Consider the following 53,648-nt stretch of genomic DNA (forward strand, 5'->3'; position numbering starts at 1 on the left):
ACGATGGGCTCGCCCTTGCGCTGCGGGATCGTCACCGGGGTGATTTCCTGCGCCAGCCGGCCGCTGGCGATCGCCGCCGCCGCCTTCTGCTGCGAGGCCAGCGCCATGGCATCCTGCGCCTCGCGCGAGATGCCGTAATCGTCGGCGACGTTCTGGCCGGTCTGCGGCATCGAGTCGGTGCCATAGGCCGCCTGCATGGCCGGATTCACGAAGCGCCAGCCGATGGTGGTGTCGTGGATCTCGGCATGGCGGGAAAAGGCAGTCTCGGCCTTGGGCAGCACGAAGGGCGCGCGCGACATCGACTCGACGCCGCCGGCGATCATCAGCCCGGCCTCGCCCGCGGCGATCTGGCGCGCGGCGACCAGCACCGCGTCCATGCCCGAGCCGCAAAGCCGGTTGATGGTGGTGCCCGGCACTTCCAGCGGCAGGCCGGCGAGCAGCAAGGACATGCGGGCGACGTTGCGGTTGTCCTCGCCGGCCTGATTGGCACAGCCATAGATCACGTCGTCGACCGCCTGCCAGTCGAGCCCGGCATGCCGCGCCATCAGCGCGCGCAGCGGGATGGCGCCCAGGTCGTCGGCCCGCACCGGGGACAGCGCGCCGCCGAAGCGGCCGATGGGCGTGCGGATATAGTCGCAGAGGAAAACTTCGGTCATGTCACAGCTCCGGTGCGATCAGGTCGCCGACCGCTCCGTCCAGATGCAGCCGCGCGCCGGTCACGGCTTGCAGGTCGTCAAGGGAAATCGTGACCAGCTTCTCGCGCAGCACGAAACGGCCGCCTTCGATGTCCACCACGGCGAGCGAGGTATAGACCCGGGTCACGCAGCCCACGCCGGTCAGCGGCAGGGTGCAGGCCTCCAGCAGCTTCGGCTTGCCGTCCTTGGTGACGTGATCGGTGATGACGGCGACGCGCTTGGCACCATGCACCAGATCCATCGCGCCGCCCACCGCCGGCACGCCCTTCGGCCCGGTGGACCAGTTCGCCAGGTCGCCGTTCTGCGCCACCTGATAGGCGCCGAGGATCGCCACATCCAGATGCCCGCCGCGCACCATGGCAAAGCTGTCGGCATGGTGGAAGAAGGCCGCGCCCGGCTTCAGCGTGATCGCCTTCTTGCCGGCATTGATCAGATCCCAGTCCTCCTCGCCCGCCGGCGGGGCCTCGCCAAAGCCCAGCACGCCGTTCTCGGTATGGAACACCGCCTGACGGCCGGGGGGCTGGAACTTGGCGACCATCTCGGGAAAGCCGATGCCCAGGTTCACATAGGCGCCGTCGGCGATGTCCTGCGCCGCGCGCCAGGCGATCTGGGCGTTGGAAAGCTTCGTGGTCATGCCTGCACCTCCTGGGGACGGACGGGGGGATGGGCCGCATCGGCGCGGTTCAGCGCCTCTTCCTGCGCCGGGTTGGCGACCTCGACGATGCCGGAGACGAAGATGCCCGGCGTCACCACATGCTCGGGGTCGATGCCGCCCGGCGCGACCGCTTGCGTCACCTGCGCGACGGTGCGCGCCGCCGCCATCGCCATCAGGGGCGAGAAGTTCCGCGCCGCCATGCGATAGGTCAGGTTGCCGTAATGGTCGCCCAGCTCGGCCTTGATCAGCGCGAAATCGGCCTTGAGCCAGCGTTCCTGCACATAGGGCCGGCCGTCGAACTCGGCGACCGGCTTGCCCTTCGCCAGATCGGTGCCGTAGCTCGTCGGCGTATAGAAGGCCGGGATGCCGGCGCCGCCGGCACGGATGCGCTCGGCCAGCGTGCCCTGCGGGACCAGTTCCAGCTCGATCTCTCCGGCCAGATACTTGTCGGTAAAGACCCGCGGATCGGCCGAGCGCGGGAAGGAACAGACCATCTTGCGGACCATGCCCTGCTCGATCATCGCGGCGATGCCGACATGGCCGTTGCCGGCGTTGTTGTTGATGACGGTCAGGTTGCCGGGGCTGCCGGTGGCCAGATAGCGGTCGATCAGCGCGTGGATCAGCTCGATCGGCGCGCCCGAGCCGCCGAAGCCGCCGATCATCACCGTCGCACCGTCCGGAATGCCGGCGACCGCCTCGGCCAGATTGGGGATGCGTTTGTCCATGACCTCCTCCTGCGGGTTCCGGGGATGTCATGCGCGCATGGCCGTCGTGATGCCAGAGATTTCGTGCGTATGTTGACATTTGTTCAAACTGCGTAAAAATCTGTGCGCATGGTGAACAAGACCGATTTCATCGCCTCGCTGGCCAAGGGGCTTGGCGTGATCGAGGCGTTCCGGGCGGAACGTCCCCGGCTTTCCATCGCCGAGGTGGCCGAGGCGACGGGGCTGGACCGGGCGACGGCGCGGCGCTGCCTGCTGACCCTGCACGAGCTGGGCTATGCCGATTACGACGGCAAGTTCTTCACCCTGACGCCGCGCGTCCTGCGGCTGGGCATGGGGGCGCTGGCGGCGCTGCCGCTGGCGCAATTGGTGCAGCCCTGGCTGGACCAGCTGTCCGAGCAGATCGGGCAATCCACCTCGGTCTCGATCCTCGACGGGACCGAGATCGTCTATCTGGCGCGGGCGGCGCAAAGGCGGGTGATGTCCATCGGGCTGATGCCGGGTTCGCGGCTGCCGGCGCATTGCACCTCGATGGGCCGGGTGCTGCTGGCCGCCCTGCCCGAGCCCGAGGCGCGCGCCATCGTCGAGCGGTCCGACCTGACGCCGCGCACCCCGCACAGCCTGACCGCGCCGGACGAGATCATGGCGCGCATCCGGCAGGCCCGCGCCGAGGGCCATGCGGTGATCGACCAGGAGGTTGAGTTGGGCCTGCGCTCGCTTGCCGTGCCGCTTTACAACGCGCATGGCCGGGTGGTGGCGGCGCTGAACACCGGCGTGGCGGCGGTGCAATCCTCGGCCGGCGAGCTGGCGGCGCTTTACCTGCCCGCGCTCCTGAAGGTGCAGGAGGGGCTGCGCCGGGTGCTGCGCTGAGGCCGGGGCGACGGGGGCGGCTTGGCGAATTGACGAACATTCCGTGAACATCTAACTTGCCCGCATGACAAGGACGACTCTTCAGGACAAGCTCGCCATCCTTGCGGATGCGGCGAAATACGACGCCTCCTGCGCGTCGGGCGGCGGCCGGGACGGGTCTTCGGGAATCTGCCACGCCTATACGCCGGACGGGCGCTGCATCTCGCTGCTGAAGATCCTGATGACCAATTTCTGCATCTTCGACTGCGCCTATTGCGTCAACCGCGTGTCGTCCAATGTCGAGCGGGCGCGCTTTTCCGTCGAAGAGGTCGTCACGCTGACGCTGGAATTCTATCGGCGCAACCATATCGAGGGGCTGTTTCTCTCCTCGGGGATCATCCGCTCGCCCGACCAGACCATGGCCGAGATGGTGCGCATCGCCCGGACCCTGCGCGAGGGGCACGGCTTTCGCGGCTATATCCACCTGAAGACCATTCCCGACGCCGCGCCCGACCTGATCCGCGAGGCCGGGCTCTGGGCCGACCGGCTGTCGATCAATGTCGAGCTGCCGCAGGATGTCAGCCTGCGCAAGCTCGCCCCCGAGAAGCGCCCCGAAACCATCCGCAACGCCATGGCGCAGGTGCGGCTGGAAAGCGAGGCCGCGCAGGAGAAAAGCCACAGCGGCCGCCCGGCCCCGGCCTTTGCCCCGGCCGGGCAGAGCACGCAGATGATCGTCGGCGCGGACGGCGCGGACGACGTGACGATCCTGAACAGCGCCAGCCGGCTTTATGCGGGCTACGGGCTGCGGCGGGTCTATTACTCGGCCTTCTCGCCGATCCCCGACGCCTCGGCGGCGCTGCCGCTGGTCCGGCCGCCGCTTCTGCGCGAGCATCGGCTTTATCAGGCGGACTGGCTTCTGCGCTTCTACGGCTTCACCGCCGAAGAGATCGCGGCCGGCGCGACGGCCGGCCATCTGGATCTGGACCTGGACCCGAAGCTCGCCTGGGCGCTGCGCCATCGCGGGCTGTTCCCGCTGGAGGTGAACCGCGCCAGCCGGGACATGCTGCTGCGGGTTCCGGGCTTCGGCAGCCGCACCGTCGAGCGGATCATCGCCGCGCGCGCAAACCGTGCGCTGCGATACGAGGACCTGGCCCGCATGGGCGCGGCGATGAAGAAAGCGCAGCCCTTCATCACCCTGCCCGGCTGGTCGCCCGGCAAGCTGACCGACAGCGCCGGCCTGCGCGCCCGCTTCGCCCCGCCGGCCGAGCAGCTGCGCCTGCTGTGAACTACGCCGCCCCCCTGCCCGAATGCGGCACCTTCGAGGCCTGGCACGACGCCGCGCGCGTCGCGATCTCGCATCGCATCCCGCCCGAAGCCATCGACTGGGAGGCAGCTGCCGGGCTTTTCGCGGCCGGTCCCCTGCCCCCGGCCCCGGGCAGCCATCGCGCCCGGGTGCCGCCGGCCTTCATGGCGCTGGCCCGGTCGGTGATCTGGCATTCCGCGCCGGCGCGCTTCGGGCTGCTTTATCAGGCGCTGTGGCGCATCGACCGCCGGCAGGGCGATCCGCTGTCGCAGGCCGATCCCCTGGGCCGGCGGCTGGCCCTGATGGCGAAATCGGTCGAGCGCGACATCCACAAGATGCATGCCTTCCTGCGTTTCCGCGAGCTCCCGGCCGAGGGTTCGCGCCGCCGCTTCGCCGCATGGTTCGAACCCGGGCACAACACGCTGGAGCCCGGCAGCCGCTTCTTCGCCGAGCGTTTCGCCGACATGGACTGGGTGATCGCGACACCGCGCCTGACCGCCCGTTTCCGCGACGGACGGCTCGGCTTCGGCCCCGGCGGCATCAGGCCCGACCTGCCCGAGGATGGCGCCGAGGCGCTTTGGGCGACCTATTTCGCGAATATCTTTAACCCGGCGCGGGTCAAGCTGGACGCGATGCGGTCGCATATGCCCAGGAAATACTGGAAGAACCTGCCCGAGACCCGGCTGATCCCCGCCATGCTGAAGGATGCCGGCGCGCGGGTCGAGCGGATGCGTCAGGCCGGGGCCACCTTGCCCCGGCCCGGCGCCGCCGCCGTTTCCGCCCGCTACCGCGCCGGCCTGTCCCGGCTGCCCGACCAGCCCGAAATGCTGCCCGAAACGCTGAACGAGGCCCGCGCCGGCGCGCGTCAGTGCCGCCGCTGCGGGCTGTGCGAGGCGGCGACGCAGACCGTCTGGGGCGAGGGCGCGCCCGATGCCCGGCTGATGATCGTGGGCGAGCAGCCCGGCGACCGCGAGGATCTGGAGGGCCGCCCCTTCGTCGGGCCTGCGGGCCAGCTCTTGCGCGCGGTCATGGCCGAAGCCGGGGTGGACCCGGCGCAGGTCTGGCTGACCAATGCGGTGAAGCATTTCAAGTTCGCGCCGCGCGGCAAGCGGCGCCTGCACCGCAATCCCGACCGGCAGGAGATCCGGCATTGCCGCTGGTGGCTGGGTCAGGAGCTGGGCCTGATCCGCCCCGGCGCGGTGCTGGCCCTCGGCGCCTCGGCGGCCTATGCGCTGACGGAACGGGACGGCGCGCTCGCCGCCCGGCGGGGCGGGGTCGAGACGGGCCTGCATGGCGGGCCGGTGCTGGTCACCTGGCATCCCGCCCATATCCTGCGCCTGCCCGATCCCGCCCGGCAGGCGCAGGCCCGGCGGCAGCTGGCCGCCGACCTGGCCGCCGCCTTCCGGATCAGCGGCGCGGCCGGAGCCGCCTGACATAGGGTCCGGGACCGCCCCGCCCGACCGGCACCGCCGCTATGCCCGGCGGCGCAGCCGGCCCCAGCCCTTGAACAGCCCGCGTTTCGCGGTGCTCTCGAATATCTCCTCGGGGCCGTTCGGGTCGAGGATCTCGTTCTCGGCCAGCCATTCCTCGATGCCGGTCAGTTCGGGGACGCGATAGGGAACCAGGCTGCGGCCCGGCCCGCGCAGCGCCTCGACCGTGGCGATCAGCGAACCGGTCTCGGCAAGCTTCGCCGCCACCTGCTCCGCGCTCACGCCCAGATGCTCGGCCAGCAGGTCGTCGCGCAGCGCCGCGATCCGGGAAGCGGCATGGGCATTGCCCGGCTCGTCGGCCGACAGGATCACGTCGCATTCGGTATCCAGCCGCATCGAGCGGTTGTTGAAATTCGACGAGCCGACCCGCAGCACCCGGTCGTCCACCACCATGACCTTGGCATGGACATAGATCCCCGCCCCGCCCCGGGTCTGCGGATGATAGATGCGCAGACGGCCCCGGCTGTCGATCCGGCGCAGGGCCTCGACCAGCCGCGCCCGGGCGGTGTCCATCGCCAGCGGCTCCAGCCAGCCGTTGGCGGTATGGGGGTTGACGATGACGATCTCGGGCGGGTTCTCGCCGGCCAGCCGGCGGGCGATGGCATGGGCGATCCGGCGCGAGGCGAAATACTGGCTTTCGGCATAGATCATCCGCTCGGCCCCGGCGATCAGGTCCAGATAGGCGGCCTCGATCTCGTGCACCGGCTCCACCCCGTCCATCGCCGGGATGCTGCGGGCGATGCCCAGGCGGATGTCGGTGAAGGTCGGCCGCGATCCTTCCGGCCAGCAATCGTGGCAATCCTCGCAGGCCGGCAGCGTCTCGCCGGTCGCGGCCCGCCAGCGCGCGCGGGCCAGATCCCCCATCGCGCGCGCCGCCTCTCCGTCGAAGGCGCTGGTGGCGTCGTGCCAGGGGTCGTGCGGGCGGCCGCCCGGCCCGATGCGGCGCGGGTCGTCGTCCAGGTGCTCGCGCCGGTCCCAGCGTTCGACGGTCATGTCGATGCCGCCGCAAAAGGCCAGGCAATCGTCGATCACCACGATCTTCTGGTGATGCGAGCCGGCCGGCGGATGGGCGCCGTCCAGCCGCAGGGTGATGCGCGGATGCGCCTTCCAGCGCAGGATCGTCCAGAGCGTATTGCCGCGGAACATCGCCTTGACGGCGCCGGTATCCCAGCGCAGCAGGCGGATTTCCAGCGCCGGGCTGCGCTCGGCCAGCCAGAGGATGAAGTCGCCCAGCCGCGCGGGGCCGCCGTCCCCGGCCTGTCCCATCTCGATCCTTGCGTCGAAATCCCAGCCGATCAGCATGATCGAGCGCCGCGCCTTGAGCATGGCCCGGCGGGCGGTCAGGAAATAGTCGGCGGCATCGACGATAAAGGCGAAACGCTCTGCCGGCGCGACGCGCCAGCAGTTCCGCCCGGGTTGCAGCAGGGTCTCGGGACTCATCACCATCCGGTTTCCGCAAGGAACTGTTTCGCCACGCAACCTCTGCCCGCCGCTGCGGTTCCCCGGACCGGGACGAAAATCGTACCCGGCGCAAAGAACCCGGCCGGTCCCGCCGGGTCATGCGCATCCCGGCGGGCAAAGAAGCGGCGGGCTATTTCACCAGCTCGCGGAGGATCGTGTCCAGCCCGATCACGCCATTGCCCAGCTGGCCCTGGTTGATCAGCCGGTTGCGGCGCTGGCGGGCCTGCTCGGCATGTTCGCCGCGCGGCCAGTTCTGCAGATATTGCGTATAGCCCTGCACGGTATCGAGCTGCCGCGCCCGGGCCCAGGCGCGGTCCTCGCGGTCGCCGCGCGGCGCGTCGTCACCCCTCGCCGCGGCCGCGGCCAGGCGCTGCCGCGCGTTCTGGGCATAGATGCCGTTCGGATAGCGGTCCAGATAGGCGCGCAGGTTGCGCACCCCGCCCTTGGCGCCGGTCTGCTGCCAATAGGCGCGGTCCTGCTGCTCGCGGCTGGGCGCCGCCGCATTGGCCTGGCTCCGCAGCGTGCCCAGCTGCGCCGAGGTCAGGTAGCCCGTCACCGCATAGCCGTTGCGTTGCTGCCAGCCGCGGATGGCCGAACGGGTGCGCGAGCCGAAGACCCCGTCCGCCCCGCCGGTCGAATAGCCCAGCGTGTTCAGCCGGCGCTGGATCGTCACCCGGTCGGCGCGCGACAGGTTCAGCCGGCTTTCGGCCAGTTCGGCCTGCGACGGCTGGCGCGCGGGCGCGGCTTGGCGCGGCTGCTGGATCTCGGGCTCGCGCGGCTGGACCGGAGCGGGCGCGGGGGCAGGCGCCGGCCGCAGCTCGGTCAGCCGGTTCTGCGCCGCCTCGGCGAATTCCCCCCGGGGATAGCGGGCCAGATAGTCCTCATAGGCCGCAGCGGTATTGGCCGCCGCCGCCTCGGCCCAGAGGTCGCGGTCGGCCTGCGCCGTCCCCAGCGCGTCCAGCCGCGCCTTGGCGGCCGCCGAATAGATCCCGCTGGGATAGCGGTCGAGATAGCCGCGATAGGCCGACGCCGTGTCCTCGGCCGCCGCCTTGGCCCACAGATCGCGGTCGGCCTCCAGCGGATCGGCCGGGGCCTCGGCGGTCCCGGCACCGGCTTCGGCGGCCACCAGCACCAGCTCCGCATCGCCGCCCTCGGCCATGACCAGCCGGTCGTCGGCGCGCAGCAGATCCGCGACCGAGGTGCCCGGCTGCAGCAGCGCCGCCGCCGCCGCGCTGGTCGCCGCGGGCGGACCCGACAGCACCGTCACCCCTTCCGGCGGGGTCAGCGGGCCGATGCCGTTTTCCAGCCCGGCGGCATGTTCCATGCCCTTTTCGTCCAGGCCGAGCAGCAGCACCGCCCCCGGCCGCGCCTGCTTCATCAGGTCCAGCACCATGGACAGCGGCACGCCCTGCCCGCCGGCGCCGACCAGATCGGGCTTCTCGGCATCAGTGCCCATATACCAGCTGTCGCTGCCGCCATGCAGGAAATGGCCGTTCAGCAGCACGATCCGCGCCCCCGGGTCGTCGTCGGGCCGCAGCAGATCGGCCAGCGCCTGCCGCACGTCCTTGACCGTCAGGTCGGCGCCGGCCACGGTGCGGAACCCCGCCGCCTTCATCGCGTCCGAGGCGGCGCCGGCATCGGCATCGGCCAGTTCCGGCGCGTGCCGGTAGCGGGCATTGGCGATCACCACGCCGCGATTTTCGGCCAGGGCCGGTCCCGCCGCGACCAGCGCGGCCAGAAGAAGCGACAGGTGGCGCATGGCTTTCTCCTTCATCGGCAATGCCCTCATAATGCCGCAGGGGCGGTATCGTTCCCGGTTAGCGGCCCGCCCGCAGCCTCACAAGTCCGGGACCGGACACATGGCCGCGAGGGTCCGCGGCTTCGGCGACGGATCGCCGAAAGGCCCGTCAGTAGAAGACCGGTCAGTAGATCGGCGGCGAGACGATCCAGATCACCTCGGCGGGCTCGTCGCCGGGATTTTCCCAGGCATAGGCCGCGCCCCTGAACTGGAAGCTGTCGCCGGGGCCAAGCGCAAAGCGCCGCCCGCCGATCTGCAGCACCAGCCGTCCCGAGATCACCACGCCACCGTCCTCTTTCTCGCGCGCGGGGCGGATGCCTTCGCTTTTCGAACCGGGCGCGAAGACCGAGCGGATCATCTCGAACCCCCCGGTCAGCCCGGGCGAGAGCAGCTCTTCGGAAAGCCCGGTATCGGCCGAGCCGATGCGGCTGCGGTCGGCGGCGCGCACGATCAGCCCCTGCTCCTCGGGCTGGCGGGCGGCCGAGCGGAAGAAGAAGCTGATATTCAGATCGAAAAGCAGCGCGATCCGGCCCAGGTCCTGGACCGAGGGCGCGGTCACGCCGCGCTCGACCTGGCTGAGCCAGCCGACCGAGCGGTCCAGCCGCCCGGCGCATTCCGCGATGGTCATGCCGCGCGCCTTGCGCAGCGCCCTGATGTCCTGACCGATCCTGTCCATGGCCCCGTGCTAGAGCAACGGCATCGCCTTGGCCAGAGAAATGATGCTGATACCCCACCGCATCACCATAATGAAAAACAATGCTTGAAATTTCATTCAGACGTGACAGGGTGGCGGGCAGGATTCTCCAGCCAGGAATGCGCCCATGCCCGACCTTCCCCGCTCCGCCCGCGTCGTCATCATCGGCGGCGGCATCTCGGGCTGCTCGGTCGCCTATCACCTGGCCGAGCGGGGCTGGACCGACATCGTGCTGCTGGAACGCAGGCAGCTGACCTGCGGCACGACATGGCATGCGGCGGGGCTGGTCGGGCAATTGCGCGCCAGTCAGAACATGACCCGGCTGGCGAAATATTCGACCGACCTCTACACCCGGCTGGAGGCCGAGACCGGGCTGGCCACCGGCTTTTCGCAGCGCGGTTCGATGACGGTGGCGCTGACCGAGGCCCGGCGCGAGGAACTCTTGCGGCAAGCCTCGATGGCGCGCGCCTTCGGCATCGAGGTGAACGAGATTTCCCCCAGAGATATCAAGGATCTGTATCCGTATCTTGAGATTTCGGATGTGGTGTCGGGCGTGCATCTGCCGGGCGACGGGCAGGCCGATCCGGCCAATATCGCGTTGGCGCTGGCCAAGGGCGCGCGGATGCGCGGGGCCCGCATCCACGAAGGCGTCAAGGTCACCCGCGTCACCGCCGACCGCGGCCGCGTCACCGGCGTGGACTGGCAGGCGGGCGACGAGCGCGGCCATATCGCCGCCGCCCATGTGGTCAATTGCGGCGGCATGTGGGGCCGCGACCTTGCGGCGCAGAACGGCGTCACCCTGCCGCTGCATGCCTGCGAGCATTTCTACATCGTCACCGAGGCAGTGCCGGGCCTGTCGCAGCTTCCGGTGCTGCGCGTCCCCGACGAATGCGCCTATTACAAGGAGGATGCCGGCAAGATCCTGCTCGGTGCCTTCGAGCCGGTCGCCAAGCCCTGGGGCATGGCCGGCATCCGCGAGGATTTCTGCTTCGACCAGCTGCCCGAGGACGTGGACCATTTCGAGCCGATCCTGGAAAAGGCCATCGCCCGCATGCCGATCCTGGCCGAGACCGGCATCCATACCTTCTTCAACGGGCCGGAAAGCTTCACCCCCGACGACCGCTATTACCTGGGCGAGGCGCCCGAGCTGGCCGGCTACTGGCTGGCGGCGGGCTACAATTCCATCGGCATCGTCTCATCCGGCGGGGCGGGCATGGCGCTGGCGGCCTGGATGGACAAGGGCGAGCCGCCCTTCGACCTGTGGGAGGTGGATATCCGCCGCGCCCAGCCCTTCCAGCGCAACCGCCGCTATCTGCGCGAACGCGTGACGGAAACGCTGGGGCTGCTTTATGCCGATCATTACCCTTACCGCCAGATGGCGACGGCGCGCGGGCTGCGCCGCTCGCCCCTGCACGAGCACCTGAAGGCGCGCGGTGCGGTCTTCGGCGAGGTCGCGGGCTGGGAGCGTGCCAACTGGTTCGCCGGGCCCGGCGAGCCGCGCGAATACCGCTATTCCTGGGGCCGGCAGAACTGGTTCGCAAACAGCGCCGGGGAACACCGGGCGCTGCGCGAGGGCGTCGGGCTGCTGGACATGTCGAGCTTCGGCAAGATCCGGGTCGAGGGGCGGGATGCGCTGGCCTTCCTGCAGCGGCTCTGCGGCAACGACATGGACGTGGCGCCGGGACGCATCGTCTATACGCAGATGCTGAACGCACGCGGCGGCGTCGAGTCCGACCTGACGGCGACGCGGCTGTCCGAGACCGCCTTCCTGCTGGTGGTGCCCGGCGCGACGCTGCAGCGCGACCTGGCCTGGCTGCGCCGGCATCTGGGCGACGCCTTCGTCACCATCACCGACATGAGCGCCGCCGAGGCGGTGATCCCGGTCATGGGGCCGCGCTCGCGCGCGCTTCTGTCCCGCGTCTCGCCCGACGATTTCTCGGACGCGGCGCATCCCTTCGGCACGGCGCGCGAGATCGAGATCGGCCTGGGCCTGGCCCGCGCGCATCGCATCTCTTACGTGGGCGAGCTGGGCTGGGAGCTTTACGTCAGCTCTGACCAGGCCGCGCATGTCTTCGAGGTCCTGGCCGAGGCGGGCGAGGATCTGGGCCTGCGGCTTTGCGGCCTGCACGCGATGGACAGCTGCCGCATCGAAAAGGCCTATCGGCATTTCGGCCATGACATCACCGACGAGGATCACGTGCTGGAGGCCGGGCTGGGCTTCGCGGTCAGGACCGGCAAGGGCGATTTCATCGGCCGCGAGGCGGTGCTGCGCAAGCGCGAGCAGGGCCTGACCCGCCGGCTGCTGCAGTTCCGCCTGCGCGACCCCGAGCCGCTCTTGTTCCATAACGAGCCGATCCTGCGCGACGGGCGCATCGTCGGGCAGCTGACTTCGGGCGCCTATGGCCACACGCTGGGCGGCGCCATCGGGCTGGGCTATGCGCCCTGCCGGCCGGAGGAGACCGCCGAGGAGCTGCTGGCCTCGGCCTGGCGGATCGAGGTTGCGGGCCGGCTGGTCGAGGCCGAGGCGAGCCTGAAGCCGCTCTACGACCCCCGCTCGCTGCGGGTCGCGGGCTAACGGGATGCGGCGGCGGCCGGCCGCCATGCGAAAGATCGCCTCGGGGCGCGCGCCACGCGCCGGACGGTAGCGGTCCCGGCCATTCGACGTCCGAGAGGGGAACGGGCGGTTCCCCCGCCTCCGGGCGGGCGTCGCGGCGCCGGTCCGCGGCCGGGTCCTTCCTGCGGAGGCGCCCGCCGTGCCGTTTTCCCTGCCCGGCGACGGCCGGAAACCTGCCGCAAAGATACGTTGACCCTGCGAATGGTCCTGTGCGTAAATTTTTCCGACCGGCCGCGCCGGCGCGAAACAGACCCGTCAGCAAGTCAAAGCATGGTTCCCAGTTCCCTTTACCGCCCCGATATCGATGGATTGCGCGCTGTCGCCGTCGGCCTTGTGGTCCTGTTCCACGCCGGCGTTCCCGGGCTTGACGGGGGCTTCGTCGGCGTCGACGTCTTCTTCGTCATCTCGGGCTATCTGATCACCTCGATCCTGCTGCGCGAGGCGCGCGACGGCAGCTATTCCCTGGCCCGATTCTACGAGCGCCGGATCAGGCGGATCTTTCCGGCGCTGGTCGTCGTCCTTGCCGCGACCACGCTCGCCGGGTTCCAGATCCTCACCCCCGAACAGCTGGCCGCCTATGGCAAGAGCATGATGGCCACCATGCTCTTCGTGGCGAATTTCCATCTGGGCATGACCTCGAACTATTTCGCGCCGGACGCGGAAACCCAGCCGCTGCTGCATACCTGGTCGCTGGCGGTCGAGGAGCAGTTCTACATCGTCTTCCCCCTGGCCCTCATCGCGCTGCTGCGCTGGTATCCGCGCGGTGCGAAAGCGGCGCTGTGGCTGGCGGCGCTGCTCAGCTTTGCGGCCTGCGTGGTGCTGACCGGGCTGCGGCCGACCATGGCCTTCTACCTCGCCCCCACCCGCGCCTGGGAACTGCTGGCCGGCAGCCTGCTGGCGATGCACGCGCCGCGCGCCTTGCCGGCGGGGCGGGACTGGATCGCGCCGCTGCTGGGCGCCGCCGGGCTCGGCCTGATCCTGGCGGCGGGGATCGGCATCACCGCCGACACGGCCTTTCCCGGCTGGGCGGCGGCGCTGCCGGTGCTGGGCGCGGCGGCGCTGATCCTGGCGGGCGGGCTGGGCGGCGGGGCGGCGACCCGGCTGCTGTCCACGCCGCCGATGCGCGGCCTGGGGCTGATCTCGTATTCCCTTTACCTGTGGCACTGGCCGGTGATGGTGCTGTTGCGATTCTGGACCATCGATCCGCCGACACCCCTGCAAAGGACGCTGGCGGTGGCGGCGTCGGTCGCCCTGTCCATCCTGTCCTGGAAATATGTCGAGCAGCCGTTCCGCCGCCCCCGTCGCGGGCCCGGACGGCTGCGTCACCCGGCGCTCTGGGCCGGGGCGGGCTGCATCCTCGCGGTCTGCGCCCTCTCCGGCCTGATCGTCCAGGGCCGGGGCCTGCCGGGCCGCTTCACCGCCGAGGAGCGGATGCTGCTGGTCGAGGAGGTGAAGGACGGCAGTCTGCCCTGCGACGGCTTCAGGAACTGGCGCGAAATCGCGCATTGCCCGGTCGGCGCGCCGGACGGGCCGGAAAGCTTTCTGGTCTGGGGCGATTCGCACGGGTTTTCGCTGCTGCCGGGGCTGCACGAGGCGATGAGGTCGCTGGACAGGCGGGGGCTGTTCGTCGGCATTCCCGGCTGCGTTTCCCTGCTTGGCCTGACCCGGACCAGCGAGCCCTTTCCCCGGCTGTGCTACCCGCTGGGGGATCACGTGCTGTCGCTGCTGGACGAGCGGCCGGACATCCGCACGGTCTATCTGGTCAGCCGCTGGTCGGTCTACGCGCAGGGCATGCGCTTCAAGCATGCGCCCACCGCCCGCCAGAGCCTGATCGTCGATCCCGAAAGCCCGGGGCCCAGCCTTGCCGAGAACCCGCGCGCCTTTCGCCGGGCGCTTGACCGCACCATCGCGGAATTCCGGCGCCGGGGGCTGGAGATCGTGGTGGTGAACCAGGTGCCGGACGTGGGCTATCACGTCTCGATCGCCACGGTGATGACCGCCCGCACCCACAGAAAGCTGGACCTGCGCACCAGCCGCGAGGAATATCAGGCCTTTCAGCACTCGACCCGGGCGATCTTCGCCCCCTATGCCGCGCGAAAGGACATCGCGCTCTTGCCGCTGGAACAGCTGTTCTGCGAGGGCGCGATGTGCCGGATCACCACCCGGGACGGCCTGCCCGCCTATTGGGACGACAATCACCTGTCCCGGCGCGGCGCGCTGGAACTGGCCCCGGCCCTGGCCGAATTGCTGCGCCGGGGCCTGGCCGACGGGCCGCCCGGCAGGCGGGACTGACGCGGCGCCCTGGCTAGTCCGGCAGCGCCCCGCGCCGCGCAAGGCGGATCAGCGCGCCCGGATCGTCGTCGATCAGCACCAGCAGGGCGCCGTCGGGGGCGACCTCGATGTCGCGGATACGGCCCAGGCCCGCAGCCAGCCTCTGCTCTCCGGTGACGCGGTCGCCCTCGATCTTCAGCCGCACCACCGCCTCGGCCCGCAAGCCGCCGATCAGCGCGTCGCCCTGCCATTCGGGGAACATCGGCCCGTCATAGAACGCCATGCCGCTGGGGGCGATCACCGGGTCCCAGTAATAGACCGGCTGCTCCATCCCGTCCTGCGCGGTCAGGCCGGCGCCGATGGGCCCGCCGTCATAGGTCAGCCCATAGCTGATGACGGGCCAGCCGTAATTGCGCCCCGGTTCCGGGCGGTTCAGCTCGTCCCCGCCCATCGGCCCGTGCTCGACCGTCCACAGCCGGCCCTGCGGGTCCAGCGCCGCGGCCTGGATGTTGCGGTGGCCGTAGCTCCAGATCTCGGGCTGGGCCTCGGGCGCCGAGAAGGGATTGCCCGGTGCCGGCTCGCCGGTCGCCGGGTCCAGCCGCAGGACCTTGCCCAGATGGTTCTGCAGGTCCTGCGCCACCGGCTCCTCGGGCGGGATGGCGCGCTCGCCGGTGGTCACGAACAGATAGCCGTCGGCGCCGAAGACCAGGCGCGAGCCGAAATGCAACGGCGATTCCACCGCGGGCTGCTGGCGAAAGATCACCCGCACGTCTTCCAGCCTGCTGCCGTCCTGCGACAGCCTGCCGGTCGCGACCGCCGTGGCGCTCTGCCGCTCGCCGCGCGGTTCCGAGAAGCTGAGCCAGACCTGCCGCGTGCTGGCGAAATCGGCGGCGACGGCCACGTCCAGCAGGCCGCCCTGGATCTGGGCATCGACCTCGGGCAGGCCCTGGATCGGCGGCGACAGCTGCCCGTCGCGATAAAGCCGCAGGGCCCCTGCCCGTTCCGTCAGCAGCAGCGCGCCATCGGGCAGCAGCGCCATGCCCCAGGGATGGCGCAGATCCTCGACCAGCGTGGTCCGGCTCAGCCGCAGCGCCCCGGCGATGACCGGGGCGCGGGTCTGGCCGTCGAAGGCCGGGCTCTGGTCCGGGGCATTCGGCGGCGTATCGTTGAAATCCGCCCGCGCGGGCAGGCCGGCCGCAAGCGCCAGCAGCGCGGCGGCGGCAAGGGGACGAAGCGGGGTCAGCATGGTTTCCTTTCCTGTCCAGCCCGTCGGGCGCCCTGGCCTTCACGGCGATTTGCGCTTGCTTTTGGCCTGCCGGAAACGGCGCGGCCACGGGCTATTCTGTAGCCGTTCCGGCAAGCCTTCGTCAATGCGGCGGACCCGGAGGAAAACGGCAGGAAAAAACCCGCAAAAGTTGTCGAAACAGGCAGGAAATACAAGCCAGAAATTGCTTGTCTTTATGCGGAGATGCGGGCAGGCTTTGCCCTATCTTGTCGAATTGTATCGAGGAATCGGAAAGGCATATCGGCACCGGTCGCCCCGGCATCGCCGGCGCGCAGGGGAACTTGCAATTTTTGCCACACAATAACCTTTGAGAAGGCCAATGTCTCAGCGGGTTATCTGGTCAGTTTTTGAATATCTGCTGTGATGAGGCTGCTAAACTCTGGGCGATGTGGACATGTCGTATATCTCTTGGTCGCAAGGCATTATGGTCAGCGTCGTCGTGCCGGTCTATTCCGGCAGCGATTATCTGGAATCCCTGGCCGGCGCGCTAAGCGATCTGCGCCGCGACTGGCAGGAACAGGAAGCGCCGTTCCTGCTGGCCGAGGCGATTTTCGTGGACGACGCGGCCATCGACGATTCCGGCGCCAAGATCGACCGGCTGGCCCTTCAGCACGACTGGATCGTGCCGCTGCACCTGTCGCGCAATTTCGGCCAGCATCCGGCCACCATCGTCGGCATCCTGCACAGTTCCGGCGACTGGGTGGTCACCATGGACGAGGACATGCAGCACCGGCCCGAGGTGATCGCCGCCATGCTGCGCAAGGCCGTGACCGAACATGCCGACATCGTCTATGCCAATCCCGCCTCGGCGGTCCATAACGCGGCGATCCGCGACCTGACCTCGCGCAGCTTCAAGCGGCTGATGCAATGGCTGACCGACAATCCCAGCCTGACCAGTTTCAACAGCTTCCGGCTGATCCGCGGCCCGGTGGCGCGGGCCGCGGCCAGCGTCTGCTCGCACGACACCTATCTGGACATCACGCTGAGCTGGTTCACGCAAAGCATCCGCGCCATCCGGGTCGAAATGAAGGACGAGCGATATATCCGCACCGGACGCAGCGGCTATAGCCTGAAATCGCTTTTCTCCCATGCCTGGAGGATGATCTTTTCCAGCCAGATAAAACTGCTGCGCATCGGCGCGGGGCTGGGATTGCTGGCCATGGCCGTTTCCGTTCTGGCGGCGCTGTATTTCCTGACGGTCAAGCTGTTCTTCCCGGCGGATATTCAGGTGCAGGGCTGGACCTCGCTGTTTCTGGCGATCATGTTTTTCGGCGGGCTTTCCGCCTTCATGCTGGGGATCGTGCTGCAATATCTTTCCTCGCTCGTGCTCAAGGTGCATGGCAAGCCCACCTTCTTCACCATCGACCGCTCCGGCGACGCGGCGGCGGCGCAATGGTTCGACGATGCGCGGGACCCGCGGCCATGAGGATCCTGCAGGTCGAGGGCGCTTCGGTTCTGCTGTTCGGCCTGGGATTGATCGGCAGCGCCGTGGACCGCGCCCTGCGCCTGCGATTCCGGGCGCAGGGATGCGACCGGCCCTATGACTGGCACGATGCGGATCTGCGCCGCGCGCAGGCGGCGGCGATCCGGCTGGCGCTGCGGGATGCGGACAGGGTCGCCGTGGTCTGGACCAGCGGCCAGAGCGGCTTCGGCTCGACCGAGGCGGACATGGGCCGGGAAACCGCCCTGCTGGCCGAGGTGATCGGCATGGCCGAGACCCTGCGGCAGGGCCGGCAGGTCGATTTCCACATGATCAGCTCGGCCGGCGGGCTGTTCGAAAGCCAGACCCATTGCTCGGCCGAAAGCCGCCCCCGGCCGCTGCGCCCCTATGGCCTGGGCAAGCTGCGGCAAGAGCAGGCGCTGGCCCGGGCCGACGGGCTGGACCGGCGCTATGTCTATCGGCCGAGCTCGGTCTACGGGGCCACCCGCTCGAAGCGCGTCGGGCTGGTGACGGCGCTGGTCACCAATGCGCTGACCGGCCGGACGACGCGCATCTTCGGCAATCTGAACACGCTGCGCGACTACGTCCTGTCCGACGACATCGGCCATTACATCGCCGGCAAGGCCGCAGGCCCCGACGAGCCCCCCGGAGAGCGGACCTTCCTGCTGGCCCGCGGGCGCTCCGCCTCGGTCTTCGAGGTCATCGAACGGGTGCGGGAACGGGTGGAAAGGCCGCTTCTGCTGCAATTCGACCCGCATCCCTCGAATGTCCGGGACATGAGCTTCCTGCCCTCCGCCCTGCCCCGGGACTGGCATGCGACCCCGCTGGTCGCCGGGATTTCCCGGATCGCCACCATGGCCCGCAGCGGCATTGCCTGAAAGGAGCCCCGATGTCCGTGCCTTTCCCCGCATATGCTGCCACGACCGGCGGGCCGGCGCTTTTGCGGCGCGGGCTGGTGCTGCTGTGGCTGGTCTCGGCCCCTGTGCTGTGCCTGCTCTACCTGAAGATCGAGCCCTCGCCGGATCAGGCGCAGTTCGACTACATGGCCTGGATGGCCACGCAGGGCCACCCGTTCTATGCGGGCAGCTTCGACATGAACTGGCCGGGCGGCATGCTGCTGCACCTGGCCGCGGTGCGGCTGTTCGGTCCCGCCCCCTGGGCCTGGCACCTGGCGGATTTCCTGCTGGTGCAGGCGGCGGCCATTGCGGCGGCGCTGTTCCTGAAACGGGCGGGCTTCCGGCTGGCGCCGGCAGTCGTCCTGCTGCTCTATCCGCCGATCTATGTGACGGCCGGCGGCTGGATGGCCGGCCAGCGCGACATCGTGGCGATGGGCCTTTTGGTCATGGCCTGCTGCGCCATGCTCGCGCCCCCGCCGGCCGAGCGGCGCGCCCTGTTCTGCGCCGGCATGCTGGTCGCCTGCGCGGTGCTGATCCGGCCCACCTATCTGTCGGTGCTGGCGGGCCTGCTGATCCTGGAAGGATTGCCGCGCGCCTGGCTTGGCCAGCCCCGCCGCCACGGGCCGGCGGCCCGCATGGCCGCGATCCTGGCCGGTTTCGGGCTGGTGGTGCTGGCGGTCCTGGCCTGGGCGCTGGCTATGGGGAACCTGGACGACTGGTATCAGCAATCGGTGCTGTTCACCGCGCAGGTCTATGTGGCCGAGCCGCCGATGGACATGGTGCAGACCCTGGTCGTGCTGTTCACCCGCTGGTGGCACTGGCTGACGCTGTGCGCCGGGATCGGCCTGCTGCTGTGGGTGCTGCGGGATCGCGGTCTGCGCTATCCGCTCTGGCTGCTGCTAGGCCTTGCGGCGGCGATCCTGCTGTCCTACGCGGCGCAGCGCAAGGGCTTCGGCTATCACATCGCGGGCTTCCTGCCGCTGCTGGTGATGCTTGGCGCGGTGGCGCTGGACCAGACCGCCGAACGCTGGCGCGGGGCGGCGGATCCCCTGCGGCAAAGGGCCTTCGGCGCCGCGCTGCTGGCGATGGCCGCCCTGGCGGTCGCCGGCACCGGCGCCAAGCTGGCCAGCGATGCCTGGCTGCTGAAGGATGTCCGGGCCAACGGCATCGTGCCGGTGACGGGGAATTACGACATCCCCGCCGACGATCAGGCCCGGCTGGTCGAGATGATCCGCAGCCAGACCGGCCCCGAGGACCGGATGGTGCTGTATGGCACCGCCTACCAGATCCCCTATCTGGCGCAGCGCCTGCCCGCCTATCGCTTCATCACCCCGGCGATCGAGCTGATGGCGCCGGATTTCGTGCTTTACGATGCCTGGCTGGAGGAGGTCCGGGCCGGCCTCGACCGGCACCGGCCGCGCTTCGTCCTGATCGTCGGGGCGCCCTTCCAGCAGAGCCCGGCCGGACTGCGGCCCCGCGAGGCGGACCAGCCGGTGCTGGCCACCCTCCTGTCCCATATGGGCGACGATTACGCGGTGGCCATGCAGGGCGAATTCGGCACGCTGTTCAGGAGAGCGGCGGATTGAGCCGGGGCCGGACCGATCTGCGGCAGGTCCTGCGCTTCGTGCTGGTCGGGGCCTCGTCGACCGGGCTCTACTTCCTGCTGCTCTGGCTGTTCCGGGACCGGGTGGAAAGCATCATCCTGCTGACCTCGTTCTGCTATGCGGTCAGCATGGTCTACAATTACGCGCTGCAAAGCTGGCTGACCTTCCGGGCCGGGCCGCCGAACCTGCGCAGCATGCTGCGCTTCCTGGCGATGCACCTGACCGCGATGGCGCTGAACTCGCTCATGATGGCGGCGCTGGTCGACGGGCTGGGGGCCCCTCTGTTTCCGGCGCAGATCCTGGTGACGGCGATCATCTCGGCGATGATCTTCCTGGTCTCCAAGCACTGGGTCTATCGCCGGGCCGGCTAGGGGATGGCGGCCCGGCGGCCCCTTCAGTTCAGCATCACCATGGCCAGAAACGGCCCGGTCTCGAACAGCATGTCCGAGAAGCGCCGGAAATTCTCGGGGCTGACCGGCGGCGCCTCCGAGAAATAGTCGGCCAGCGCCCAGCCCTGGATCACCCCGTCGACCGGCAGCGGCGCCGGGTTGTCCAGCCAGGCGGCCAGATCGATGCCCAGCGGCCCGCGCCAGAACGGGACGGTCCTGTCGCCCGCCAGCAGCGCCTCGCCATCGGCCAGAACCGCCTGCCAGGCGATGCCGGTGCCGGGCGGAAAGGCGATGCCGGTGGCCGAGACCTGCCGGTCGTTCGGAATCCATTCGCCGGCATTGTCGGTTTCCTGCCCGACCAGCGTCCAGAAGCGCCGGTTCTCGGCGATGGTCTGCCGCCAATGCGCGCGGGCGGCGCGGGTGCGCCCGGCGTCGGGCTGATGGCGAAGCATATCGATGGCGATGGCCAGCGGGTCGATGGCATCGTCCATCATCGGCGGCAGCACGCCTTCGCCGCCCGCGCGGCGGCTTTCGTCGATCCGCGCCCGCGTGGCAAAGACCTTTTGCAGGCTGGGCGTCGGGTCGAAGGCCAGCAGCAGCTCGGCCCCGCCCGAGACCAGATGCGTATAGGCCGCAAGCCAGGCGGCATCGGCGCGGTCGAAGCGGATCACCGGCAGCGCGGGCGGCACCGGCTTGCCCGTGTCGGGATCCAGGGCGGGACTGCCGGACCAGACGACGCCCTCCAGCAGCTCGGCCGCCCCCTCGCCCGGCGCGCGCCGGCCGTCCCCGTCGAGGTCGAACCACAGATCGCCCAGCGAGATCGCCAGCCCGAAATCCTCGCCCCCGGCCAATCCCTCCAGCGCGGCGCGGCTGCGCGCCATGGCGGCCAGCGTGGCTTCGGTCTGCTCGGCCAGCGCCTCGGGCGGCATCGGCTGCGGCGTGACGGTCTGCGGCAATTCGGTGGAAAAGCCGAAGAGCGCGGCGCCGAAAGGGGTGATGCCATGGCGCACCCGCCAGCGCCAGGCGGACTCGACCGCGCCGAGGAACTCCAGCCCGGCGATGGCGAAACGTTCTTCGGGGGTGGGCGCGGGCAGCGCCTGCAACCGCGCCAGCACAGGCGCGATACCCTTTTCCGCGATGTCCCGCGACAGGGCCGAGGGCTCGACGGGTTGCGGCTGGGCCTGCTGCGGCTGGGCCTGCGCCGGCAGCGCGGTCAGGGCCAGGATCAGCGGAAAGGCCAGCCCTCTCATGGCCGGCCCCCGGACAGGCGGCGCGCCAGATCCTGCCGGGTCCAGTCCGCCAGCGCCAGATCCGCAGCCTGATCGCGCGCCTCGATCCAGGCCGGATCGGCGCCGAAACGTGCGTCGAGCCGCGCCATCAGCGCCCGCGCCGGACCGTCGCCCGCCGCCGCGGCCGAGGCGGCAAGCCGCCAGGCCAGCGCATAGCTGCGCGGCACGCCATCGCCCTGCTCATGCGCCAGCGCCGCATCGCGCAGCGCCACGGCCGAGGCGAAAGCGTCGCCGGGCGGCTCGGTCCCGGCGGGGTCCTGCGCCGCCAGCAGATCCGCCGTTGCCAGCAGCGCCTCGATTCGGTCCAGCGCCGCCGCCGCGCCTTCCGCCCCCTGCGCCGCGGCCCGGAGCGCATGGCCATAGGCGGCGGCCGGATCGCCCTCTGCCGTCAGCCGCGCCAGCGTCAGCGCCACCTCGGCATCCTCCTGCAGCGGCGTCAGCAGCGTGATGGCGCGGCGGGCGCTCTGCGGCACCCCGCGCCCCTCGGCCAGCGCCAGACCCAGCGCGCGGTCGTCCTGCCCCGCCTGGGGATCGGCGATCAGCGCCACGGGGGGCGTGGGCGGCGCGTTGGAAAAGCGCGGCCGGAACAGCGCCGCCGCGTCCTCGGGACCGGTCCAGAGCGTGCTGTCGAAGGCCACGGGCTCGGCCGGGCGCAGCTCGGCGGTGACGCGGCCCGGCTCGGCCAGGAAGGCCCGCAAGGCACGGACCAGCCCCTGCTGCGTCTCGTGCAGGGCGCTGCCCGGCTCGGCGGTCAGCAGCGCCTGCAGCGCCTCGGGGCTGCTCGCCTCGGGCGGCAGCAGCGGCTTCAGCCGTTCCCAGACCCCGAGGTTCTCGGCCGACAGATGTGCCGCCCGCAGCGTGCCGCGCAGACCGATCCGCGGCGCCTCGTCCGCGGGCAAGTCGTCGGGCGCCGCCTCGGCGTCCGGAGGGGTGCCGCCCGCGCCCCTTTCCGCCAGTTTCGCGAAGAAGTCCGGTGAAAACAGGGAAATATAGTCGAAATCTGCACTGCTTTCGAGCCGGGCGATGCCGGGGCTGATCGCCTCGATATCGGCCAGCAGCGCGCCGCTGCCCGCCGATTGGTGCAGATCGACCGACAGGGTGGACAGGGGGATGCTGTCGCCGCCCGTCACCACGCCGATCATCACCGCATTCGGGCCGAAGCAATTGTTGGCGATGCGCAGGTCAGAGGCGTCGAAGCGCAGCCGCGACGTCTCCTCGGTCCAGAGGCTGAGCCCCGAGACCTGCAGCCGGCCCAGCGAAATGCGGCAGTTCTCGTGCCTGCCCAGCCCGGCGACCTGCAGGTCGCGCAGCACAAGCCCGCCGCGCGCCGCGTCGATCTCCAGCCCGCCATAGCGAATATCGGCCAGCATCCTGCCATAGGACAGCGCGCCGCGCACCAGCCCCGCGGCGATATTGGCCGGCGAGAAGATGCTGCCGGGCGCGGGCTCGGCGATGGCGCCGGCGGCCAGCAGCGAGATCGCGGTGCCGGCGGCAAGGCAGCGGGCGAAGGGGCTCATCGGCTTTCTCCTCTTGCAGCTTCGGCCAAAGGGGAAAGCATCGGCGCGGAAGTTGCAAGCCCGCGCGGCACGTCGCATCCGAGCTTGCCGGGGACCGCGCTCGGCCGCCATGCGGACCGGCCTTTGGCCGACCCGCCGCAAGGCGGTGGATCGGCGGGCCGCGGAACGCGCGCGTTCAGCCGGCGGCGCCGGGGCGGCGCCAGCGCCGGCCCTGCTGCAGCGCGCCCCTTGACAGCCGGTCCATGAGCAGCGCCACCGCGACGATGGCGAGGCCGGCGCGCAGGCCGAGGCCCATCTCCATCCGCGTCAGGCCGCGCGTCACCTCGGCGCCCAGGCCGCCGGCGCCGACCAGGCCCGCCAGCACCACCATGGCCAGCGACAGCAGGATGCACTGGTTCAGCCCGACCAGCAGCGTGGGCGTCGCGGCCGGGAACTCGATCTTCCACAGGATGGTGCCGGGCTTCGCGCCGATGGCCTCGCCCAGTTCCTTCAGGTCCTTGGGCACGCCGCGAAAGGCCAGCGTCGTCAGGCGCAGCATCGGCGGGATGCCGTAGACGATGGTGGCGATGATCGCCGGCACCCGGCCAAGGCTGAAGATCATCACCGCCGGGATCAGGTAGACCCAGGGCGGCACGGTCTGCATGATGTCCAGCACCGGGCGCAGCGCCGCCTCGATGGCGGGGCGGCGCGCGGCCAGGATGCCCAGCGGAAAGGCGATGGCGACCGAGATCGCCACCGCGACCGCCACCAGCGCGATGGTCTGCATCGAGCCGGTCCACAGCCCGGTCAGCCAGCAAAAGCCCAGGCAGCAGCCGGCCAGGATCGCGGCGCGCAGGTTGATGGCCAGGAAGGCCGCCACCGCGACCACCGCGATCAGCGCCCAGGGCGGCAAGGCCAGCAGCGCGCCCTCGAAGGCGCCCAGCACCGCTTCGATCACGCGGGTAACCAGGGCGAAGAACGGGTGGAAATTGGCGTTCAGCCAGTCGATGGCGGGCGCGAGGAAGGCGCCGGGGGAAAATGCGGTCGGCAGGGTCACTTCCGTGCTCCTTTGCGGGGCCGGGCGGCGCCCTGGGTCAGGCGGTCCAGCATCATGGTCAGGATGACGATGGCGATCGAGGCGTCGATCGAGGTGGCGATGTCCAGCGTGCGGATGGCGCCGTAGATCGTTTCGCCCAGCCCGCCCGAGCCGACGATGCCGGCGATCACCACCATGCCGAAGGCCATCATCAGGCTCTGGTTGATGCCGGCCATGATCGAGGGCACGGCGAAGGGCAGCCGGATCTTGAAGAACATCTGCGCCGGCGTCACGCCGGTGGCACGGCCCAGCTCGATGAATTCGTGCGGCGTCTGGCGGATGCCGAGGCTGGTCAGGCGGATCGCCGGCGGCATCGCCACGATCACCGTCGCGACCAGCGCCGTCGCCGGCCCGTAGCCCAGAAGCGCGATGGAGGGCAGCAGGTAGATATAGGGCGGCAGGGTCTGGATCAGGTCCAGCACCGGGGTCAGCGCCCGGTCGAGCCGCGGCATAAGCCCGGCCAGCACCCCCAAGGGCAGGCTGACCGCCAGCGCGATGATGCTGGCGGCGATGACCAGCGCCAGCGTGCTCATCGTCTCGGGCCACAGCCCCATGGCGGCGCAGGCCAGCAGCGCCACGGCGATGCCCAGACCGAAGCCCCGGCCGACGACGCGCCAGCCGAGGAGCCCCGCAGCCAGCGCCACGACGTAGAAGGGCGGCAGTTCCAGCAGCCACAGCGCGCCGTCGTAAAGCCCCTCGAGCACCACGCGGAAGAAGTCGAAGAGGAAGGCGGCGTGATCGCCAAGCCAGAACAGCGCGTTGTCGACCATCTCGTCGAAACGGGCGATGAGGGCGGAGATCTCCATCGGCCCGCCCCTCAGGCCGCCGCGGCGGGGGCGGCGTCGGCATCGCCGCGCACGCCCAGCAGTAGGTTGCGGATGGTGACGATGCCGACCAGCTTGCCGGCGTCCTCGACGGCGATGGCATCGCTGCCGGTCTCGGTGATCTGGCCGATCAGCGCGTCGATATCGGCCTCGGGCGAGCAGCGCGGCAGGCCGTCGACACTGCCCTGCCATTGTTCGGCCGGGATCATCACCGAATGCGCCTTGATCAGGTGCAGCCGCGAGATGCCGGCGACGAAATCCGCGACATACTGGTCGGCGGGATTCATCACGATCTCCTCGGCTGTGCCGGTCTGGATGATGACGCCGTCCTTCATGATGGCGATGCGGTCGCCGATGCGGATCGCCTCGTCGAGGTCGTGGGTGATGAAGACGGCGGACTTGCCCAGATCCTTGGTCAGCTGGCGGAACTCGTCCTGCAATTGCCGGCGGATCAGCGGGTCGAGCGCGGAAAACGGCTCGTCCATCAGGATGATCTCGGGGTCCGAGGTCAGCGCGCGGGCCAGGCCGACGCGCTGCTGCATGCCGCCCGACAGTTCCGACGGATAGCGCGCGGTCCAGTCCGACAGGCCGACCTTGGCCAGCGCGGCTTCGGCGGCGCGGTTGCGTTCGTCGCGGGGCACGCCCTGCACCTCCAGCCCGAAGGCGGCATTCTCCAGCACGGTGCGCTGCGGCAGCAGGGCGACCGACTGGAAGACCATGCCGATATGGCGGGCCCGCATCTGGCGCAGGGCGGCGGCGTCCAGCGTGGCGATGTCCTGGCCCTTGACCAGGACCTTGCCCAGGCTCGGCTCGATCAGCCGATTAAGCAGCCGGATCAGCGTCGACTTGCCCGAGCCGGACAGGCCCATGATGCAGAAGATCTCGCCGCGCCGCACCTGCAGCGTTGCGTCCGAAACGCCCACCACGCAGTTGTATTCCTGCAGGATCTCTGTCTTGGTCAGGCCGCGTTCGGTGATCACGCGGATCGCCTCAGCATTGCGGTCCCCGAAGACCTTCCACACCGACCGGCAGTCGATCAGAACGTCGCTGGTGTCTGCTTGCGTCATTTCCATTTCCCTGTGCGCCTTCTCTCGTGCCATGCGGACGGCCCGCGGCCGGGCCGCCCGTGCGGTGGGCTCAGTAGGACTTGATGGTTTCCCAGCGGCTCAGCCGGTCGCCATGCTCGCTGATCCAGCCGGCGATCGCCTCGTCCATGCTCTGGCCGTCGTTCACGGCGGCGTTGATCTGGGCGACTTCCTCGATCGGCACATAGACGCTGGCGATGACCTCGCGCGCCTCGGGATTGGCTTCGGCGAAGCCCTTCTGCGCGATCCAGTAATAGGTTTGCGGCGGCGCGAAGATGCCCTTCGGATCGGCCAGGAACTTGGTGTCGAACTTCAGCGCCATCCAGGTCGGCTCCCACAGGGTGACGGCGATCCAGTCCTGGCGGTCCACGGCGGATTTCAGCGCCGCGGTCATGCCGGCGGTCGAGCCCTCGACCAGCTGCAGCTTCAGGTCATAGGCCGAAACCGCATCGGCCGTCTCGCGCATCAGGCCGGCGCCCGGCTCGATGCCGATGATCTTGCCGCCGAACTTGTCGGCATTCTCGTTCAGCTCCTCGACCGAGTCGATGGGCACGTATTTCGGCACCGCGATGCCCTGATACAGCCCGTGCGAGACCGGCGACAGCTTTTCCAGCCGGTTCAGGTTGCGCTTCCAGTAGTCGTGGGCGACGTAATCGACCTGCGAGGCCAGGATCTGCACGTCGCCCTTGGCCAGCGCCGCATAGGCGATGCCCCATTCCGAGAATTCGGTCAGCTCGACGGTGAAGCCCTTGTCCTCCAGCACCTTCTTGGTGATGCCCGAGATCGGGGCCAGGTCCTCCCAGGCCATGGTGCCCATCTTGATCACCTTGTCCTGCGCCAGCACCGGCGAGGCAAGCCCCAGCGCCACGGCACCGGCAAGGACGGCTTTGAAAATTCTGCGCATCTATTCCTCCACTGATCGGGTTGGTTCGCCGGCCCTGCCATCGGACAGGGGCCGTCATTCGCCGCGCAGCCTGTCGCGGCGGGACTTGCCCGGATCTCTCCGTTACGGGGCCGGGCGGCGTTTGCCGGGGATCGTCGGCCGTTTCCTCCTGGGCGTCCTCCACGCCCGGAATGGGGGGATTTATCCCCCAGGGCCGCTGCGCAGGCAAACGAGATTTTCCTGCAGTGGGGCATTAGAAAATCTCCGGCAGGCGCCGGAACGCATCAGCCGGGCTGCGGCCGGGCTGCCATCGCCGAAGATCGCCGCCGTCAGCCCTGCGCCTGCGCCCGCGTCGCCGCCAGCAGATGCTCGACAAAGGCCGCGACACCGGGACGCTTCAGGGATTTCTTCTTGCAGTTCAGGAAATTGCCGCGCCCGGCGGTGATCGGCGCGGGATGGGCGAAGACCATCCGCCCCTCGGCGATCGGCGCGCGGACCATATGGTGCCAGCCCAGCATCACCCCCTCGCCCCGCAGCGCGGCGTTCATCAGCAGGCTGACCTTGTTCGTGGACAGGCTCGACGGCGCCTTGGCCCATTCGGCGCCCTGCGCGCGGAACCATTCCGCCCAGCCCAGCGGCTGCCAGCCGATGGCGTCCGCGCTCCAATGCCGGTCGTGCAGGTGCAGAAGGTTCACCCGGTTGAATGCGTCGGCAGTGTCGAAGGGGCCGTGCTCGGCCAGGAAACCGGGCGAGCAGACCGGCTGCGCGATCTCCTGGAACAGGAAATGCAGCTCCTCGCCGACCTCGCAGCGTTCGTTGCCGCAGAGGATGGCGATGTCCACCTCGGAATAGTTGCGCAGCGTGTCGTCGGCATCCGAGGCCAGCACCACGAAGCCGATATCCGGATGCTGGCTGCGGAAGCTGTCGATCAGCGGCTGCAGCCAGAACAGCGACATGCCGTCGGTGGCCGAGACGGTCACGGTCTGCGGCCCCTCGTCCCCCGCCAGAACCGCGACCGCGGCGCTGATCGTGTCCAGCCCCGCCGTCACGGCATGGAACAGGCCCGCGCCTTCGGGGGTCAGTTCCAGCGCGTTGTGCTTGCGGATGAACAGCGGCACCTCCAGCGCGCGCTCCAGCAGGCGGATCTGCTGGCTGACCGCGCCCTGGGTCACGTTCAGTTCCTTCGCCGCCAGGGTGAAGCTCAGATGCTTGGCCGCGACCTCGAAAGTGGCAAAGGCCCCCAGCGAGGGCAGGTAACGGCGCTTGATCGGCGGCATGGCGGCGATGCTTCCCCTTGGACAGGGCATCATTCTAGCCGCGATTGCCACTCTTTCCAGCGCATATAGGCATTGGCGCCGATGGTGTCGAAAGGATGCGGCGGCAGGCGGCCCGGCTCGGCCTCGGCGGTGAAGAACTCGGTGATCATGCTCGACCGCCCGCACAGCATCTCGGCCGCGCCGATGCCGGTCAGGGTGCTGCGGGTGGTGCCCAGCCCGTTGTCCACGCAGGCCGCGAACAGGCCCGGCTCCAGCTCGCGCATGACCGAAACGCCGTTCTTCGACAGGCACAGATGCCCCGACCAGCAATATTCGAAGCGCAGCCCCTTCAGCATCGGGAAGCGCGCGTCGAATTTCCGCCGCATCTGCCGGACCAGCCGGTCGAGGTCGGCGGCGCTGGTGCGCATCTGCGGCCGGTAATATCCGCCCTGGCGGATGACGATGCGGTTGCCGCCCTGCGCCGGGCCGATCCGGCGCACCGTGGTGCCCATCGGGTCCGAGGGGGTGGCGCCCCAGCATTCCTGGCCGCCAAGCGCGCGGATCGCCTCGGGCGACAGCTCCTCGGTCATGCAGGCGTTCAGCATGATGTGCATCAGCCGGCCGCGCTTGAAGCCGAAGCTTTCCAGATGGCCGTTATTGGCCATGATGACCCGTTGCGCCCGGACCTCGCCCTGCGCCGTCGCCAGCCGCCAGCCCTGCGGCGCGGTCTCGATGGTCAGCACCGGCGCGTTTTCATGGATGCGCACGCCGCCGCGCTCCAGCCCGGCGGCAAGGCCCTGCACATAGCCCGCCGGCTGGATCATCGCCGTGCCGGGGGTATAGAGCCCGCCCTTGTAATAGCCGGTGCCGGTGATTTCGCGCATGGCGCGGGCGTCCAGCATCTCATGCGCCTCGCCCAGGTCGCGCAGGTGCCTGGCATAGCTTTCGTTCGCGGCCAGCCCGGCGGCCGAGGCGGCGGCGTTGATCTTGCCGCTGCGCTGGAACCAGCCCTCGGGGATGGCGTATTCCGCCACCGCCTGCGCCGCGAAATCGATGGCATGGCGGTTCAGCCGCGTCAGCTGCCGGTCGTGGCTGTCGCCCGAGCCGGCATAATCCGACGAGGTCAGCTCATGCGGCAGGTCGATCATGAAGCCGGAATTGCGCCCGGTGCCGCCTTCGGAAATCCGCGCGGCGTCCAGGATCAGGACATCCAGGCCGGGGTCGATCTGGTGCAGGCGCCGGGCGGCCGAGAGCCCGGCGAAGCCGCCGCCGACGATGGCGACGTCGCAGCCCGTGCTGCCTTCCAGCCGCGCGCGGGGCGCGACCGGGGGCAGGATGACGCTCCACCCGGCCGGGCCGTTGAAGACCGGGGTGCGGACGGCCTGATGCCGGGCCATGTCAGTCGAGCGCCGTATCAGCGTTGTCGGTCAGGTCCAGCCAGATGGTCTTGAGCTGGGTATACTGGTCATGGGCGTGGACGCTGTTGTCGCGCCCGCCGAAGCCCGATTGCTTGTAGCCGCCGAAGGGGGTGGTCACGTCGCCCTCGCCGAAGCTGTTCACCGTCACCGTGCCGGCCCGCAGCATCCGCGCGCCGCGCAAGGCCCGCTTGCCGTTGGCCGAGAAGATCGAGGCGGCGAGCCCGTATTCGGTGTCGTTGGCCACCGCGATGGCTTCCTCGAAACTGTCCACGACCACCACCGTCAGGATCGGGCCGAAGATCTCCTCGACCGCCAGTTTGGAATCGCGCGCGGTCTCGACAATGGTCGGCTCGATGAAGCCGGGGCTGACGACATTGCCGCCGACCAGCACGTTTTCCGATTTCGCCGCATCCAGATAGCTGCTGACCTTGTCGAAATGCGCCTTCGAGACAAGCGGGCCGACGCGGTTCGCCGGGTCCAGCGGATCGCCGACCAGCCAGCCGGCCGCCTCGGCCCGGACCTTCTCCAGCAGCCGGTCCTTGATGCCGCGCTGCACGATCAGCCGCGAGCCGGCCGAGCAGTTCTGCCCCATGTTCCAGAACGCGCCGTTGACGACATGGCCCGCCACCGCGTCCAGGTCCTCGGCATCGTCCAGCACCACGCAGGGGTTCTTGCCGCCCAGTTCCAGCACCACCTCCTTGAGGTTGCTGTCGGCGGAATAGTTCAGGAAGCGCCGCCCGGTGGCGGTCGAGCCGGTGAAGCTGACCATGTCCACGTCCGGGTGCCGGCCCAGCGGCTCGCCCACCTCGCGGCCCGAGCCGGTGACGATGTTCAGCACCCCCGCCGGCAGCCCGGCCTCGGCCGCCAGTTCGGCGACGCGCAGCGCGGTCAGCGTGGTCTCGCCCGCGGGCTTCATCACCACCGAGCAGCCGGCGGCCAGCGCCGGGCCGATCTTCCAGGCCAGCATCAAGAGCGGGAAGTTCCAGGGCAGCACCAGACCGACCACGCCCACCGGCTCGCGCACCACCATGGCGATGTGGTTGTCGGATGCGGGCGAGACCTGGTCGTAGATCTTGTCGATCAGTTCGGCATGCCACTTGATGACATGGATCGTCTCCGGCACGTCCACGGTTTCGCAGTCGAAGATGGTCTTGCCGGCATCTAAGCTTTCCAGCACGGCGAGTTCGCGGGCATTCTCCTCCATCAGCGCGGCGAGGCGCAAAAGCGTCTCCTTGCGCTCGCCGGGATGCAGTCGCGACCAGCGCCCGTCCTCGAAGGCGGCGCGGGCGGCTGCGACGGCGACGTCCACGTCCTGCGTGTCGCAGGCGGCGATCTCGGCCAGCGCCTCACCCGTTGCGGGGTTGGTGGTGGTGAAGGTCTTGCCCGAAATCGCCGGACGGAATTCCCCGTCGATGAAGGCCAGCTTCGGGAAGGTCAGGCCGGCAGCGATGGACTTGTATTCCCCGGTGGTCAGCAGGTCGCTCATCTCATTTCCCCTCGACAATGGCCTGGACGGCGGTTTTCAGCGTGGCGATGACGGCTTCCAGCTCGTCCTTCTCCTCGGCGTTCAGGCCCTGCAGCGGCGGGCGCATCGGGCCGGCGTGCAGGCCCGAGACCTCGACCCCGTGCTTGACGCATTGGATGAACTTGCCGCCCTGCTCCAGCACCGCCATCAGCGGCATCATCGCCGACATGATCTTGCGGCCCTTGGCGAAGTCGCCGCGCACGGCGCAGGCTTCGTAAAGCGCGACATGCTCCTCGGGCAGGAAGTTCGAGCCGGCGCAGATCCAGCTGCGCGCGCCCCAGGCAAAGAATTCCAGCGCCTGGTCGTCCATGCCGCAAGACATCTGGATCTGCGGATAGTCGCAGGCCAGCGTGTGGATGCGGTTCACGTCGCCCGAGCTTTCCTTGATGCCGATGACGTTCTTCGACTGGCTGACGATGTCCAGGAACTCGCGCCCCATGCTGACGCCCATGCGGCCGGGATAGTTGTAAAGGATCACCGGCAGGTCGGCGGCGCGGTCGATCTCCAGCGCGTTGGCGGCGTTCTCGGCCTCGGTCGGTACCGAATAGGGCGGGGTGCCCAGCAGGATCGCATCGGCGCCCATCTCGCGCGCGCCCGCCGCCAGCGCGACGCTGTCGGGGGTGCGCATGGCGCCGGTGCCGACGATGACCGGCAGCCGGCCATCGGTGCGCTCGATGATGAAGCGGGCCAGCGCCAGCCGTTCCTCGACCGTCTCGGCATAGTTCTCGCCGGTCGAGCCGCCCGAGATCAGGCCATGGACGCCCGCCGCCACCAGCCGCTCGACCAGATCGGCAAGCGCGTCGTAGTCGATCGCGCCATCGGCCTGGAACGGGGTGATGACGGGCGTGTAGATGCCTTCCAGAACCATGCGGGGTGTCATTCGCGGCCTCCTCTGCGCGGGAATATCTCTGCCCAGTTGGTAAGGCAGCCACCGGCGGCGCCGCAAAGGAGAATGTTCAGGCCCCGGGCATTAGAAAAACTACGTCAGCCGCGGGGCGGCGCCGCGCTACCTGATCCCCAGCAGCGACAGGATGAACAGCACCACCACCACGAGGCCGACGAGATAGATGATCGAATGCATGGCGACGCTTCCTCCTGATGCCGGCCCGGATCGCCCGGCCGGCATCGGCTGGCGCGCGATCCGCTGGACCCTGTCGCCCCCGAACAGCCGCCGAGCGGCAAGGTTTCCCGGCTTGATCTTGTTTAAGCCGGCAGGAGGCGCATCCGCGCCGGGGTGCGGCCCGGGCCCCCGGCGCCGGCGCGGGCCGCCGCAGGGAGGGGCTTATTGCGCCGCCAGAAGCTCCGGCACCGACAGCAGGATGAATTCGTTATCCGCCGCCTCGCCGATCTGCCGCCCGCCCGAGAAGGGCAGGTTGTTGTCGTTGGCCAGGATGATGTGCTCTGCGTCGACCCGCGCCACGTCCTCGATGGTGAAGAAGGGGAAGCTGAAATTCCCCTCGGCCGGCTTCAGGCCCGGCAGTGCCTTGCCGTCGGGATCGGCGATGTCCAGCAGGTCGACATGGCCGATGCGGCGCAGATAGCCCTCGGCGTCCCGGCTGGCCGTATCGACCAGCACCACCCGCTTGACCCGCGCGGGCAGCGGATAGCAGGCCGAGAGGTCGGCGGCATCCTCGGGGCAGGCGCGGGCCGCGTCGCCCTCGCCATTGTCGCGCTCGACGATCAGGGCGCGGGTCTCGTCGATGAAGTTGAAATCGCCGATGGCCGTGGCGCCCTCGGACAGCCTGAAGCGATAGCTGTCGCCGGTCCAGTCGGCCTTGCCGGTGTCAAAGGTCATCACCCGCAGGAAATCGCCCTCGGGCTGGCCGTCATCGCCCAGAAGCGGCTTTTCCAGCATCGCCCAAAGCAGGCCGGTGCCCGGCTGCAGCGCCATCCCCTCGTAGCCGCCCGACCGCTGGACGCGGAAATCCTTGCCGGGCTGCGCCGGCACGGCGATGCCGGGCGTGTCGGGGCCGGCCAGCGCCTCGCCCTCCAGCAGGGTCGGATGCACCGACAGCACCCGCCCGTCCGGCGCCACCCGCAGGAGATAGGGGCCGAACTCGTCGCCGATCCAGAACTCGCCGTCCAGATACTGGATGCTTTCCGGGTCGAAATCGGCGCCGGTCAGATAGCGGCTCTCGGTCGTCTCGTTGGCGATGCGGAACGGCACCTTGCGGTCGGGATCGCGCAGGAACACGGTCTCCCGCCGCTCGACCGTGCCGGCGGCGAAATCCGGCTGCATGCGGTGAAAGAACAGCATGGCGTCGGGGCTGTTGGCCTTGGAGCCGAATCCGTTGTCGGTCAGGGCGAACCAGCTGCCGTCCTCGGCCCGGTTCATCGCGAAGCCCGACATGCCCTGCACCGGCTGGCCCAAGAAGGGCAGCGCGATGCCCGTCTTGTGGTTGCCATAGGTCGGCCCGGTATCGCCCTCGACCGACATGGGCGTGTCGTTGCGCGCCGCCCCGGTGAAGCGGCCCGACAGCCAGAGGTCGCGCGGCGCATCCGCCGGGGGCGGGATCATGCTGAAGGCGGGCAGGACCGCATGGCCGGCCAGCCGGGCCGGGAAGACCTCTTCTGCAAGGGCGGGAGCGGCGGCAATGGTGCAGGCAAGCAGGGCAGGGCCAAGGCGCATGGGAATTCTCCGTCATGGTTGATCCCGCCGCTTTAGGCCGGGCAGATGACGGGAATGCAGCGGGTCGGTGTCAGAACGGTGATACCGCCCTGCCCCGCACTTCCCTGCCCCGTCCGGCGGCTTGCCGGCAGGGGCGCGATATGGCCCCGCCCGCGGGTTTTTTGGGAACCCGGCCGCGGCCGCGATCCTTTCCCCCGGGGGATGGAACGGGACGGAGTCGGAACCATGCAGCCAGACGGGGGCGGAGCCGGGGCGCAGGACGGGGGCCGGGCGGGCAGGACCGCCGCCTCGGTCTTCGAGGCCGCCGGGCGCGCGGTGCTGCGGCAGGGCCGGCTGCAGGCCGCAAGCTTCGATCCCCGCGCCGCGCGGTTCGAGCTGGCGCAGGCGGCCCGCGACCAGCGCGCGCTTTACCAGGCCGCGCTGAAGGCCGATGCCGAAAGCGAGCATATCACCACCGCCACCCGCTGGCTGCTGGACAATTACCACACCATCGCCGAGACCTATCGCCACCTGACCCGCGACCTCAGCCCGGCCTTCCTGCGCTCGCTGCCGCGGGGCCGTTTCCAGCCGGTGGCCGAACCGATCCCGCGCGTGCTGGCGTTGGCCTGGGACTATGTCGCCATGACCGACGGCGACCTGCGCGAGCGCAGCTTCGCCGATTTCATCGCCGGCGCGCAGCAGGTGGACTGGCTGACCATCGGCGAGCTGTGGTCGCTGCCCTCGATGCTGCGCTATGCGCTTCTGCTGCGCATGCTGCGGCTGAGCGAGGAGACCGAGCACGCCCGCCGCGGCCGGCGCGAGGCCAATGCCGCCATGGACCGGCTGATGGCGCAGGACGAGCCGGGCCCCGCCGATTTCGACCTGGTGGTGCCGGGGCCGGCGCTGCGGAACCCGGCCTTCGTCGCGCAGGCGATCTATCGCATCCATACCGGGCTGGACCGCACCCATGCCATTACCGAGCAGCTGGCCCGCCGCCTTGAGGCGCGCGGCACCACGGCCGAGCAGGTGATGGCCAGCGAGCAGACCCGCCAGACCGAGAACAACGTCACCGCCGCCCATATCATCCGCGCGCTGAAGCGCCTGGACGAGATCAACTGGCGCGAATGGTTCGAGGCCACCAGCCGCACCGAGGCGATCCTGCGCGAGGATCCCGACCACCAGCGGCTCGCCCCCCAGACCCGCAACGCCATCCGCAACCGCATCGAGATGATCGCCCGCCATTCCGCCCTGGCCGAGCCCGAGGTCGCCGAGCGTGCGCTTGCCGCCGCGGCACGGCGCGGCATCCCGGTCTCGGTCGTGCTGCTGGGCGACGACGCGCCGCATTTCGAGGCCGATTGCGGCTATCGCCCGGTCTGGCGCGAGCGGCTGGCGCGGCTGGCGCGCCGCCACGGCATCCTCAGCCTGATCCTGCCGCTGGCCGTGCTGGTGACGGCGGCCTTCGGCCTGGCGCTGGCCTATGTCTCGGCCCAGACCGGCGGCTTCCTGGCCGCGACGCTGATCGTGCTGTCGCTGCCGGCCTTCCTGGACGCCTCGCTGGCGCTTCTGCGCTTCGTCGCCAGCCGGGTGATCCCGCCGGCGCAGCTGCCGGCCTACGGGTTCAAGGACGGCATCCCGCCGGACCATGCGACGCTGGTGGCGATCCCCTGTCTGCTGAGCGGCTTCGACACCATCGACGACCTGCTGAGCAATCTCGAGGTGCATTACCTCGCGAATCCCGACCCGGCGCTCAGCTTCGCGCTGCTGACCGATTTCACCGACGCGCCCGAGGAAACCGCGCCGCGCGACGCCGAACTGCTGGCCTATGCCCGCCGCGGCATCGCCGCCTTGTCCGAGAAATACGCCCATACCGGCCGCCGCTTCTACCTGCTGCACCGCCGCCGGCAGTGGAACGAGGCCGAGGGCGTCTGGATGGGATGGGAGCGCAAGCGCGGCAAGCTGGTCGAGCTGAACGCGCTGCTGCGCGGCAGCGCCGACACCAGCTTCGTCGATACCGGCCCGCGCCCGCCCGAGGGCATCCGCTATGTGGTGACGCTGGACGCCGACACGCGCATGCCGCGCGACACCGTGCGGATGCTGGTCGGGATGATGGCGCATCCGGTCAACCGCCCGGTCTACGACCCGGCGCTGCGGCGCATCGCCCGCGGCCACGGGCTGATCCAGCCGCGCGTGACCTCGCTGCTGAAGCACGGCAGCCAGACCTCGCCCTTCCAGCGCATCCTGTCGCAGGACAAGGGGCTCGACCCCTATGTCTTCACCGTCTCGGACCTGTATCAGGACCTGTTCGACCAGGGCACCTATACCGGCAAGGGCATCTATGACGTCGATGCCTTCATCGCCGCCGCCCAGGACGGCATCCGCGAGAACACGGTGCTGAGCCACGACCTGATCGAGGGCGCCTGGCTGCGCGCGGCGCTGGCGACCGACGTGAACTTCATCGAGGAATATCCCAAGCGCTTCGACGTGGACCTGTCGCGCCAGCACCGCTGGGCGCGCGGCGACTGGCAATTGCTGCCCTATCTGCTGGACCCGCGCAACGGGCTGGACGCGCTGGCGCGGTTCCGCATCGTGGACAACCTGCGCCGCAGCCTGCTGCCGGTGCTGTTGCTGCTGGCCGGGCTGGTGGCGCTGGTCGGCCTGCCCCATGCCGATGCGGTGCTGTGGCTGGGCGTGCTGGGCCTGTCCATGTGCCTGTCGCAGCTGCTGGGCTGGCTGATGGGCTTGATGCCGCGCCAGTCCGGGGTGGCGCCGCTGCGCCACATGCTGGTCATCGGCAACGAGCTGATCGACCAGCTCATGGCCTTCATGATGCGGCTGACGCTGCTGCCGCAGATGGCCTGGAGCATGGTCGACGCCACCGTGCGCAGCCTGTGCCGGGTCTATCTGTCGCGCCGGCACCTGCTGGAATGGACCACCACCGACGCCGTCGCCAGCCGCCGCCACGAAACGCCGACCGGCTATCTGGCGCTGATGCGCGGCGGGCTGGCGCTTGGCCTGGGCTTCATCGCGCTGGTGGCGGCGCTGCGCCCCGACAACCTGGCCCCGGCGCTGGCCATCGGCGTGCTGTGGCTGGGCGCGCCGCTGATCGCCTGGGTCAGCGCCCGCCCGATCGAGCGCGAGGGCGCCCGCCCCCTGACCGGCGAGGAGCGGCTGGAATGGCGGGCCGAGGCGCGGCTGATCTGGCGCTTCTTCGAGACCTTCGTGGACGAGCACACCCATCACCTGCCGCCCGACAACCACCAGGACGATCCGCAGCCGAAACTGGCCGAGCGCACCTCGCCCACCAATATCGGGCTCTACCTGCTCTCGACCGTCAGCGCGCACGAGTTCCGCTGGATCACCCTGGGCGAGGCGCTGGACCGGATCGAGGCCACGCTTTCCACCATCGAGCGGCTGGAGCGCCATCACGGCCATCTCTACAACTGGTATGCCACCGACACGCTGGAGCCGCTGGGCACGCGCTACATCTCGGCGGTGGACAGCGGCAATCTGGCCGGGCATCTCATCACCCTGTCCTCGACGCTGAAGGAATGGGCGCGCAACCCGGCGCTGTATCTGCTGCCCGAGCTTTCGGGCGCGGTCGACATCCTGTCGCTGATGCGCCGGCTGCACGCGGCGATCCCGCGCGAGCGGCGCAGCCTGAACCCGCTGCGCAACCGCATCGAGGAGCGCATCGCCGGCTTGTGGCGCAGCATGGCCACCGGCGACGCGCCGCATCTGGCGCCCCTGCATGTGCAGGGCCATGCCCGCGCCGCCGCCAATCTGCAGGTGCTGATCCAAGGCCTGGTCACCGAGGTTCCGACCGATGCCACGCGCGAGCTGGACTGGTGGGCCAGCCGGCTGGTCCGCACCTGCGACGAGATGGAGAGCCTGGGCCGGATCGACCCCGAAGAGGTCGCCGTGGCGGCCCGGCGCATGGCGGCGCTGGCCGAACGCGCCCGCGCCTTCGCCTTCCAGATGGATTTCGGCTTCCTCTACGACCCCGAGCGCCAGCTGCTCGCCATCGGCTACAATTGCGCCGAGGGCACGCTGGACCAGTCCTTCTACGACCTGCTGGCGTCCGAGGCGCGGCTCGCCTCGCTTTTCGCCATCGCCAAGGGCGACCTGCCGACCGAGCACTGGAACCGGCTCGGCCGGCCGATGACGGCCATGGCCTACGGCTCGACGCTGGTCAGCTGGTCGGGTTCGATGTTCGAATACCTGATGGCGCCGCTGATCATGGACGAGCCGCCCGGCTCGATCCTCTACAGCTCCTGCGACGTGGCGGTCGAAGCGCAGATCCGCGACGGCTGGCGCGCCGGCCGGCCCTGGGGCGTGTCGGAAAGCGCCTACAACGCCCGCGACGCCCAGATGAACTATCAGTATTACGCCTTCGGCGTGCCGGAACTGGCGCTGCGGCGCTGGCTGCGCGACGATCAGGTGGTGGCGCCCTATGCCAGCTTCATCGCCGCCACCTTCCGCCCGCGCAGCGCGCTGCGCAACCTGCGCCGGCTGGCGACCCTTGGCGCGCGCGGCGAATACGGCTTTTTCGATGCGGTGGACTTCACCCCCTCGCGCCTGCTGCAGGGCCGCAAATGCGCGGTGGTGCGCAGCGTGATGGCGCATCACCAGGGCATGAGCCTGATCGCCATCGCCAATTGCCTGATGGACGGGCTGCACCGCGTCCGCTTCAACGCCGATCCGGTGATCGAAAGCGTCTCGACGCTCTTGCAGCAAAAGACCCCGCGCGAGGTCTCGCCGCTGCTGCGCGAGACGCTGCGCCGCCGGCTGCCCGGCCCTTCGGAGCTGGGCCAGACCGAGATCGTCGAAGTGGCGGATGCCGCATCGGCGCCCCATACCGTCGCGATCATGTCGAACGGGCGGCTGTCGATGCTGCTCGACGCCAGCGGCGCCGGACGGCTGCGCATGGAGGGCGCGGCCATCACCCGCTGGCGGCCCGACCCGGCGGCGGACGTCTGGGGAGAATTCCTGTTCATCCGCGACGTCGGCTCGGGGCGCTGGTGGTCGGCGACGGCGGCGCCGGGCTTCGATCCCGGCATCGCCTATTCCGCCCGGCTGTTCGACTACAAGGCGAATTTCGCCGCCAGCGGCGAGGGCATCCATTGCGAGACCGAGGTGATCCTGTCCGACGACCTGGACGCCCGCGGCGCGCGGGTCAAGCTGCGCAACACCTCGGACCGGCCGCGGCAGATCGAGCTGACCAGCTACGGCGAGATCGTGCTGGACCTGAACGAGGCCGACCGCGCCCATACCGCTTTCTCGCGCATGTTCGTCGCCACCGAGGCCCAGCCCGAGCGCGGCCGCATCTTCGCCCGCCGCAACAAGCACAACCCACAGGACCCCGACCGCCACCTGATGCACATGAGCGCGGGGGCGGGCGTGGCCGATGCCACGGCCACCGACCGGCGGCTGTTCGTCGGACGCGGCCGCAGCATCCGCGCCCCCCAGGCGCTGGACAATCCCGACCTGCTGGCCCAGGCGGCGGCGGGCGAAACCTATACGCTGGACCCGATCCTCTCGCTGACCCGGCGGCTGACCATCGATCCGGGCAAGGAGGCGGTGGTGACCTTCTGGACCGTCGCCGCCACCAGCCGCGAGGCGCTGGAGGAGGCGCATCCCCGGCTGATCGACGAATCCGCCTATGAAAACGAACACCAGATGGCCTGGACCCGCAGCCAGGTGCAGCTGCATCACGCCGACATCACCCCCGAGGAAGCGGCGCTGTTCCGCCGCTATGCCGCGCTGCTGGTCTATCCCAACCAGGCGCTCAGCTCGCAGGTGCGCCACGAGATGGGCTCGCAATCGGCGCTGTGGCCGATGTCGGTCTCGGGCGACAATCCGATCATGGTGCTGCGCATCAACGACCCCGACCTGATGCCGGTGGCGCGGCAGGCGATCCGCATGCAGGAATACCTGCGCATGCGCGGCCTGGACTGCGATCTGGTGATCCTGAACGAACAGCGCGTGAGCTATGCCGCGCATCTGCACGAGGCGCTGAACAACCTGTGCCACAGCATGCAGCTGCTGCATTCGCGCCCCTCGGTCTTTGCCGTCGATGCCAACGGGCTGTCGCCCGAGACGCGCGACACGCTGCTGGCCGTCGCCCGCGTGGTGATCCATGCCCAGAACGGCAACCTGGCCGAGCAGATCCAGCGGCTCGAGCCGGCCGAGCTGCGGCGCGGCATCACCCGCCCGCCGTCGCGGCCGCTGCAGCGCCCGGCGCTGCGCCCCGACTTCCCCGCCGAGGAGCTGCATTTCTGGAACGGCACCGGCGGCTTCGACGCGCAGGGCAATTACCTTGTCCGCCTGCGCCATGGCGAGACTACGCCCAATCCCTGGATCAACGTCGTCGCCCGCAGCGATTTCGGCTTCCACATCTCGGCCGAGGGCGCGGGCTTTTCCTGGTCGGCCAATTCGCGCGACCACCAGCTGACGCCCTGGTCGAACGACGCGGTCAGCAACCCGCCGGGCGAAGGCATCCTGATCCGCGACGTCGGCACCGGCGCGATCCATACCCCCTATGCGGCGCTGTCAAGCCAGCGCGAGGCGCTTTACCAATGCCGGCACGGCGCCGGCTTTTCCGAATTCGCCGCCTGGTCGGGCGAACTGGAGATCACCGCGCTGCATAGCCTGACGCCCGACGCGGCCCTGCGGGTGATCGGGCTGCGGCTGGTCAATTGCGGCACGCGCCGGATGACGCTGGACGTGGCGCAGTTCCTTGAGCCGGTGATGGGCGGCTCGCGCGCCAAGACCGCGCCCTATCTGCAGCTGCGCTACCTGCCCGAGGCGCGCGCCGTGGAATGCGAGAACCCCTATTCCATCGATTATGCCGGCCAGCGCATGATCCTGTCGGTGGACAGCGAGGTGACGGGGCTTTGCCTGTCGCGCCTGATCTGGCAGGGCCGCAACCGCGACGCCTGCCTGCCGGCCTGGTTCGATTCCACCCTCAGCCACCGCTTCGTGCGCCGCCATGACGGCGACCCGGTGATGATGCTGGAAACCCGCATCGAGATCGAGCCGGGCGAAAGCCGCACCGTCACCTTCCGGCTGGCCGCCGCGTCCGGCGCCGCCGCCGAGCCGCTGCCGGCGCGGGCCGACACCGCCCGGCAGGCCGCCACCGCGCAGACCGACCACTGGCAGCACATCTTCGGCCGCCTGCAGGTCCAGACCCCCGACCCGGCCTTCGACCTGATGGTGAACCGCTGGCTGCCCTATCAGGCCATCGCCTGCCGGATCCGGGCGCGCTCGGCCTTCTACCAGGCCTCGGGCGCCTATGGCTTCCGCGACCAGTTGCAGGACACCTCGGCCATGCTGGTCTATGACCCGGCGCTGGCCCGCGCCCAGCTGCTGGAGGCCGGCTCGCGCCAGTTCCCCGAAGGCGACGTGCAGCACTGGTGGCTGCCCGGCACCGGCGCGGGGGTGCGCACCATGATCGCCGACGACGTGGTCTGGCTGGGCCATGCGCTGGCGCGCTATGTCGAGGTCACCGGCGACCGCGCGATCCTGGACGAGCCCCTGCCCTTCATCCTGGGCCGCGCGCTGGGACCGGGCGAGCACGACGCCTTCTACACGCCCGAGATCAGCGACCGCACCGCGCCGCTTTACGAACATGCCGCCCTGGCGCTGGAGCTGGCCATCGCCCGCACCGGCGAACAGGGCCTGCCGCTGTTCCTGGGCGGCGACTGGAACGACGGCATGAACCGGGTGGGCGCGGCCGGGCGCGGCCAGTCCGTCTGGATGGGCTGGTTCCTGGCCCAGACCATCGCCATGATGGCGCCCCTGGCCGAGGCGCGGGGCGAGGAGGAGCGCGCGAAACGCTGGCGCGGCCATGCCGCCAAGCTGTCCCGCGCGCTGGACCGGCACGGCTGGGACGGCAGCTGGTATCTGCGCGGCCTCTATGACGACGGCACGCCGCTGGGCTCGGCCTCGTCGCAGGAATGCCGCATCGATTCCATCGCGCAAAGCTGGTCGGTGATTTCGGGCGCCGGCCGCAAGGACCGCCGCAACCCGGCGCTGGACGCGGCGCTGGAACACCTGCTGGACGAGGACGGGATGCTGCTGCGGCTGTTCACCCCGCCCTTTGCCGATGCGCCGCAGGACCCCGGCTATATCAAGGGCTACCCGCCCGGCGTGCGCGAGAACGGCGGGCAATACACCCATGCCGCGATCTGGATGGTGCAGGCGCTGTGCATGGCGGGCCGCGCCGACGACGCCTGGCGGGTGTTCCGGCTGCTCAACCCGATCAGCCATGCCAGCGACGCCGCGACCCTGCGGGTCTATCGCGGCGAGCCCTATGTCGTCGCCGCCGACGTCTACGGCGCCGAGGAAAAGACCGGCCGCGCCGGCTGGACCTGGTATACCGGCTCGGCCGGCTGGCTGCACCGCGTCGCGGTCGAGCATATCCTGGGCCTGCGCATCAGGAACGGCGAACGGCTGGAGGTCGCGCCCGCCCTGCCCTCGCACTGGCCGGGTTTCCGCGCCAGCGTGATGATCGGCGACCGCCGGCACGAGGTCGAGGTCGCGCGCGACCAGAGCGGCGCGCCGCAGGTCCGTGTCGGCTGACGGGGCGGGAGGCGGCGGCATGACGGCACGGTCCCGGCACAGGCCGCGGCAGGGAAAGGCCCCGCCTGCTGCCCGCCTTCGCGGCGCGGGCTTACTCCGCCTCGGCCAGCAGGGGCAGGATGCTGCCCCGCTCTTTCAGGCAGCGCAGGGTGAAGATCGAGCGGGCATGCCGGATGCCCGGCACCCGATAAAGCTTGCGGCGCAGGAATTCCTCGTATCCCCGGGTGCCGCTGACCGCCACCTTCAGCAGATAGTCGTAGGCGCCGGTGGTCAGCCAGACCTCCTGCACCTCGGGGATGGCGGCCATGGCGCGGCCGAATTCCTCCAGCCCCTTGTCGTCGTGCCGTTCCAGCGTGATCTCGATGATGACGGTCTCGGCGGCGCCGAGGCGCGACTGGTCCAGGATGGCGGCATAGCCCTTGATGACGCCCTCGGCCTCCAGCCGGCGGGTGCGCTGCCAGCAGGGGCTGGGCGACAGGCCGACCGTTTCGGCCAGCTGGCTGTTCGACAGCCTGCCGTCGCGACTCAGCGCCCGCAGGATCCGGAGGTCGGTCGCGTCCAGCGGGCGCGGGGCAGAAGTTTCGCTCATCATATCACGGTATTGCCAAAAGAATCTTTTGCATTCTTGCTTAGAGGCAGAAATAAAGAAAGGAAATTTTGCAAGGATTTGTGGCATCATCCCTGTGGGAGGAGCGAGATGGAAAGCCTGCAAATCGTCAGTTCTGCCGCCGCCGTCCGCCCGCCGCGGATCGCCCCGGCGGCCGCGATCCGCGGCGCGACGCGCGGGCGGACCCGCCCCTGACCAGTTCCCCGAGGCAAAGGAGGTGCCGATGGAGACGCCAGACCCGAATGACTATCCGCCGCTGAGCCTTGTGGTCCCCGAGCCCGAGGTGCGGCCCGGCGGGCAGCCGGATTTCTCGCATGTCGCGATCCCGCGCGCCGGCACGGTGCGCCGGCCGCCGGTCGATGTGGATCCCGAGGAGATCCGCGACCTGGCCTTCACCATCATCCGGGTGCTGAACCGCGAGGGGCAGGCGGTGGGGCCATGGGCCGAGGCGCTGGACATCACCCCCGAGGACCTGCTGACCGGGCTGCGCCACATGATGACGCTGCGCATCTACGATGCGCGGATGCTGAACGCGCAGCGCCAGCAGAAGACCAGCTTCTACATGCAGCACCTGGGCGAAGAGGCGATCTCCTGCGCCTTCCAGCGGGCCTTGGCGCCGGGGGACATGAACTTCCCGACCTACCGGCAGGCCGGGCTGCTGATCGCCGCCGGCTATCCGCTCAGCTCGATGATGAACCAGATCTTCTCGAATTCCGAGGACCCGATGCGCGGCCGGCAGCTACCGGTCTGCTATTCCTCGCGCGAGCACGGCTTCTTCACCATCTCGGGCAACCTCGCCACGCAGTTCATCCAGGCGGTGGGCTGGTCCATGGCCTCGGCCATCTCGGGGGACCGCAAGATCGCGGCGGGCTGGATCGGCGACGGCTCGACGGCAGAGAGCGACTTCCACGCCGCGCTGGTCTTCGCCTCGACCTACAAGGCGCCGGTGGTGCTGAACATCGTCAACAACCAATGGGCGATCTCGACTTTTCAAGGCATTGCGCGCGGAGGTTCAGGCACTTTCGCAGCACGCGGGCACGGCTTCGGCATTCCCTCGCTGCGGGTGGACGGCAACGACTATCTCGCGGTGCTGGCGGTGGCGAAATGGGCGGCGGAACGCGCCCGGCGCAACCTCGGCCCGACGCTGATCGAATATGTCACCTATCGCGCCGGCGGGCATTCGACCTCGGACGACCCCTCGGCCTATCGTCCGGCCGAGGAAAGCGCGGCCTGGCCGCTGGGCGACCCGATCCTGCGGCTCAAGAACCACCTGATCGCGCTCGGCCATTGGAGCGACGACCGCCACGCCCAGGCCGAGGCCGAGATCCTGGCCGAGATCACCGAACAGCAGAAGCGCGCCGAGGCCATCGGCACCCTGCATCACGGCCAGCACCCGAGCCCCGCCGACATGTTCGAGGATGTCTATGCCGAGATGCCGCCGCATCTTCTGAAGCAACGTCACGAGGCGGGGTTCTGACATGGCACGCATGACGATGATCGAGGCCATCCGCGACGCGCTGGACGTGGCGATGGAGGCCGACCCGACGGTGGTGGTCTTCGGCGAGGACGTGGGCTATTTCGGCGGCGTCTTCCGCTGCACCGCCGGCCTGCAGGCGAAATACGGCCGCACGCGCTGTTTCGACACGCCGATCAACGAATCCGGCATCGTCGGCGCCGGCATCGGCATGGCCGCCTATGGGCTGAAGCCGGTGGTGGAAATCCAGTTCGCCGATTACGTCTATCCGGCCTATGACCAGATCGTGTCCGAGGCGGCGCGGCTGCGCTATCGCTCGGCCGGGCAATTCACCTGCCCGATGGTGGTGCGCATGCCCACCGGCGGCGGCATCTTCGGCGGCCAGACCCACAGCCAGAGCCCCGAGGCGCTGTTCACCCATGTGACGGGCCTCAAGACCGTGGTGCCCTCGAACCCGCGGGACGCCAAGGGGCTGCTGCTGGCCGCCATCGAATGCCCCGATCCGGTGATCTTCCTGGAGCCGAAGCGGCTTTACAACGGGCCCTTCGACGGTCATCACGACCGCCCGGTGACGGCCTGGAAAAGCCATGAGCTGGGCGAGGTGCCCGAGGGGCATTACACGGTCCCGCTGGGCAAGGCGGTGCTGCGCCGCCAGGGCCGGGCGGCGACGGTGCTGACCTATGGCACCATGGTGCATGTGGCGCTGGCCGCGGCCGAGGAATCCGGCGTCGATGCCGAGGTGATCGACCTGCGCACCCTGCTGCCGCTGGACATGGAGACCATCGTCGCCTCGGTGAACAAGACCGGCCGCTGCCTGGTGCTGCACGAGGCGACGCTGACCTCGGGCTATGGCGCGGAACTGGCGGCGCTGGTGCAGGCGGAATGCTTCTGGCAGCTGGAGGCGCCGATCCGCCGGGTGACGGGCTGGGACACGCCCTATCCGCATACGCATGAATGGAGCTATTTCCCCGGCCCCGCGCGGGTGGCCGAGGCATTGCGTCAACTGGTCGAGGTGGCCTGAGATGGGTATTCACGCAATCCGCATGCCCGATATCGGCGAAGGCATTGCCGAGGCCGAGATTTCCGAATGGCTGGTCAAGCCCGGCGACATCCTGCGCGAGGACGATCCGATGGTCGCCGTGATGACCGACAAGGCGACGGTGGAAATCCCCTCGCCCGTGACCGGCACGGTGGTCTGGCAGGCCGGGGCGCCCGGCGACGTGATCGCCGTCGGCGCCGAACTGATCCGGCTGGAGGTGGACGGGCCGGGCAATGTCGCGGGCGACACGCCCGCCCCGGCGGCCGCCCCGGGGCCGTCGCGGCAGGCCGAAACCGCGCCACCCGATCCCGAACCCGCGCAACCGAAGGCCGAAGCGCCGCCCGAACCCGAGCCCCAGGCGGAAAAGCCGGCACCGAAACCGGCGGCGAAACCCGCGGCGGCCGCTTCCCCCGCGCCCCTGCGCCCCGAGGGGGAAAGGCCCATCGCCTCGCCCGCCGTCCGGGCCCGGGCGCGCGAGGCCGGGGTGGACCTGCGGCTGGTGCGCGGCTCGGGTCCGGCCGGCCGCATCGGTCACGAGGATCTGGACGCCTTCATCGCCTCGGGCGGCATCCCGGCCCCTTCGGGTCCGCAGCCCGACGGTTCGGTCGAGGAGATCCGCGTCATCGGCCTGCGCCGCAAGATCGCCGAGCGCATGCAGGCCGCGAACAGCATCCCGCAGATCACCATCGTCGAGGAGATCGACGCCACGGCGGTCGAGGATCTGCGCGGCCGGATGAACGCGCAGGGCAAGGGCGCGCGGCTGACGCTGCTGCCCTTCATCGCCCGCGCCATCGTGCGCGCCGTGCATGAACAGCCACTGATGAATGCGCATTACGACGCCGAGGCGCAGCTGATCCGCCGCTTTGGCGGGGTGCATCTGGGCATCGCGGCGCAGACCCCGACCGGGCTGATGGTGCCGGTGGTCCGCCATGCCGAGGCGCTGGACCTGCGCGCCACCGCGGCCGAGATCGCGCGGCTGGGCACGGCCGCCAAGGAAGGCACCGCCAAGCGCGACGAGCTTTCCGGCTCGACCATCACCATCACCTCGCTGGGGCCGCTGGGCGCCATCGCCTCGACCCCGATCCTGAATGTGCCCGAGGTCGCCATCGTCGGCGTCAACCGGCTGGCGGTCAGGCCGTTCTGGAACGGCGCCGCCTTCGAGCCGCGCAAGATGATGAACCTGTCCTGCAGCTTCGACCACCGGGTGATCGACGGCTGGGACGCCGCCGTCTTCGTGGCGCGGTTGAAAGAGCTGCTGGAAACCCCGGCGCTGATCTTCGTGGAGGGCTGAGCGATGCGCGAGATCCAATGCAGGCTGCTGGTCATCGGCGCCGGTCCCGGCGGCTATGTCTGCGCCATCCGCGCCGGGCAGCTGGGCGTCGACACGGTGATCGTGGATGCCGAGCCGCCCGGGGGCACCTGCCTCAATGTCGGCTGCATCCCCTCCAAGGCGCTGATCCATGCAGCCGATGAATTCCATAGGCTTGCAGAGCTTTCCTCGAATTCTTCGATGGGCATTTCCGCCGGCGGCGCCCGGCTGGACCTTGGGGCGACGATGGCCTGGAAGGACGGCATCGTCACCCGGCTGACCGGCGGCGTGGCGACGCTGCTGCGCAAGGCCAAGGTGCGGCTGGTCACCGGCCAGGCCACGGTCCGCGACGGCAAGACCGTGCTGGTCGAGACGCCCGAGGGCCCGGTGCAGATCCGCGCCGAGGTGCTGGTCATCGCCACCGGCTCGGAGCCGATCGAGATCCCGGCGCTGCCTTTCGGCGGCAAGGTCATCTCCTCGACCGACGCGCTGGCGCTGACCGAGGTGCCGGGCCGGCTGGCCGTGGTCGGCGGCGGCTATATCGGGCTGGAGCTGGGCATCGCCTATGCCAAGCTGGGCGCCGAGGTGACGGTGGTCGAGGCCGCGCCGCGCATCCTGCCGCAATACGATGCCGAGCTGACGCGGCCGGTGGCGCAGCGCCTGACCCAGCTGGGCGTGCGCGTGCTGACCGGGGCGCGGGCCGGCGGGCTGTCGGACAGCGGCGCGCTGCGCGTCGCCGGCGTGGACGGGGCCGAGGACATCCAGGCCGACAAGGTGCTGGTCACCGTCGGCCGCCGCCCCCGCGCCACCGCTGCCGGGCTGGCCGGGCTGCGGCTGGAGATGGCGGGACCGTTCATCCGCATCGACGAACGCTGCCGCACCTCGATGGCCGGGGTGCTGGCCATCGGCGACGTGACCGGAGAGCCGATGCTGGCGCATCGCGCCATGGCGCAAGGCGAGATGGTGGCGGAACTGGTCGCGGGCCAGCGCCGCGCCTGGGACAAGCGCGCCATCCCGGCGGTCTGCTTCACCGATCCCGAGATCGTCAGCGTCGGCATTTCCCCCGAGGAGGCGGCAGCGGCGGGGCGCGAGGTCGTCACCGGCCTTTTCCCCTTTGCCGCCAACGGCCGGGCGATGACGGCCGGGGACGAAACGGGCTTCATCCGCGTCACCGCCCGCGCCGATACGCATGAGGTGCTGGGCATCCAGGCGGTCGGGGCCGGCGTGGCCGAGATGGCCGGCGGCTTCGCCCTGGCGCTGGAGATGGGCGCCCGGCTCGAGGACATCGCCGCCACCATCCACGCCCACCCGACCCGCGGCGAGGCGCTGCACGAGGCCTGCCTGCGGGCGCTCGGCCACGCCCTGCATATCTGACAGGCCCGCATCCCGGCCGGGCGGCCACCCCGTCGCCGCCCGGCCGCAACGCCGTGCCGCCATGGCCCGGCCGTCCCGCCTGCAGGGCTGCGCAGGCCGCAGGATCTTCAACAAAGCTTCACGAAGCTGAGCCGTTTTCGTCACGCAAGCCCTCTATCAGTCCCCCAACCGCTCACGGAGGGCCCGCCTTGCTTGCAGTTCAGAACGTCACCCGCGTCTTTTCCGGGCGTGCCGCGGTGGACGATATCAGCTTTGCCGTGGACGGCCCGGCCTTCGTCGGCATCATCGGCCGGTCGGGCGCGGGCAAGTCCACCTTCCTGCGGATGATGAACCGGCTGACCGACGCCTCGGCCGGGCGGATCTGCGTGGACGGGCGTGACATTCTGGCGCTGCGCGGCCGCGACCGCCGCGCCTGGCAAAGCCAATGCGCGATGATCTTCCAGCAGTTCAACCTGGTGCCGCGCATGGACGTGGTTTCGAACGTGCTGCATGGGTTGCTGAACCGCCGCCCGGTCCTGGCCACGCTGTTCAACCTGTGGCCGCGCGCCGACATCCTGCGCGCGCTGGAGATCCTCGACCGGCTGGGCATCGCCGAACAGGCCCCCAAGCGGGCCGAGGCGCTGTCGGGCGGCCAGCAGCAGCGCGTCGCCATCGCCCGCGCGCTGATGCAGGACCCCCGGATCATCCTGGCCGACGAGCCCATCGCCAGCCTCGACCCGATGAATGCGCAGATCGTCATGGACACGCTCAAGCGCATCAATGTCGAGGACGGCCGCATGGTGATCGCCAACCTGCACACGCTGGACACGGCGCGGCGCTATTGCGACCGGGTGATCGGCATGCGCGACGGCCGCATCGTCTTCGACGGCACGCCCGCGCAGCTTTCGACCGGCGTCGCCCGCGACATCTATGGCGCGGACCACAGCTTCAACGAGGCCGCGACCTCGACCGCCATCCCCGCCGACGCCGCGGCCGATGCGGCCTATGCCGCGCGGCTGATGGCCTGACGATCCCTGCATACTCGCAACCCATGGAGAGACCATGAAACCGCTTGCCCTGGCGCTTGCCGCCGCCACCGCCTTCACCTCGGCCGCCACCGCCCAGCCGATCACCGGCTTCAACCTCGGCATCATGGGCGGCGAGAACGCGCAGGACCGCATGACCTCGAACGAATGCTACCGCGCCGCCATCGAGGCCGAGCTGGGCGTGCCGGTCAAGGTCTTCACCCCCGCCGATTACGACGGCGTCATCCAGGGCCTGCTGGGCGGCACGCTGGACATGGCCTGGCTGGGCGCCTCGGGCTATGCCAAGATCCACCTGACCGATCCCGAGGCGGTCGAGCCGGTGCTGACCAAGCAGAACATGGACGGCTCGACCGGCTATTACGCCATCGGCTTCGCCCGCAAGGACAGCGGCATCGCCTCGATCGAGGATGCCAGGGGCAAGTCCTTCGCCTTTGCCGAACCGAACTCGACCTCGGGCTATCTGGTGCCGGGCGCCGAGCTGGCCGAGACCCATGGCAAGCTGGAGGATTTCTTCGGCCAGGTCCGTTTCGCCGGCGGGCATGAACAGGCCATCATCGGCGTGGCCAACGGCGATTTCGACGCCGGCGTCAGCTGGGCCGACGGGCTGGGCGACTGGGAGGACGGCTATAACTCGGGCGCCTTCCGCAAGGCCGCCGATGCCGGGCTGGTCGAGATGAACGACCTGGTCGAGATCTGGAAGTCCAAGCTGATCCCGGAAGGGCCGATGGTGCTGCGCAAGGCCCTGCCGCAGGAGGTCAAGGACAAGGTCACGAAGCTGACCGCCGACCTGCACGAGACCGACAAGGCCTGCGCCTATGGCGTCGCGCATGGCGAGGCCATGGATTTCGTGCCGGTGACGCATGACGCCTATCTGGGCGTGGTCGCCGCCCGCAAGCTGCAGGAAACGGCGCAGTAGGCGCCTTTCCCCGGCCGCGTCCCCGTGCCGGGGCGCGGCCTTCGCATTTCAGCCGCAGGACTCTCATGGCCGCCCTTGCCCCGGACCATATCCGCGATGCCTATCTGGAACTGGCCCGACGCCGCCGGCTTTACGGCGGGCTGTTGCTGGTGCTCTTCGTCGCCATGATGGCGGCGGGGTTCCGGCTGGCCGAAAACCGCAATGCCGGCGGCTTCGTCGACGGGCTGCCGATGGTGCTGGCCTTCCCCTCCGAGGTGCTGACCGAGGCCTGGCAGAAGCGCGCGAACCTGCCGGGCCTGCTGGCCAAGCACCTGCCCTCGCTGGTCGAGACGCTGAACATCGCCGCCGTCTCGACGCTCATGGGCGGGCTGATGGCGATGGGGCTGGCGCTTCTGTCGACGCGCGGGCTGGCGCGCTGGCCGCGGCTGACCGGGCTGTTCCGCCGGCTGATGGACGCGCTGCGCGCCGTGCCCGAGATCGTGATCGCGCTGGTGCTGATCTATATCCTCGGCGGCGGGCCGGTGCCGGCGGTCATCGCCATCTCGCTGCATACTGCCGGCGCGCTCGGCAAGCTGTTTTCCGAAGTGGCCGAGAATGCCGACCTGAAGCCGGTCGAGGGGCTGGCCTCGGTCGGCGCCGGCTGGGGCCAGCAGGTCGGGCTGGGGGTGCTGCCGCAGGTCGCGCCGAACTGGCTGTCCTATGCGCTGATGCGCTTCGAGATCAACCTGCGCGCCAGCGCCATCCTGGGCTTCGTCGGCTCGGGCGGCATCGGCTACGACCTGAAGCTGGCGATGCAATGGGGCACGGGCCGCTATGACGAGGTGGTGGCGATCTTCCTGCTGCTGTTCGTGGCCATCGTCGCCATCGACCGGCTGTCCGACCACGCGCGCAGCCGGCTGGTAAGGGGCTGAACCATGACGACCACCGCCACGCTTTCCCCCGCGCTGACCGATACCGTGCTGACCCGCTTTGCCCGCCGCCGGCTGGCAGCCTTTGCGGTGCCGCTGGCGATCCTGGCCTATCTGGCCTATGCCGCCATCGCCTTCGACATCGCCGGGCTGGCCGGGCGGGCGCGGATGGACAATGCCGCCGTGCTGCTGGCGGATTTCTGGCAGCACAAGACCCATGTGACGCGCGACAACCGCACGGGCGCCTTGCGCGTCGCCATCGACGGCGAGGCCAAGGGCACCTATCCGCCGGATCGCCTGCCCACCTGGATCGCCGCCGAGGGCGATGCGACCCGCATCGACCTGGGCCACGGCCATGTCGTCACCTATGACGCGGAGGGCGCGCGCTACGACGTGCCCGGCTACGGCCTGATCGACATCCGCCAGCAGGACGGCGGGCTGCACCTGACCGCGCCCGAGCCGCTGCCGGACTGGATCAACGCCACGGACAGCCGCGTCAGCGTCACGACCGAGGCCGGGCGCTTTGCCTATACCCGCGCCAAGGTCGAGACCTTCCGCTATCAGCCGGGCTGGGCGCTGTTCTTCTTTACCCTGGACAGCCCGTTTCACTACATGAGTTGGCCCGAGATCGCCGCCAGCGCGCTTTGGGGGCCGCGCGTCGATCCCGGCCTGCCCAACATCGCCGCCATGGCGCGCGATTTCTGGACCAATGCGATGTGGCGGCATGGCGACGTGATCTGGGCGATGTTCGAGACGGTGCTGATGGCCTTTCTGGGCACGTTCGGCGCGGCGCTGGTGGCGCTGCCGCTGGGCTTCATGGCGGCGCGCAATATGATGCCGCTGGGCGCGCTGCGCTTCGGGCTGCGGCGGGTCTTCGACTTCATCCGCGGCGTGGACGGGCTGATCTGGACCATCGTGCTGGCCCGAGCCTTCGGTCCCGGCCCGATGACCGGCGCGCTGGCGATCCTGCTGACCGACACGGGAAGCTTTGGCAAGATGTTCTCGGAAGCCCTGGAAAACATCGACGAAAAGCAGGTCGAGGGCATCCGCTCGACCGGCGCGGGCGCCGTGCAGCGGGCGCGCTTCGGGGTGATCCCGCAGGTGACGCCGGTGCTGCTGAGCCAGGTGCTGTATTTCCTGGAATCCAACACGCGCGGCGCCACGGTGATCGGCGCCATCGTCGGCGGCGGCATCGGCCTGTTGCTCACCCAGGCGATCCAGACCCAGAAGGACTGGGAGGACGTGGCCTATTACATGGTGCTGATCGTGCTGATGGTGATGGCGATGGACAGCTTCTCTGGCTGGCTGCGCCGCAGGCTGATCCGGGGCTAGACGCCTCTCCGTCGCGGCGATCCGGGATCGCGGGTCGCCGCCCCAAGGCCGCGCCGCCCAAGGGCGCCTGAAGCCAGGGCGGCGCGCTCTCCCTGGCGTCCAGCGTTCTTTTCGGGCTGCTGCTTTTGGCCTGCGTTGCGCTGTGGATCATGGTGCGGCGCGGGCTGGTCTGAGCCTGCGCCGCGGCGGGCTCACATGCCGCTGTAAAGCGGGAAGCGCGCGCAAAGCGCCTCGACCTCGGCCTTGACGCGGGCCTCGACCTCGGCATTGCCCGCCTCGCCATGCGCGGCCAGCCCGTCCACCACCTCGACGATCCAGCGGGCGATCTGGCGGAACTCCTCCTCCTTGAAGCCCCGCGTGGTGCCGGCCGGGGCGCCCAGACGGATGCCCGAGGTCACGAAGGGCTTCTCGGGATCGAAGGGCACGCCGTTCTTGTTGCAGGTGATATGGGCGCGGCCCAGGGCCGCCTCGGTCGCCTTGCCGGTCACGCCCTTGGGGCGCAGGTCCGCCAGGCACAGGTGGTTGTCGGTGCCGCCCGAGACGATGTCGATGCCGCCGCGCATCAGCTCGTCCGCCATGGCGCGGGCATTGGCGACGACCTGCGCGGCATAGTCCCTGAACTCGGGGCGCAGCGCCTCGCCGAAGGCCACCGCCTTGGCGGCGATCACATGCATCAGCGGGCCGCCCTGCAGGCCGGGGAACACGGCCGAGTTGATCTTCTTGGCGATCTCGGCATCGTTGGTCAGCACCATGCCGCCGCGCGGGCCGCGCAGCGATTTATGCGTGGTCGTGGTCACCACATGGGCATGCGGCAGCGGCGAGGGATGCTGGCCGCCCGCCACCAGCCCGGCGATATGGGCCATGTCGACCATCAGCCAGGCGCCCACCTCGTCGGCGATCTTGCGGAATTCGGCCCAGTCCCAGATCCGCGAATAGGCGGTGCCGCCGGCCAGGATCAGCCTGGGCTTCGTCTCATGGGCCTTTTTGCGGATCTCCTCCATGTCCAGCAGCTGGTCCTGCTGGCGCACGCCGTAGCTGACGACGTTGAACCACTTGCCCGACATGTTGACCGGCGAGCCATGCGTCAGGTGGCCGCCCGAATTCAGGTCGAGCCCCATGAAGGTGTCGCCCGGCTGCAGCAGCGCCAGGAACACCGCCTGGTTCATCTGGCTGCCGCTGTTCGGCTGGACATTGGCGAAGCCGCAATCGAAGAGCTGCTTGGCGCGTTCGATGGCCAGCTCCTCGACCACGTCGACATATTGGCAGCCGCCGTAATAGCGCTTGCCGGGATAGCCTTCGGCATATTTGTTGGTCAGGACCGAGCCCTGCGCCTCAAGCACCGCCTTCGAAACGATGTTCTCGGACGCGATCAGCTCGATCTCGTCGCGCTGGCGGCCAAGCTCCTGGCGGATCGCCCCGAAAATGGCAGGGTCGCGG

The 53,648-nt window shown here is 69.7% G+C and carries 38 protein-coding genes (1 of these 38 only partly in view); 18 read left to right on the plus strand and 20 right to left on the minus strand.

Annotated features, from left to right (window positions below):
* The 3 genes in view from pcaF to L632_RS0108210 are tightly spaced (at most 1 nt apart) and all read right to left on the minus strand, a layout consistent with a single transcriptional unit that may run on beyond the window.
* Nucleotides 1-656, minus strand: the 5' portion of a protein-coding gene (gene pcaF / locus L632_RS0108200; RefSeq protein WP_028716610.1) for a 3-oxoadipyl-CoA thiolase. Its footprint begins 544 nt before the window's first position; only the first 656 of its 1,200 coding nucleotides appear in the window; the start codon lies at nt 654-656; its stop codon lies off the left edge, out of view.
* 1 nt (nt 657) lies between these two features.
* Nucleotides 658-1,329 carry a 3-oxoacid CoA-transferase subunit B gene (locus L632_RS0108205; RefSeq protein ID WP_028713811.1) on the minus strand — a complete coding sequence of 224 codons (672 nt, stop codon included), beginning with the start codon at nt 1,327-1,329 and terminating at the stop codon, nt 658-660.
* Nucleotides 1,326-2,075 (minus strand): 3-oxoacid CoA-transferase subunit A, encoded by a 750-nt coding sequence (locus L632_RS0108210; RefSeq protein ID WP_028713810.1) that lies wholly within the window; start codon nt 2,073-2,075, stop codon nt 1,326-1,328. Before L632_RS0108210 ends, L632_RS0108205 begins: the two co-directional genes overlap by 4 nt.
* Before the next feature lie 108 nt (nt 2,076-2,183).
* Here L632_RS0108210 and L632_RS0108215 point away from each other — a divergent pair, with 108 nt between their 5' ends.
* From L632_RS0108215 to L632_RS0108225, 3 genes are all read left to right on the plus strand, one after another.
* A complete protein-coding gene (locus L632_RS0108215) occupies nt 2,184-2,942 on the plus strand; it encodes an IclR family transcriptional regulator C-terminal domain-containing protein (RefSeq protein WP_028713809.1) in 759 nt (252 codons plus the stop codon).
* Between the two features lie 64 nt (nt 2,943-3,006).
* On the plus strand, nt 3,007-4,206 hold the full coding sequence (locus L632_RS0108220; RefSeq protein ID WP_028713808.1) for a putative DNA modification/repair radical SAM protein: 1,200 nt from the start codon (nt 3,007-3,009) through the stop codon (nt 4,204-4,206).
* A complete protein-coding gene (locus tag L632_RS0108225) occupies nt 4,203-5,657 on the plus strand; it encodes a UdgX family uracil-DNA binding protein (RefSeq protein ID WP_028713807.1) in 1,455 nt (484 codons plus the stop codon). The genes L632_RS0108220 and L632_RS0108225 overlap by 4 nt, the downstream gene beginning before the upstream one ends.
* A gap of 39 nt (nt 5,658-5,696) precedes the next feature.
* On the opposite strand, the gene L632_RS0108230 is transcribed toward L632_RS0108225, so the two are convergent.
* From L632_RS0108230 to L632_RS0108240, 3 genes are all read right to left on the minus strand, one after another.
* Nucleotides 5,697-7,154 carry a phospholipase D-like domain-containing protein gene (locus L632_RS0108230; protein ID WP_028713806.1) on the minus strand — a complete coding sequence of 486 codons (1,458 nt, stop codon included), beginning with the start codon at nt 7,152-7,154 and terminating at the stop codon, nt 5,697-5,699.
* 151 nt (nt 7,155-7,305) lie between these two features.
* Entirely contained in the window at nt 7,306-8,949 is a 1,644-nt protein-coding gene (locus L632_RS0108235; protein ID WP_232215720.1) for a peptidoglycan-binding domain-containing protein, read from the minus strand.
* A gap of 148 nt (nt 8,950-9,097) precedes the next feature.
* Entirely contained in the window at nt 9,098-9,649 is a 552-nt protein-coding gene (locus L632_RS0108240; RefSeq protein WP_028713804.1) for a helix-turn-helix domain-containing protein, read from the minus strand.
* 145 nt (nt 9,650-9,794) lie between these two features.
* On the opposite strand from L632_RS0108240, the gene L632_RS0108250 reads away from it, so the two are divergent.
* Together L632_RS0108250 and L632_RS0108255 are read left to right on the plus strand one after the other, a co-directional pair.
* On the plus strand, nt 9,795-12,242 hold the full coding sequence (locus tag L632_RS0108250; RefSeq protein WP_028716611.1) for an FAD-dependent oxidoreductase: 2,448 nt from the start codon (nt 9,795-9,797) through the stop codon (nt 12,240-12,242).
* 309 nt (nt 12,243-12,551) lie between these two features.
* Entirely contained in the window at nt 12,552-14,573 is a 2,022-nt protein-coding gene (locus L632_RS0108255) for an acyltransferase family protein (RefSeq protein WP_028713802.1), read from the plus strand.
* Between the two features lie 13 nt (nt 14,574-14,586).
* Here L632_RS0108255 and L632_RS0108260 read toward each other — a convergent pair whose 3' ends face one another.
* On the minus strand, nt 14,587-15,798 hold the full coding sequence (locus L632_RS0108260) for a PQQ-dependent sugar dehydrogenase (protein ID WP_036697628.1): 1,212 nt from the start codon (nt 15,796-15,798) through the stop codon (nt 14,587-14,589).
* A 433-nt stretch (nt 15,799-16,231) separates the two neighbouring features.
* Between L632_RS0108260 and L632_RS22240 the strand changes: the two genes are divergently transcribed.
* The 4 genes from L632_RS22240 to L632_RS24625 are packed head-to-tail and all read left to right on the plus strand — an operon-like array spanning nt 16,232 to nt 20,149.
* Entirely contained in the window at nt 16,232-17,263 is a 1,032-nt protein-coding gene (locus L632_RS22240; protein WP_084637875.1) for a glycosyltransferase, read from the plus strand.
* Nucleotides 17,260-18,156, plus strand: coding sequence for an NAD(P)-dependent oxidoreductase (locus L632_RS0108270; protein WP_028716612.1), 897 nt, complete (start codon nt 17,260-17,262; stop codon nt 18,154-18,156). The genes L632_RS22240 and L632_RS0108270 overlap by 4 nt, the downstream gene beginning before the upstream one ends.
* An 11-nt stretch (nt 18,157-18,167) precedes the next feature.
* Entirely contained in the window at nt 18,168-19,760 is a 1,593-nt protein-coding gene (locus L632_RS24620; protein WP_028713799.1) for a hypothetical protein, read from the plus strand.
* Nucleotides 19,757-20,149, plus strand: a complete 393-nt coding sequence (locus L632_RS24625) for a GtrA family protein (protein WP_036697631.1) — start codon at nt 19,757-19,759, stop codon at nt 20,147-20,149. Before L632_RS24620 ends, L632_RS24625 begins: the two co-directional genes overlap by 4 nt.
* A gap of 23 nt (nt 20,150-20,172) precedes the next feature.
* Here L632_RS24625 and L632_RS0108285 read toward each other — a convergent pair whose 3' ends face one another.
* The 11 genes from L632_RS0108285 to L632_RS0108340 form a co-directional block, all read right to left on the minus strand.
* Complete coding sequence (locus tag L632_RS0108285; RefSeq protein WP_028713798.1) at nt 20,173-21,417, minus strand: hypothetical protein; 1,245 nt, start codon at nt 21,415-21,417, stop codon at nt 20,173-20,175.
* A complete protein-coding gene (locus L632_RS0108290; protein WP_028713797.1) occupies nt 21,414-22,973 on the minus strand; it encodes a hypothetical protein in 1,560 nt (519 codons plus the stop codon). Before L632_RS0108290 ends, L632_RS0108285 begins: the two co-directional genes overlap by 4 nt.
* Nucleotides 22,974-23,148: 175 nt before the next feature.
* Complete coding sequence (locus L632_RS0108295) at nt 23,149-24,009, minus strand: proline/glycine betaine ABC transporter permease (protein ID WP_028713796.1); 861 nt, start codon at nt 24,007-24,009, stop codon at nt 23,149-23,151.
* A complete protein-coding gene (locus L632_RS0108300) occupies nt 24,006-24,854 on the minus strand; it encodes a proline/glycine betaine ABC transporter permease (protein WP_028713795.1) in 849 nt (282 codons plus the stop codon). The genes L632_RS0108295 and L632_RS0108300 overlap by 4 nt, the downstream gene beginning before the upstream one ends.
* A gap of 11 nt (nt 24,855-24,865) precedes the next feature.
* Nucleotides 24,866-25,939 (minus strand): glycine betaine/L-proline ABC transporter ATP-binding protein, encoded by a 1,074-nt coding sequence (locus tag L632_RS0108305; RefSeq protein ID WP_198021804.1) that lies wholly within the window; start codon nt 25,937-25,939, stop codon nt 24,866-24,868.
* A 70-nt stretch (nt 25,940-26,009) separates the two neighbouring features.
* Entirely contained in the window at nt 26,010-26,861 is an 852-nt protein-coding gene (locus L632_RS0108310) for a glycine betaine ABC transporter substrate-binding protein (RefSeq protein WP_028713793.1), read from the minus strand.
* Nucleotides 26,862-27,169: 308 nt separating this feature from the next.
* Nucleotides 27,170-28,117 carry a LysR substrate-binding domain-containing protein gene (locus L632_RS0108315; RefSeq protein ID WP_036697633.1) on the minus strand — a complete coding sequence of 316 codons (948 nt, stop codon included), beginning with the start codon at nt 28,115-28,117 and terminating at the stop codon, nt 27,170-27,172.
* 29 nt (nt 28,118-28,146) lie between these two features.
* Nucleotides 28,147-29,493 carry an FAD-binding oxidoreductase gene (locus L632_RS0108320; RefSeq protein ID WP_028716614.1) on the minus strand — a complete coding sequence of 449 codons (1,347 nt, stop codon included), beginning with the start codon at nt 29,491-29,493 and terminating at the stop codon, nt 28,147-28,149.
* 1 nt (nt 29,494) lies between these two features.
* Nucleotides 29,495-31,000, minus strand: coding sequence for an aldehyde dehydrogenase (locus tag L632_RS0108325; protein WP_028716615.1), 1,506 nt, complete (start codon nt 30,998-31,000; stop codon nt 29,495-29,497).
* 1 nt (nt 31,001) lies between these two features.
* On the minus strand, nt 31,002-31,919 hold the full coding sequence (locus L632_RS0108330; protein WP_084648070.1) for a dihydrodipicolinate synthase family protein: 918 nt from the start codon (nt 31,917-31,919) through the stop codon (nt 31,002-31,004).
* A gap of 402 nt (nt 31,920-32,321) precedes the next feature.
* The gene (locus L632_RS0108340; protein WP_028716617.1) at nt 32,322-33,668 is read right to left on the minus strand and encodes an esterase-like activity of phytase family protein; all 1,347 of its coding nucleotides are present in this window, start codon (nt 33,666-33,668) and stop codon (nt 32,322-32,324) included.
* 225 nt (nt 33,669-33,893) lie between these two features.
* Between L632_RS0108340 and L632_RS22250 the strand changes: the two genes are divergently transcribed.
* Complete coding sequence (locus tag L632_RS22250; protein WP_051476399.1) at nt 33,894-42,227, plus strand: GH36-type glycosyl hydrolase domain-containing protein; 8,334 nt, start codon at nt 33,894-33,896, stop codon at nt 42,225-42,227.
* A gap of 91 nt (nt 42,228-42,318) precedes the next feature.
* Here L632_RS22250 and L632_RS0108350 read toward each other — a convergent pair whose 3' ends face one another.
* Nucleotides 42,319-42,816 (minus strand): Lrp/AsnC family transcriptional regulator, encoded by a 498-nt coding sequence (locus L632_RS0108350; protein WP_028713787.1) that lies wholly within the window; start codon nt 42,814-42,816, stop codon nt 42,319-42,321.
* A 241-nt stretch (nt 42,817-43,057) separates the two neighbouring features.
* On the opposite strand from L632_RS0108350, the gene L632_RS0108360 reads away from it, so the two are divergent.
* From L632_RS0108360 to phnE (L632_RS0108395), 8 genes are all read left to right on the plus strand, one after another.
* On the plus strand, nt 43,058-44,311 hold the full coding sequence (locus L632_RS0108360; protein WP_028713786.1) for a 3-methyl-2-oxobutanoate dehydrogenase (2-methylpropanoyl-transferring) subunit alpha: 1,254 nt from the start codon (nt 43,058-43,060) through the stop codon (nt 44,309-44,311).
* Between the two features lies 1 nt (nt 44,312).
* Nucleotides 44,313-45,329, plus strand: a complete 1,017-nt coding sequence (locus L632_RS0108365; RefSeq protein ID WP_028713785.1) for an alpha-ketoacid dehydrogenase subunit beta — start codon at nt 44,313-44,315, stop codon at nt 45,327-45,329.
* 1 nt (nt 45,330) lies between these two features.
* The gene (locus tag L632_RS0108370) at nt 45,331-46,638 is read left to right on the plus strand and encodes a dihydrolipoamide acetyltransferase family protein (protein ID WP_028713784.1); all 1,308 of its coding nucleotides are present in this window, start codon (nt 45,331-45,333) and stop codon (nt 46,636-46,638) included.
* A 3-nt stretch (nt 46,639-46,641) separates the two neighbouring features.
* Complete coding sequence (gene lpdA / locus L632_RS0108375; protein ID WP_028713783.1) at nt 46,642-48,030, plus strand: dihydrolipoyl dehydrogenase; 1,389 nt, start codon at nt 46,642-46,644, stop codon at nt 48,028-48,030.
* A 188-nt stretch (nt 48,031-48,218) separates the two neighbouring features.
* Nucleotides 48,219-49,037: a phosphonate ABC transporter ATP-binding protein gene (phnC, locus tag L632_RS0108380; protein ID WP_028713782.1), complete on the plus strand. Its 819-nt coding sequence runs from the start codon at nt 48,219-48,221 to the stop codon at nt 49,035-49,037.
* 34 nt (nt 49,038-49,071) lie between these two features.
* Nucleotides 49,072-49,971 carry a phosphonate ABC transporter substrate-binding protein gene (gene phnD / locus L632_RS0108385; protein ID WP_028713781.1) on the plus strand — a complete coding sequence of 300 codons (900 nt, stop codon included), beginning with the start codon at nt 49,072-49,074 and terminating at the stop codon, nt 49,969-49,971.
* A 65-nt stretch (nt 49,972-50,036) separates the two neighbouring features.
* Nucleotides 50,037-50,882 (plus strand): phosphonate ABC transporter, permease protein PhnE, encoded by an 846-nt coding sequence (gene phnE, locus L632_RS0108390; RefSeq protein WP_028716618.1) that lies wholly within the window; start codon nt 50,037-50,039, stop codon nt 50,880-50,882.
* Between the two features lie 3 nt (nt 50,883-50,885).
* On the plus strand, nt 50,886-52,211 hold the full coding sequence (gene phnE, locus L632_RS0108395; protein WP_036697637.1) for a phosphonate ABC transporter, permease protein PhnE: 1,326 nt from the start codon (nt 50,886-50,888) through the stop codon (nt 52,209-52,211).
* Nucleotides 52,212-52,402: 191 nt separating this feature from the next.
* Here phnE (L632_RS0108395) and glyA read toward each other — a convergent pair.
* The coding region (gene glyA, locus L632_RS0108400) for a serine hydroxymethyltransferase (RefSeq protein WP_028713778.1) at nt 52,403-53,648 on the minus strand (1,246 nt) is incomplete at its 5' end.

Origin of the sequence: Paracoccus sp. J39 (genome assembly GCF_000518925.1) — a bacterium.
Lineage (GTDB): Bacteria > Pseudomonadota > Alphaproteobacteria > Rhodobacterales > Rhodobacteraceae > Paracoccus.

What these genes read in the sequence shown, in the direction of transcription:
- L632_RS0108205 (WP_028713811.1), bottom strand. Translation starts at nt 1,329, where the DNA reads ATGACCACGAAGCTTTCCAACGCCCAGATCGCCTGGCGCGCGGCGCAG.
- L632_RS0108210 (WP_028713810.1), bottom strand. Translation starts at nt 2,075, where the DNA reads ATGGACAAACGCATCCCCAATCTGGCCGAGGCGGTCGCCGGCATTCCG.
- L632_RS0108215 (WP_028713809.1), top strand. Translation starts at nt 2,184, where the DNA reads ATGGTGAACAAGACCGATTTCATCGCCTCGCTGGCCAAGGGGCTTGGC.
- L632_RS0108220 (WP_028713808.1), top strand. Translation starts at nt 3,007, where the DNA reads ATGACAAGGACGACTCTTCAGGACAAGCTCGCCATCCTTGCGGATGCG.
- L632_RS0108230 (WP_028713806.1), bottom strand. Translation starts at nt 7,154, where the DNA reads ATGAGTCCCGAGACCCTGCTGCAACCCGGGCGGAACTGCTGGCGCGTC.
- L632_RS0108235 (WP_232215720.1), bottom strand. Translation starts at nt 8,949, where the DNA reads ATGAAGGAGAAAGCCATGCGCCACCTGTCGCTTCTTCTGGCCGCGCTG.
- L632_RS0108240 (WP_028713804.1), bottom strand. Translation starts at nt 9,649, where the DNA reads ATGGACAGGATCGGTCAGGACATCAGGGCGCTGCGCAAGGCGCGCGGC.
- L632_RS0108250 (WP_028716611.1), top strand. Translation starts at nt 9,795, where the DNA reads ATGCCCGACCTTCCCCGCTCCGCCCGCGTCGTCATCATCGGCGGCGGC.
- L632_RS0108255 (WP_028713802.1), top strand. Translation starts at nt 12,552, where the DNA reads ATGGTTCCCAGTTCCCTTTACCGCCCCGATATCGATGGATTGCGCGCT.
- L632_RS0108260 (WP_036697628.1), bottom strand. Translation starts at nt 15,798, where the DNA reads ATGCTGACCCCGCTTCGTCCCCTTGCCGCCGCCGCGCTGCTGGCGCTT.
- L632_RS22240 (WP_084637875.1), top strand. Translation starts at nt 16,232, where the DNA reads ATGTCGTATATCTCTTGGTCGCAAGGCATTATGGTCAGCGTCGTCGTG.
- L632_RS0108270 (WP_028716612.1), top strand. Translation starts at nt 17,260, where the DNA reads ATGAGGATCCTGCAGGTCGAGGGCGCTTCGGTTCTGCTGTTCGGCCTG.
- L632_RS24620 (WP_028713799.1), top strand. Translation starts at nt 18,168, where the DNA reads ATGTCCGTGCCTTTCCCCGCATATGCTGCCACGACCGGCGGGCCGGCG.
- L632_RS0108285 (WP_028713798.1), bottom strand. Translation starts at nt 21,417, where the DNA reads ATGAGAGGGCTGGCCTTTCCGCTGATCCTGGCCCTGACCGCGCTGCCG.
- L632_RS0108290 (WP_028713797.1), bottom strand. Translation starts at nt 22,973, where the DNA reads ATGAGCCCCTTCGCCCGCTGCCTTGCCGCCGGCACCGCGATCTCGCTG.
- L632_RS0108300 (WP_028713795.1), bottom strand. Translation starts at nt 24,854, where the DNA reads ATGGAGATCTCCGCCCTCATCGCCCGTTTCGACGAGATGGTCGACAAC.
- L632_RS0108305 (WP_198021804.1), bottom strand. Translation starts at nt 25,939, where the DNA reads ATGACGCAAGCAGACACCAGCGACGTTCTGATCGACTGCCGGTCGGTG.
- L632_RS0108310 (WP_028713793.1), bottom strand. Translation starts at nt 26,861, where the DNA reads ATGCGCAGAATTTTCAAAGCCGTCCTTGCCGGTGCCGTGGCGCTGGGG.
- L632_RS0108315 (WP_036697633.1), bottom strand. Translation starts at nt 28,117, where the DNA reads ATGCCGCCGATCAAGCGCCGTTACCTGCCCTCGCTGGGGGCCTTTGCC.
- L632_RS0108320 (WP_028716614.1), bottom strand. Translation starts at nt 29,493, where the DNA reads ATGGCCCGGCATCAGGCCGTCCGCACCCCGGTCTTCAACGGCCCGGCC.
- L632_RS0108325 (WP_028716615.1), bottom strand. Translation starts at nt 31,000, where the DNA reads ATGAGCGACCTGCTGACCACCGGGGAATACAAGTCCATCGCTGCCGGC.
- L632_RS0108330 (WP_084648070.1), bottom strand. Translation starts at nt 31,919, where the DNA reads ATGACACCCCGCATGGTTCTGGAAGGCATCTACACGCCCGTCATCACC.
- L632_RS0108340 (WP_028716617.1), bottom strand. Translation starts at nt 33,668, where the DNA reads ATGCGCCTTGGCCCTGCCCTGCTTGCCTGCACCATTGCCGCCGCTCCC.
- L632_RS22250 (WP_051476399.1), top strand. Translation starts at nt 33,894, where the DNA reads ATGCAGCCAGACGGGGGCGGAGCCGGGGCGCAGGACGGGGGCCGGGCG.
- L632_RS0108350 (WP_028713787.1), bottom strand. Translation starts at nt 42,816, where the DNA reads ATGAGCGAAACTTCTGCCCCGCGCCCGCTGGACGCGACCGACCTCCGG.
- L632_RS0108360 (WP_028713786.1), top strand. Translation starts at nt 43,058, where the DNA reads ATGGAGACGCCAGACCCGAATGACTATCCGCCGCTGAGCCTTGTGGTC.
- L632_RS0108365 (WP_028713785.1), top strand. Translation starts at nt 44,313, where the DNA reads ATGGCACGCATGACGATGATCGAGGCCATCCGCGACGCGCTGGACGTG.
- L632_RS0108370 (WP_028713784.1), top strand. Translation starts at nt 45,331, where the DNA reads ATGGGTATTCACGCAATCCGCATGCCCGATATCGGCGAAGGCATTGCC.
- lpdA (WP_028713783.1), top strand. Translation starts at nt 46,642, where the DNA reads ATGCGCGAGATCCAATGCAGGCTGCTGGTCATCGGCGCCGGTCCCGGC.
- phnD (WP_028713781.1), top strand. Translation starts at nt 49,072, where the DNA reads ATGAAACCGCTTGCCCTGGCGCTTGCCGCCGCCACCGCCTTCACCTCG.
- phnE (WP_028716618.1), top strand. Translation starts at nt 50,037, where the DNA reads ATGGCCGCCCTTGCCCCGGACCATATCCGCGATGCCTATCTGGAACTG.
- phnE (WP_036697637.1), top strand. Translation starts at nt 50,886, where the DNA reads ATGACGACCACCGCCACGCTTTCCCCCGCGCTGACCGATACCGTGCTG.